Source organism: Chryseobacterium sp. II3a, assembly GCF_057815135.1.
Window position 1 is genome coordinate 1 of record NZ_JBYPZJ010000013.1, and the last position, 57,671, is coordinate 57,671.

At 36.2% G+C, this 57,671-nt stretch carries 55 protein-coding genes and 5 tRNA genes; 32 read left to right on the top strand and 28 right to left on the bottom strand.

The window, feature by feature from the left end:
• A partial coding sequence (locus AC3HD6_RS21660; RefSeq protein ID WP_488898206.1) for an ISL3 family transposase occupies positions 1-441 on the top strand: 441 nt, incomplete at its 5' end.
• 121 nt (positions 442-562) lie between these two features.
• On the opposite strand, the gene AC3HD6_RS21665 is transcribed toward AC3HD6_RS21660, so the two are convergent.
• Positions 563-647 (bottom strand) — tRNA-Ser (locus AC3HD6_RS21665).
• A gap of 304 nt (positions 648-951) precedes the next feature.
• Between AC3HD6_RS21665 and AC3HD6_RS21670 the strand changes: the two genes are divergently transcribed.
• The 3 genes from AC3HD6_RS21670 (at position 952) to AC3HD6_RS21680 (ending at position 4,636) form a co-directional block, all read left to right on the top strand.
• Complete coding sequence (locus AC3HD6_RS21670; protein ID WP_488898207.1) at positions 952-1,536, top strand: hypothetical protein; 585 nt, start codon at positions 952-954, stop codon at positions 1,534-1,536.
• Between the two features lie 842 nt (positions 1,537-2,378).
• Positions 2,379-3,983: a sensor histidine kinase gene (locus tag AC3HD6_RS21675; RefSeq protein ID WP_488898208.1), complete on the top strand. Its 1,605-nt coding sequence runs from the start codon at positions 2,379-2,381 to the stop codon at positions 3,981-3,983.
• The gene (locus AC3HD6_RS21680) at positions 3,983-4,636 is read left to right on the top strand and encodes a response regulator (RefSeq protein ID WP_488898209.1); all 654 of its coding nucleotides are present in this window, start codon (positions 3,983-3,985) and stop codon (positions 4,634-4,636) included. The genes AC3HD6_RS21675 and AC3HD6_RS21680 overlap by 1 nt, the downstream gene beginning before the upstream one ends.
• Positions 4,637-5,064: 428 nt before the next feature.
• Here the strand turns inward: AC3HD6_RS21680 and AC3HD6_RS21685 are convergent, their stop codons facing one another.
• The 4 genes from AC3HD6_RS21685 to AC3HD6_RS21700 form a co-directional block, all read right to left on the bottom strand.
• Entirely contained in the window at positions 5,065-6,663 is a 1,599-nt protein-coding gene (locus AC3HD6_RS21685) for a hypothetical protein (RefSeq protein ID WP_488898210.1), read from the bottom strand.
• Positions 6,664-6,850: 187 nt separating this feature from the next.
• On the bottom strand, positions 6,851-7,249 hold the full coding sequence (locus tag AC3HD6_RS21690; protein ID WP_488898211.1) for a VOC family protein: 399 nt from the start codon (positions 7,247-7,249) through the stop codon (positions 6,851-6,853).
• A gap of 173 nt (positions 7,250-7,422) precedes the next feature.
• A complete protein-coding gene (locus tag AC3HD6_RS21695) occupies positions 7,423-8,226 on the bottom strand; it encodes a DUF4249 domain-containing protein (RefSeq protein WP_488898212.1) in 804 nt (267 codons plus the stop codon).
• 3 nt (positions 8,227-8,229) lie between these two features.
• The gene (locus AC3HD6_RS21700; RefSeq protein WP_488898213.1) at positions 8,230-10,563 is read right to left on the bottom strand and encodes a TonB-dependent receptor; all 2,334 of its coding nucleotides are present in this window, start codon (positions 10,561-10,563) and stop codon (positions 8,230-8,232) included.
• Between the two features lie 439 nt (positions 10,564-11,002).
• Here AC3HD6_RS21700 and AC3HD6_RS21705 point away from each other — a divergent pair, with 439 nt between their 5' ends.
• From AC3HD6_RS21705 to AC3HD6_RS21740, 8 genes are all read left to right on the top strand, one after another.
• Positions 11,003-11,590 (top strand): TlpA family protein disulfide reductase, encoded by a 588-nt coding sequence (locus AC3HD6_RS21705; protein WP_488898214.1) that lies wholly within the window; start codon positions 11,003-11,005, stop codon positions 11,588-11,590.
• A 34-nt stretch (positions 11,591-11,624) separates the two neighbouring features.
• The gene (locus AC3HD6_RS21710; protein ID WP_488898215.1) at positions 11,625-12,164 is read left to right on the top strand and encodes a hypothetical protein; all 540 of its coding nucleotides are present in this window, start codon (positions 11,625-11,627) and stop codon (positions 12,162-12,164) included.
• Between the two features lie 2 nt (positions 12,165-12,166).
• Complete coding sequence (locus AC3HD6_RS21715) at positions 12,167-12,655, top strand: SMI1/KNR4 family protein (protein WP_488898216.1); 489 nt, start codon at positions 12,167-12,169, stop codon at positions 12,653-12,655.
• A 38-nt stretch (positions 12,656-12,693) separates the two neighbouring features.
• Positions 12,694-13,689, top strand: a complete 996-nt coding sequence (locus AC3HD6_RS21720; RefSeq protein WP_488898217.1) for an SMI1/KNR4 family protein — start codon at positions 12,694-12,696, stop codon at positions 13,687-13,689.
• A gap of 10 nt (positions 13,690-13,699) precedes the next feature.
• Positions 13,700-14,263: a Crp/Fnr family transcriptional regulator gene (locus AC3HD6_RS21725; protein ID WP_488898218.1), complete on the top strand. Its 564-nt coding sequence runs from the start codon at positions 13,700-13,702 to the stop codon at positions 14,261-14,263.
• A gap of 98 nt (positions 14,264-14,361) precedes the next feature.
• Positions 14,362-14,751, top strand: coding sequence for a RidA family protein (locus AC3HD6_RS21730; RefSeq protein ID WP_488898219.1), 390 nt, complete (start codon positions 14,362-14,364; stop codon positions 14,749-14,751).
• A gap of 89 nt (positions 14,752-14,840) precedes the next feature.
• Complete coding sequence (locus AC3HD6_RS21735; protein ID WP_488898220.1) at positions 14,841-15,629, top strand: SDR family oxidoreductase; 789 nt, start codon at positions 14,841-14,843, stop codon at positions 15,627-15,629.
• A gap of 218 nt (positions 15,630-15,847) precedes the next feature.
• The gene (locus AC3HD6_RS21740; RefSeq protein ID WP_488898221.1) at positions 15,848-19,333 is read left to right on the top strand and encodes a glycosyltransferase family 117 protein; all 3,486 of its coding nucleotides are present in this window, start codon (positions 15,848-15,850) and stop codon (positions 19,331-19,333) included.
• A gap of 254 nt (positions 19,334-19,587) precedes the next feature.
• On the opposite strand, the gene AC3HD6_RS21745 is transcribed toward AC3HD6_RS21740, so the two are convergent.
• Entirely contained in the window at positions 19,588-20,385 is a 798-nt protein-coding gene (locus AC3HD6_RS21745; protein WP_488898321.1) for an AraC family transcriptional regulator, read from the bottom strand.
• Positions 20,386-20,517: 132 nt separating this feature from the next.
• On the opposite strand from AC3HD6_RS21745, the gene AC3HD6_RS21750 reads away from it, so the two are divergent.
• From AC3HD6_RS21750 to AC3HD6_RS21770, 5 genes are all read left to right on the top strand, one after another.
• The gene (locus AC3HD6_RS21750) at positions 20,518-21,840 is read left to right on the top strand and encodes a TolC family protein (RefSeq protein WP_488898222.1); all 1,323 of its coding nucleotides are present in this window, start codon (positions 20,518-20,520) and stop codon (positions 21,838-21,840) included.
• Between the two features lie 4 nt (positions 21,841-21,844).
• Positions 21,845-22,903: an HlyD family secretion protein gene (locus AC3HD6_RS21755; RefSeq protein WP_488898223.1), complete on the top strand. Its 1,059-nt coding sequence runs from the start codon at positions 21,845-21,847 to the stop codon at positions 22,901-22,903.
• Complete coding sequence (locus AC3HD6_RS21760; RefSeq protein ID WP_488898224.1) at positions 22,903-24,495, top strand: efflux MFS transporter permease; 1,593 nt, start codon at positions 22,903-22,905, stop codon at positions 24,493-24,495. Before AC3HD6_RS21755 ends, AC3HD6_RS21760 begins: the two co-directional genes overlap by 1 nt.
• Before the next feature lie 179 nt (positions 24,496-24,674).
• Entirely contained in the window at positions 24,675-25,676 is a 1,002-nt protein-coding gene (locus tag AC3HD6_RS21765; protein ID WP_488898225.1) for a GlxA family transcriptional regulator, read from the top strand.
• A 93-nt stretch (positions 25,677-25,769) separates the two neighbouring features.
• Entirely contained in the window at positions 25,770-26,405 is a 636-nt protein-coding gene (locus AC3HD6_RS21770; RefSeq protein WP_488898226.1) for a DJ-1/PfpI family protein, read from the top strand.
• 257 nt (positions 26,406-26,662) lie between these two features.
• On the opposite strand, the gene AC3HD6_RS21775 is transcribed toward AC3HD6_RS21770, so the two are convergent.
• The 3 genes from AC3HD6_RS21775 to AC3HD6_RS21785 all read right to left on the bottom strand — a co-directional run bounded on the left by AC3HD6_RS21775 (position 26,663) and on the right by AC3HD6_RS21785 (position 28,845).
• Entirely contained in the window at positions 26,663-27,697 is a 1,035-nt protein-coding gene (locus AC3HD6_RS21775; RefSeq protein WP_488898227.1) for a S66 family peptidase, read from the bottom strand.
• 180 nt (positions 27,698-27,877) lie between these two features.
• Positions 27,878-28,381, bottom strand: coding sequence for a transposase (locus tag AC3HD6_RS21780; RefSeq protein WP_488898228.1), 504 nt, complete (start codon positions 28,379-28,381; stop codon positions 27,878-27,880).
• A gap of 8 nt (positions 28,382-28,389) precedes the next feature.
• Positions 28,390-28,845 carry a MarR family winged helix-turn-helix transcriptional regulator gene (locus AC3HD6_RS21785; RefSeq protein WP_488898229.1) on the bottom strand — a complete coding sequence of 152 codons (456 nt, stop codon included), beginning with the start codon at positions 28,843-28,845 and terminating at the stop codon, positions 28,390-28,392.
• Positions 28,846-29,126: 281 nt separating this feature from the next.
• Here AC3HD6_RS21785 and AC3HD6_RS21790 point away from each other — a divergent pair.
• The 6 genes from AC3HD6_RS21790 (at position 29,127) to AC3HD6_RS21815 (ending at position 31,656) form a co-directional block, all read left to right on the top strand.
• Positions 29,127-29,199 (top strand) — tRNA-Lys (locus AC3HD6_RS21790).
• Positions 29,200-29,267: 68 nt separating this feature from the next.
• A tRNA-Lys gene (locus tag AC3HD6_RS21795) sits at positions 29,268-29,340 on the top strand.
• Between the two features lie 65 nt (positions 29,341-29,405).
• Positions 29,406-29,481 (top strand) — tRNA-Lys (locus tag AC3HD6_RS21800).
• 95 nt (positions 29,482-29,576) lie between these two features.
• On the top strand, positions 29,577-30,380 hold the full coding sequence (locus tag AC3HD6_RS21805; RefSeq protein ID WP_488898230.1) for a helix-turn-helix domain-containing protein: 804 nt from the start codon (positions 29,577-29,579) through the stop codon (positions 30,378-30,380).
• Positions 30,381-30,612: 232 nt separating this feature from the next.
• Complete coding sequence (locus tag AC3HD6_RS21810; protein ID WP_488898231.1) at positions 30,613-31,314, top strand: DAPG hydrolase family protein; 702 nt, start codon at positions 30,613-30,615, stop codon at positions 31,312-31,314.
• A 269-nt stretch (positions 31,315-31,583) separates the two neighbouring features.
• Positions 31,584-31,656 (top strand) — tRNA-Lys (locus AC3HD6_RS21815).
• A 41-nt stretch (positions 31,657-31,697) separates the two neighbouring features.
• Here AC3HD6_RS21815 and AC3HD6_RS21820 read toward each other — a convergent pair.
• The gene (locus AC3HD6_RS21820; RefSeq protein ID WP_488898232.1) at positions 31,698-32,171 is read right to left on the bottom strand and encodes a GNAT family N-acetyltransferase; all 474 of its coding nucleotides are present in this window, start codon (positions 32,169-32,171) and stop codon (positions 31,698-31,700) included.
• A 386-nt stretch (positions 32,172-32,557) separates the two neighbouring features.
• Between AC3HD6_RS21820 and AC3HD6_RS21825 the strand changes: the two genes are divergently transcribed.
• Together AC3HD6_RS21825 and AC3HD6_RS21830 are read left to right on the top strand one after the other, a co-directional pair.
• On the top strand, positions 32,558-33,985 hold the full coding sequence (locus AC3HD6_RS21825; protein ID WP_488898233.1) for a tetratricopeptide repeat protein: 1,428 nt from the start codon (positions 32,558-32,560) through the stop codon (positions 33,983-33,985).
• Between the two features lie 105 nt (positions 33,986-34,090).
• On the top strand, positions 34,091-35,512 hold the full coding sequence (locus AC3HD6_RS21830) for a tetratricopeptide repeat protein (protein ID WP_488898234.1): 1,422 nt from the start codon (positions 34,091-34,093) through the stop codon (positions 35,510-35,512).
• Positions 35,513-36,616: 1,104 nt separating this feature from the next.
• On the opposite strand, the gene AC3HD6_RS21835 is transcribed toward AC3HD6_RS21830, so the two are convergent.
• From AC3HD6_RS21835 to AC3HD6_RS21885, 11 genes are all read right to left on the bottom strand, one after another.
• Complete coding sequence (locus AC3HD6_RS21835) at positions 36,617-37,771, bottom strand: FAD-dependent oxidoreductase (protein ID WP_488898235.1); 1,155 nt, start codon at positions 37,769-37,771, stop codon at positions 36,617-36,619.
• 25 nt (positions 37,772-37,796) lie between these two features.
• Positions 37,797-38,552 carry a helix-turn-helix domain-containing protein gene (locus AC3HD6_RS21840; RefSeq protein ID WP_488898236.1) on the bottom strand — a complete coding sequence of 252 codons (756 nt, stop codon included), beginning with the start codon at positions 38,550-38,552 and terminating at the stop codon, positions 37,797-37,799.
• A gap of 204 nt (positions 38,553-38,756) precedes the next feature.
• Positions 38,757-41,192, bottom strand: a complete 2,436-nt coding sequence (locus AC3HD6_RS21845) for a TonB-dependent siderophore receptor (RefSeq protein WP_488898237.1) — start codon at positions 41,190-41,192, stop codon at positions 38,757-38,759.
• Positions 41,193-41,218: 26 nt separating this feature from the next.
• Positions 41,219-41,740 (bottom strand): GNAT family N-acetyltransferase, encoded by a 522-nt coding sequence (locus AC3HD6_RS21850; protein ID WP_488898238.1) that lies wholly within the window; start codon positions 41,738-41,740, stop codon positions 41,219-41,221.
• A gap of 5 nt (positions 41,741-41,745) precedes the next feature.
• Complete coding sequence (locus tag AC3HD6_RS21855; RefSeq protein ID WP_488898239.1) at positions 41,746-42,516, bottom strand: ABC transporter ATP-binding protein; 771 nt, start codon at positions 42,514-42,516, stop codon at positions 41,746-41,748.
• The gene (locus AC3HD6_RS21860) at positions 42,513-43,523 is read right to left on the bottom strand and encodes a FecCD family ABC transporter permease (RefSeq protein ID WP_488898240.1); all 1,011 of its coding nucleotides are present in this window, start codon (positions 43,521-43,523) and stop codon (positions 42,513-42,515) included. Before AC3HD6_RS21860 ends, AC3HD6_RS21855 begins: the two co-directional genes overlap by 4 nt.
• Positions 43,523-44,536, bottom strand: coding sequence for an ABC transporter substrate-binding protein (locus AC3HD6_RS21865; RefSeq protein WP_488898241.1), 1,014 nt, complete (start codon positions 44,534-44,536; stop codon positions 43,523-43,525). The genes AC3HD6_RS21860 and AC3HD6_RS21865 overlap by 1 nt, the downstream gene beginning before the upstream one ends.
• Positions 44,526-45,002: an urease accessory protein UreE gene (locus AC3HD6_RS21870; RefSeq protein WP_488898242.1), complete on the bottom strand. Its 477-nt coding sequence runs from the start codon at positions 45,000-45,002 to the stop codon at positions 44,526-44,528. Before AC3HD6_RS21870 ends, AC3HD6_RS21865 begins: the two co-directional genes overlap by 11 nt.
• A 1-nt stretch (position 45,003) precedes the next feature.
• Positions 45,004-45,717 carry a hydrogenase nickel incorporation protein HypB gene (gene hypB / locus AC3HD6_RS21875; RefSeq protein ID WP_488898243.1) on the bottom strand — a complete coding sequence of 238 codons (714 nt, stop codon included), beginning with the start codon at positions 45,715-45,717 and terminating at the stop codon, positions 45,004-45,006.
• A gap of 1 nt (position 45,718) precedes the next feature.
• Complete coding sequence (locus tag AC3HD6_RS21880) at positions 45,719-46,072, bottom strand: hydrogenase maturation nickel metallochaperone HypA/HybF (protein ID WP_488898244.1); 354 nt, start codon at positions 46,070-46,072, stop codon at positions 45,719-45,721.
• Positions 46,073-46,192: 120 nt separating this feature from the next.
• Complete coding sequence (locus AC3HD6_RS21885) at positions 46,193-46,555, bottom strand: hypothetical protein (protein WP_488898245.1); 363 nt, start codon at positions 46,553-46,555, stop codon at positions 46,193-46,195.
• Between the two features lie 300 nt (positions 46,556-46,855).
• Between AC3HD6_RS21885 and AC3HD6_RS21890 the strand changes: the two genes are divergently transcribed.
• Together AC3HD6_RS21890 and AC3HD6_RS21895 are read left to right on the top strand one after the other, a co-directional pair.
• Positions 46,856-47,404 carry a hypothetical protein gene (locus tag AC3HD6_RS21890; RefSeq protein ID WP_488898246.1) on the top strand — a complete coding sequence of 183 codons (549 nt, stop codon included), beginning with the start codon at positions 46,856-46,858 and terminating at the stop codon, positions 47,402-47,404.
• A gap of 160 nt (positions 47,405-47,564) precedes the next feature.
• Positions 47,565-48,512 carry an NADP-dependent oxidoreductase gene (locus AC3HD6_RS21895; RefSeq protein WP_488898247.1) on the top strand — a complete coding sequence of 316 codons (948 nt, stop codon included), beginning with the start codon at positions 47,565-47,567 and terminating at the stop codon, positions 48,510-48,512.
• Positions 48,513-48,777: 265 nt separating this feature from the next.
• Here the strand turns inward: AC3HD6_RS21895 and AC3HD6_RS21900 are convergent, their stop codons facing one another.
• Positions 48,778-49,335 (bottom strand): GNAT family N-acetyltransferase, encoded by a 558-nt coding sequence (locus tag AC3HD6_RS21900; RefSeq protein ID WP_488898248.1) that lies wholly within the window; start codon positions 49,333-49,335, stop codon positions 48,778-48,780.
• A gap of 285 nt (positions 49,336-49,620) precedes the next feature.
• On the opposite strand from AC3HD6_RS21900, the gene AC3HD6_RS21905 reads away from it, so the two are divergent.
• The 3 genes from AC3HD6_RS21905 (at position 49,621) to AC3HD6_RS21915 (ending at position 52,490) form a co-directional block, all read left to right on the top strand.
• Positions 49,621-50,415 (top strand): class I SAM-dependent methyltransferase, encoded by a 795-nt coding sequence (locus tag AC3HD6_RS21905; RefSeq protein ID WP_488898249.1) that lies wholly within the window; start codon positions 49,621-49,623, stop codon positions 50,413-50,415.
• Positions 50,416-50,621: 206 nt separating this feature from the next.
• Entirely contained in the window at positions 50,622-51,200 is a 579-nt protein-coding gene (locus AC3HD6_RS21910; RefSeq protein WP_488898250.1) for a Crp/Fnr family transcriptional regulator, read from the top strand.
• A gap of 354 nt (positions 51,201-51,554) precedes the next feature.
• Positions 51,555-52,490: a ketopantoate reductase family protein gene (locus AC3HD6_RS21915; RefSeq protein WP_488898251.1), complete on the top strand. Its 936-nt coding sequence runs from the start codon at positions 51,555-51,557 to the stop codon at positions 52,488-52,490.
• A 93-nt stretch (positions 52,491-52,583) separates the two neighbouring features.
• Here AC3HD6_RS21915 and AC3HD6_RS21920 read toward each other — a convergent pair whose 3' ends face one another.
• The 6 genes from AC3HD6_RS21920 to AC3HD6_RS21945 form a co-directional block, all read right to left on the bottom strand.
• A complete protein-coding gene (locus tag AC3HD6_RS21920) occupies positions 52,584-52,934 on the bottom strand; it encodes a 4Fe-4S dicluster domain-containing protein (protein WP_488898252.1) in 351 nt (116 codons plus the stop codon).
• A 133-nt stretch (positions 52,935-53,067) separates the two neighbouring features.
• Complete coding sequence (locus tag AC3HD6_RS21925; RefSeq protein WP_488898253.1) at positions 53,068-53,391, bottom strand: 2Fe-2S iron-sulfur cluster-binding protein; 324 nt, start codon at positions 53,389-53,391, stop codon at positions 53,068-53,070.
• Between the two features lie 5 nt (positions 53,392-53,396).
• The gene (locus AC3HD6_RS21930) at positions 53,397-54,449 is read right to left on the bottom strand and encodes an NAD(P)/FAD-dependent oxidoreductase (protein ID WP_488898254.1); all 1,053 of its coding nucleotides are present in this window, start codon (positions 54,447-54,449) and stop codon (positions 53,397-53,399) included.
• A 1-nt stretch (position 54,450) separates the two neighbouring features.
• Complete coding sequence (locus tag AC3HD6_RS21935) at positions 54,451-55,020, bottom strand: NADPH-dependent FMN reductase (protein ID WP_488898255.1); 570 nt, start codon at positions 55,018-55,020, stop codon at positions 54,451-54,453.
• A gap of 6 nt (positions 55,021-55,026) precedes the next feature.
• Positions 55,027-55,527, bottom strand: coding sequence for a DUF2480 family protein (locus AC3HD6_RS21940; RefSeq protein ID WP_488898256.1), 501 nt, complete (start codon positions 55,525-55,527; stop codon positions 55,027-55,029).
• 22 nt (positions 55,528-55,549) lie between these two features.
• Complete coding sequence (locus tag AC3HD6_RS21945; protein ID WP_488898257.1) at positions 55,550-56,176, bottom strand: superoxide dismutase; 627 nt, start codon at positions 56,174-56,176, stop codon at positions 55,550-55,552.
• A gap of 192 nt (positions 56,177-56,368) precedes the next feature.
• Between AC3HD6_RS21945 and AC3HD6_RS21950 the strand changes: the two genes are divergently transcribed.
• A complete protein-coding gene (locus tag AC3HD6_RS21950) occupies positions 56,369-56,989 on the top strand; it encodes a helix-turn-helix transcriptional regulator (RefSeq protein ID WP_488898258.1) in 621 nt (206 codons plus the stop codon).
• Between the two features lie 33 nt (positions 56,990-57,022).
• A complete protein-coding gene (gene hxpB, locus AC3HD6_RS21955) occupies positions 57,023-57,664 on the top strand; it encodes a hexitol phosphatase HxpB (RefSeq protein WP_488898259.1) in 642 nt (213 codons plus the stop codon).
• Positions 57,665-57,671 lie beyond the last annotated feature (7 nt).

Sequence of the window (57,671 nt, forward strand, 5' to 3'; positions counted from 1 at the left end):
GGAGATACCCGGAAACAACTTCTGGCAAGAAGCAGATACCTGCTTTATAAGAGCCGGGAAAAATGGACTCTATCCCAAAGACAGAGAGCCTGCATCCTTTTTACTGAATATCCTGACTTGGAACAAGCTTATCAGCTAACTGATAAACTTAGAAAAATTTATAATCAGAATATTTCAAAATCTATTGCGATGACCAAGTTGGCGCATTGGTTTAAAAACGTCGAAGAGGCAGGATTTAAATCGTTTTCTACATTAAGAAAAACAATAATGAATCATTACAGAGATATTTTAAACTTCTTCGATAAAAGAAGTACGAATGCAAGAAGTACGAATGCTTCTGCTGAATCCTTTAATGCCAAGATTAAAAACTTTAGATTACAGCTTAGAGGGGTAAAAGACAAAACTTTCTTTATCTTCAGATTAACCAAACTTTTTGCTTAGCCCCCCCAGATTTTGTGCTTGATCCAATGTTAGTTGTGATTATCAATTCTTTAATTAAATGATTTCAGCAACATTTATAAAAAAAAACCTACTGGTATTCAGTAGGTTTTTATTTGTTTTGCGGAGAGTGAGGGATTCGAACCCCCGGACCTGTTACAGTCAACAGTTTTCAAGACTGCCGCAATCGACCACTCTGCCAACTCTCCTTAAACTCCGATAGTATCGTTGTTTTCAGTGGTGCAAATATAGAACGATTTTTAATTCCTGCAAAACTTTTTCTATAGAAATTTTAACAAAACTTAATAAGGGGCTAAAAATCAGATGGATTATTTTTATTGGTCCTTGCTGAATGATTAAAAGTTGCCCTTGTTTTCTCCTGTTTATAGTGCTTTTGAGTGAAATGGTTATGCGTTTTTAGAGAAAAAAGTGATGATAAATAGAAATTGATCTTCAAATTTTTATTTGGTGTATTTTTTGCAATGTCTGTGAAATTAAAAAAATTAATTATTTATGAAATTATCTTATCTGGGAGCAGGTATTTTAGGAGCTGCCTTAACATTTACTTTGGGATCACATGTTGTTTTTGCTCATCAGCCTTTGGTAACCACTATAGGAACTCTGCAGAATGATTCTGATTCAATAAAAGTTGAGAATCTGGCTAAAGAACTCAAGAAATTGAAACCTATGAGCTCCAATGATTTTAAAAGTAAATTTAAAAAAGAAATTAACGGGTTTAAGCTTACGGATGTTAACGCTTTTGAAGATAAAGAAACGGGATCGTATGCTACTGCAAACTATGCAAAAGGATCTCAGAATGTTTATTTAATGGTAACAGATGGCGCTGGTGCAGGAGCTGAAGCAGTTAAAGGGAGTCTTTTAAGCTATCTGGAATTAAGAGCGGTGGAGGAACCGGGAGATAAAACAAATATTAAAAGTTATAAAGGCTGGTTCGTTTACTTTGACCACAGTATGTATGAAAGTGATAAAATGACCAGTATTCAGTATCTGGAAGGTAACAGATACGGAGTAGTGGCTTCAGGAAATAATATTTCGCTTGATGAACTAAAAAAACTTATAGATAATGTAAGTTTGTAAATTCATTCTACAGTAAAATTGAGCTCTGATTTATAAAAATAAGTCAGAGTTTTTTATGGGTATTACTCCGTAAATTACAAATAATGCCGTTGTAATAGCTCTGCCTCATCAAAACAAAAACAATTAGTAATATTGTAATCATGAACCGGGAATTTTTTAAGCAGCCATTGGTGTGATTTTCTTGACTGCTTTTGCATTCAAAACAGACAGAATCAACCGTAATGACGTATATAGAAACAGCATATCGAAAGAGTTGAACAATATAGTAAGAATACACTGGCTATTTTTCTGAAGCGGATTGAGGAATAATAGAAACCAGTAAGAGCTGTTTTCCAAACTAGGATTAGGTGGAGAAATGATGGTCTAAAGTTTAAAATCTGTTGCAAATAATTAATTATAAATAATCCTGTCAGAAATTTACACATCCCAATCCCTATAAAAACAGATATTAAAATATTTTTGGTAGGGGTCATTTTTTTACAGCTATTCTAAAAAAAGAGATTTACATTAGTGAAAAGCTTAGGTTTTATAGGCTTTTTAATGTAAATTAGACTTGAATTTGCCTGCTTTTATCAGAAAATTTATATTATTAAGTAGACAAAAATTAATTTAACTTTGCCAATTGAACAATATATGGGTGATTATTGATTTTTTATTAATAATATTATATTGTTTAAGACTAATAAAAGAGACTTAGGGAAAACAGAAGATTAATTTACCTGGCAGTAGATATGAAATATAAATTCTTAAATTTTAAATTGAGGAAGGTTGTTCATTACTCGTTGATTATATGTATCTTGTTGATACAGGTAATTATAGGTGTATTTTTTTACAATGAGTTTGTGAACGAAAAAAAACTGCAGTTTATTAAAACGCAGCTGGAGGAAAGCAGAGCACTGGGAGGACTGACGGATAATTCAAGAAAGGATTTCCTGGATGCACAGGAGCACCTTCAAAGATACATGGTAAGCCAGGACAATAAGGATCTGCAGCTTTATTTTGAGTCCTTGAGAAAACTGAAAAAGAATTTTGATAAGATCGGGGAGTATGAAAATACAAGCCCAAGACTAAAAAATACCCTGGCTCAGAAGAAATTGGATACCATGAAGGTGTCCAAACTGAAAAACCTTATAGATTCCGTATATGAAACCTCCTTGAAGCCGCCTACGAAGATCGAAGATCAGACCTATGAGCCTGCCAAGTATAAGAATGACTTTGAGAATTTCAACGTGCAAACCCGTACTTATGCTGATACGATCAAGAAGAAGGGATTCATGGGGCGTTTGAAGGATGCCATCACAGGAAAGGTAAATGTTCAGAAAGAAAGCACAGTCATTACTTTAACAAATAATAAGACTATAGACATTTCCAATGTAAAGACTGAAATGAATAAAGCTTTGAAGTCTATGGATAAGCATTATGCTGCTGAAGTAAAGAAAGCGCAGCAGTTTGCAATCAAAAATCAGCGTGAAAACATGCAGTTTTACAGCAATTTCAGTAAACTGTTGGTATACAGTAACGGATTGATTGATGTATACGAAAATGCTATTAAAGATTTCAAATCTGAACTTGAAAAAGAATATACTAAACAAAGTTCTGACAATAATAAAATAAGAAGATATCTTGTTCTCGGGCTCATGGTCTTAATGTTCATTGTGTCTATCTTAATTATGTACTTTACAAGAGTGGCTTTCATCTACGAAAGAAAACTGAATGCTGCGAATAAAGAAATTAAGAATAACCTGAATTTCAAGAACAGGATTTTGGGAATGCTGAGCCACGATTTAAGATCTCCGTTGAAGATTATTAATATTTTTATTGATAAAATTTATAGAACCACAGGTGATGAGACGATTAAAGACTATCTGAAATCAATTAAATTTACCAACAGTACCCTGCTTCTGCAATCTAATCAGATTCTGGAATATACCAAGAATCAGGATGCTGAAAAGAAACTGATAAAATCTGTTTTTAATCTTAAGGAAGAAATCGGTTCTATTGTAAAAGTGATTTCCCCTTATCTGGAAACCCGAAACAATAAATTTGCGGTAACAGACAGAATTCCTGAAGGAGTAGTTGTATTTTCCGATAATATTAGAATTAACCAGATTTTTATGAATATTCTGGGGAATGCCAATAAGTATACGGAAAACGGGAAGATTGATCTTGTCATGACAATAGAGCCGTTAGGAAATGATAAAATCACTATGATTACAACGGTAGGAGATACCGGAGTTGGAATTTCGGAATCGGATCTGAAAAAGATTTTTGATCCTTATTACCAAGGAACTGTTTCAGATGAGGTAGATAATCTTGGAGTAGGATTGGGATTAAATCTTGTGAAGGAAATTGTAGAATTATTTGATGGTGAAATTTCAGTTTCCAGTAAGCTGCATAAAGGAACACAGGTGACGTTCAAAATCAACTTAAATATCAATAATAAATAATGGAAATGCCAATTGAAAACAGAGAGATTGTATTCCTCTTAGCTGATGATCATAGTATTGTAAGACAAGGAATGGAGATCGTTATTAGTGATATTGCTCCCAATGCTAAAGTATATCATACATCGTCCTTACAACAGGCGGTAGAACTTATAGAGACTAAAGGAGTTGAAATGGCTATTATTGATGCCCATTTTCCCGAAGGAAACAGCCTGCACATTTTACCACAAATGAAAAGCGTAAACCCGGATATCAAGATCCTTATTTTTACAGGACTTGAAGAAGATCTGTATGCGCTTAAATTTATAAAAGCCGGAGCCAATGGGTATCTGAGCAAACTGAGTGAAGAGGATGAGGTGAGAGATGCAGTCACTCAGTTTATCGAAAAAGGAGAATACTTTTCTGATCTTACAAGGAATTTATTGGTCCAGTTTATTTACGATCCTAAGGTAATAAGCCCACTGAGCAGTTTAACTAAAAGAGAATTGCAGATTGCAGAGCTGTATGCAGATGGATTTGGAAACCTGGAAATTGCGAATAATTTAAATATAAAGCAAAATACAGTAAGTACAATCAAAAAAAATATCTTTGAAAAGCTGAAAATAGAAAATATTGTAGAACTGATTGATCTGATCAAGACCCATCATAAAATATAGATTTTCCTAGTCCTATTCTACACTTCTTCAATGCTCACCTTATTTTATCGATAAATATCTATACCATATCAGATATGTATCGATGGGGTTTATAGATGATATTATCCTTCGATGTCGTTACTTTGTAGTATAAAATTTACCAAATGAAATGCAATTGCTTTTTTTAGTTTTTTCACTTCATAACAAACAGGTAAATGAGATAACTGTAAAAATAATAAACTATAGTTATATAAAACACAAGTGATGAAAAGGAATTAACAAGTGATGAGATTAATATAGAAGCGTATGAATGACCTTAAACGTGGATTTCTTGAAAAACCAAATGATAAGAAAAAAACACAAATTACTATAAAGAAATCCAAGGTGTGGTACTAGTACAAAAGAAAAGGGAGGCAATAAAGCCTCCTTTTTTTGCAATATATACAATTTTATTTTCTCTTGTTCTCAGGAAATAAAAAGTTAATTATTTTTGTTTTTTTATACAGTGTAAGCGTAATGCCGGATTCCATGTAAGCAAGTTCAACCGTCTGGTTTTCAGTTTCCCATTGGGTTTTGTTTGTTTTTTCAGAGGTAGGTTCTCCTAATTTCTGTTTCAAAAAGGTATAAAGCCAATCGAACTTAGCAATAAATATTTTTCCTGTTTTCAGAGATGTCAAGGTGTCGAAATCTTCCTTACTCGTAATACTTGCCGTGGATTGTTTTTTCCATCTGAACTCAATAAGCTTCAGTGATTTATTATCAGGAGCATGAAAATAGGTGGTTACTAGATGGATATATTTACGCTCTATTTTTTCATAAATTTTGGGGATCTCCTTGCATGGTTCGCATGATCTGCATAATTCACATGATCCAGGTTCACGGAAAAAATCGTTACATACTGCATATTGGGAAAGATTCAATGCATTTTCCTTTTGTTCAATACGATCGATCTGCTGGAGAGATAAAGTATTAAAATGGTGATAGAAATCCATGAAGTTCTTTTCAACCCATGATTTTGTGTACGGCTCACCAAGAATAGGCTCGCGGTATTTATTTTTGAAAGTAATCAGATTGAGCTTGTTTTTATCAATCTCAATAATTCCTGAGCGATTAGGATCACCGGTAGAGAACCGAATGGTCTGATATTCGTTACCAGGGAAATAGTTCATCTTTGCGTAGTATGAACGGTAAAAGCCAAAATCATCTTGGTATCCGGCAAAATCTGGATATCCGGTTTTAAAATAATGTGGTTGAAAAGGACGTATCTCATCTTTAATTTCAAAAACATCGTTCCAGTTATTATCTTTCAAAACAGCAATTTTAGTGGTACCATACTCAGAATACACATGATAGAGGTTTTGTTTCACTACAAAGGAGGTTGCTAGTGAGAATTTAAATAAATTAGGAAATTCGTCTTTATATAGAATCTCTATTCCGGGATTTGGATTGTTGTTAACATTTTTGACGCTATCTCCCAATTTTTTTGGGTCTTTGATTTTTAAAACTGTGTCTGGGGACGTAAGATAGTAAGCATTTTTCAGTTTGTTAACAACGGCATTTTTGGTCAATACTGAATATTTTTTTCCGGTTGTATTATCCCTAAACCATGTATTATAACAGCAATCTCCTGAACTTTCGTTGAATACTGTATAATTTTGGTCTTTAAAAATAATATCTAATGTATTTGAATTTCTTATCCATTTCTTTTTTTTCTCATCAAGATAAAAGGAATCATATTTTTTGTAGCTGTTGGTAAAAACAGAATCATTTCTTACCGTTAGATTATAATCTGAAAATTGAATAGGAGGTGGAGGTATATTGGCCAGTATTTTTCCATTCTCATCAAGAATATAAAAATTGACAATCGTACTGTCATCAAACGGATTATCTTTTTCAAAATAACAGTAATACTTTGAGTGGTTTTTTATGGCAGGACCTAAGGTTCCCTGAATATTGATTTCTATAGTTTTAAAACTTATTTTAAGCTCATCTGACTGACAGGATTGCAGTAGCAAAAGGGCAAAAAATGCCTGAAGAATATATTTCATGTATTGGTTTGAAACCCTAACTTACGAAAAATTGTGTAACCTGAAAAGTAAAACCAATGATAATACTTCCTTTAAGGGAGAAGAAAGCCGGAAAATATTAAAGAATACTAACTTGCCAAGTAAGTATTACAATAGACAGTAATCGATTAGGTGACTAAAAGTAGCTTCCATCCTCTATCTTCCATCTTTAACTAAACTTTTGAATCGCTTCCGGACTTACAGGTGTAAAGAAGTTAATCAGATTTCCATCCGGATCAAAGAACAAGAGAGAGCGGTTGCCCCATGGCATTGTGGTAGGTTCCTGTATAATATGATCTGTAAGGGTTTTGATTTTTTCATATTCAGTATCCACATCAGCGACTAAAAATTCGATAATCGTACGGGTGGGTCCTTTGGATTCTGTAAGGTGTGTATTAGCAAACATTTTCATAGTAAGTGTGCTTCCAATGGCTATGGTAATGGAATTTGTGGTCAATTCAGCAAAATCTTCAGTGTACCATTTGGCTGTTAGTCCCATTGCTTTTTCATAAAACTGAACCAATTGTTTGATGTTGTTGGTGATGATTCTTAACGACGTTAATTTCATAATCTTGTATTTAATATAATTTGATACAAAATTAAGAGCAGACTATGACAACAGGATGTCAGTAGGATTTTTAAAAATACCAGGTAAAATTTAAGTTGATCACTCAATACAAGAGAAAGCGGTTATTCCAAGATACTGGAATAACCGCTTTTTATTTATAATGTATAGATAGTTTACTGAATCTGTGTAACCATCGTTCTTACAGTATGTGCAGAGAAATAGCCCAACGCTCCATTGCTGATATTACTTGGTGGATTAGCAGGGGTAACACTGCCGCCATATCCTTCCGAGATTTTAAGAAGGGCACTGTAATAGGTAAATATATTAGTGTCGATGGACTGCATCTCAACATGAATAACATCGCCAACCACTACTTCGTGATCTCTCCCTTTATTATCATCATTCGGAAGTCCCAAAGTCCATTGATTGGGTAATCCATTGTTTAAATTGTCAGAAAGCACACTGATATACTTTTTAGACAAATTATTGACGGTAAAACTGAATAGATAGCGGTTACCCAATTCTGCAGGGTCTGTAAAAACAGGCAGGAGAGTGTATGTTTTTTTACTCCCAAACATAAAAGAATCCTGTACAAGACCTTCCAGTTCTACAGCTTCAGGCATAGTACTTTGAGCGGTGTATTGCTTTCCTTCTGCCAAAACCTTAAGGGTATAAGTTCTTCCGGGTACACCAATAAAAGTGCTTGTTTTATATTCTCCTCCTCCTGAATATTCCAGTGTTTCTGTTTGTCCCGTATTATCACTTAAAATAACCTGGGCACCAGTAACAGCCGGATATTGATTAGGCTGGGCAAAACCAACAGATTTGGTTATTTTTACGATATATACACCGTTTTTATCTGTAACATTTCCTTCAATGACAATGTTTCCGCTTTGGTCGGTTAGATCCAGGTCTATCTCTTTTTCACAAGACGTTAATGCAAATGCAGATAATATGATAAAGAATGCTTTTTTCATGATTTAAAATTTGAAATTGTAAGTGATGTTAGGAACCCAGCGGAATAGGGAAGTTTGCATGGCACGGGTTGTTCCCGGATTATTCGGATTGTCCTCGAAATTGATAGTATAGGCATTTTCACGGCCATACAGGTTATAAATTCCGAATGTCCAAGATCCGCGGAAGCGTTTATTTGATTCCGGTTCGTAAGTGGCACTAAGATCCATTCTGTGATAAGCAGGCATTCTGTCAGCATTTCTGCTGTTGTATTGGAATATCGTTTGTCCGTTCAGTTCATATTTTCCAACAGGGAAGGTTACTGCATTTCCTGTACTGTAAAGGAAGAGTCCGGATAGGGTCCATTTTGAATTAAGTTGGTAAGTGGCCACTACAGAAAGATCATGGGTTTTGTCCATTCTAGCATTGTACCATTGATTATCATTGATTCCATCAATCTTTCTCTCAGTTTTAGATAAAGTATAGGAAATCCAGCCTGTCAGCTTTCCGCTTTTCTTTTTGGCGATAAGTTCCAGCCCATAAGCTCTTCCTTTACCAAATAGCAGTTCGCTTTCAACATCCGCCGCAGTGCTGAAGCCAATCTGAGCCCCATTTTTGAAATCGATCTGATTTTGCATAGATTTGTAATAGATTTCAGCATTCACCTCATAATTGTTGTTATTGAAATTTCTGCTGTAGCCCACACTGATCTGATCTGCAATTTCAGGCTTCACTGAATAGCTGCTTCCAATCCACTGGTCTGTTGGGTTTCCGCTGCTGCTGTTGCTTAAAAGGTGAAGGTTCTGGGTATTTCTGGAATAACCTCCTTTCACACTGCTCACTTCATTGATTCGGTAGTTCGCCGTAATTCGGGGTTCAAGGTTGGTGTACGTTTTTCCGAATTTTCCTTTTTCTAAATACTGGCTTCCTGTAAGAACGCCGTTTTCATAAGAGTTGAAAGTATCTCCACCCAATACACTGAATAAGGAAAGTCTCATCCCATAATTAATGGTCAGCTTTTCTGTTGCTTTAAAATCATCATTAATATACACTGCGTTTTCCCATGAATATCTGGGGTTTCTTGAGAAAGAGTTAACAATGGTTCCTGATGCACTGCTTGGGGTCAGCGTATGATAGATAGATTGCAGGCCAAAACGTACAGAATGCTTGTTTCCTGCAAACCAGGTGAAATCCTGTTTAAGATTCCAGTCCTGTATCTTTGAGTTTAAATTGAACTCACTTTCATTATTTTTCAGACTGATTTTATAATCATAATTGCTGTAGATAAGGGACGTATTGGAGAACAATTTACTGTTGATAATACTGTTCCATCGTAATGTTGCAGTAGTATTTCCCCAATCGGTATTGAATGTATCTCCTAATCCTAATACATCTCTTCCGAAATATCCTGAAATATAGAGTCGGTTATTTTCATTGATCTGATAATTAGCTTTCAGGTTAAGATCATAAAAATATAATTTGTTGTCTTTGTAATCTTTAGAAGATTTGAGGAATAAATCAGCATATGTTCTTCTTCCTGATACGATAAAAGAAGACTTTTCCTTCTGAAGCGGTCCTTCTACACTCAGCCTACTGCTAATCAGCCCGATTCCACCGTTGATATTATAATTCTTGTTGTTTCCGTCCTTCATTTTCACGTCCATTACAGAAGAAAGACGTCCACCATACTGAGCCGGACTATTTCCTTTGATAATGCTGGCATCCTTCAGAGCGTCGCTATTGAATGTACTGAAAAAACCAAGCAAATGCGAAGCGTTATACACCGGAGCTTCATCCAGAAGGATCAGATTTTGATCTGTGGCCCCTCCTCGTACACTGAATCCGCTGCTTCCTTCACCGTTGCTTTTAATCCCCGGCAGAAGCTGTATGGTTTTCATAACGTCTTTTTCCCCAAATAGAACAGGAAGTTTCTCTATATTTTTGATATTTAATGTTTCAGTTCCCATCTGGGCACTTGAAAGATTTTTATCCTTTTTAACTCCGGAAACAACGACTTCATCAATCGTATTGGATCTTTGCTCTTCCGGATTGAGAAGAAGATCCAGCTTCATATTCTGATCAACTTTAATCTGTTGTTCAAAATCTGTATAGCCTGGATAAGAAATTATAATGGTATGATCTCCTTCAGGAAGCGATAGGGAATAGAAGCCATATTCATTGGCTACAACGTTAATCGAAGGATTATCGCTTACTTTTACCGTTACACCTATCAGCAATTCGCCGCTTTTTTTATCCTTTACTGTTCCGCTTATGGAGTGGGTTTGCTGTTGGGCCATCATCACAGTGCTGAAACAGAGTGCAGCAGTGGCTGCAGTAATTTTTAAAAAAGATGTTTGCATTAGTTTTTTTTAAAGTAGTAAACCTTTTCTATAGTAACTTATTTATCGTTTCCTGATGATTAGTTGACGGAATAAGGAATTAGTTACATGCAAAAGGCTTCTATTCTTGAAAAAAGATGTTTTTTCTATTGTTAATAAGTATTTTCGGAAATGTTAATACTAAAAATTAAGAGAATTTAGTATTGGAAATTGATTGATTTTTAAAGTGTTGTGTTTTTATTGAATGAAAAATGAATTATGATGGGGAAAACGGCAAGTGAATGAATTGATGTTTTTTTACTTCCTTATTTAATTTTTTATTAAAAAATAGTCGTAATCGTTTAATTTTTTAACTTTGAATGGTTCAGATGATGGACCAGAAGTATAATTTTTTTCCTTTTTTAAACCTCCTTAATCCAAATTTTAAACTTATCTTGGCTGTGAAGAACGATTAAAGAGTATGGGAAATCTTAAAAAGTGGATCATGGGTAACCTTTCCACTATATTATTAACAGTGGTGTTCATAATCATCTTGATTAACCCGGATGCGAAGGCTTGGCTGATGAGACAGGTAGCATCCACAGGAATTCTCAATTCCAGAATTTCCGAATCTAAGGAGAATCTGAGCAATACAGTTGCTTATACAGGTTTGATGTTAAAAGATGAAGATGGAACTCTTATTGATCCCTCTCATCTGAAAGATAAAGTAGTTTTTATCAATTTCTGGGCTTCATGGTGCCCTCCGTGCCGTGCCGAATTTCCATCGATTGAAGAGCTATACGGCAAATATAAAAATCATTCTAATATGGTATTCCTTACTGTAAATCTTGATGATAATCCGAATTTGGGAAAAACCTATTTAAAAGAAAAAGGGTTTACAGTTCCTTTTATAACTCCAGCGGGCAGCATTCCTGGAGAACTTTATAACGGTTCACTGCCTACTACTGTAGTATTGGATAAAAAAGGAATAATCCGGCTTCATCATACCGGAGTTGCTGATTATAGTACAACTTCTTTTTATGAACAAATTGATGGATTACTGAAATAAAATAAGACAATAGACACTTTGAGCAATTAGAAAGATGAATTTGTACACCTTGCTTTCCTTTCATCCTAAAGAAGATTATTATTTCTCAGTAATAGATAAACATGGAAATATTTTTGATAAATTTCAACTTCCTGAATGTCGGGAAATCCCGATCAAAAATAATGTTATTCCTATCAAAGAAGAATTTACCCAAGAATATTCCCTGAATCTGAATGACTTTTTAAAGGACTATGATATTTATACCTGTTATACCGGCGGTGTAGGTGATTTATTCTCTGAGAAGGCAGTTATAGCTTTAAAAAATGAACTTCAGAATGAGATTGAGTTTATTCCGTGTCTGCTGAAAGGGCAATTGATCCCTGTTTATGCAGCATTATTCCTGAAAACGGCTCCTATTGTAAAAGACTTTGAAGGAATGGGGCTTACATTTGAAGATCCTCTTTTATTGGATGTGAAATATGCTGTTCATGATGAAAATAAAGGTGTTAAATTGGTAACTCAGGCTTTTGTAGAGCTTGTGAAAAAGTATAATCTTGCTATTGAATGTAAATTGCAGACTCAGAATAAAGCTTAACAATGATTTCATTTAAAATACTACCCATCGAAGAAATAGAAGCAGAGGTTTTAAAAGAAAAAGGAGATATACATAATTTTCCAAAAACTGTTGATTTTCCTTTACCGGAATATTATAAAAGCTTAGTTACTCAAATAAAAACAATAGAGATAGCATCAGAAGCTATTCTATATAATGCTGTGGAAGCAGTGAATGAAAATAAAGAATTTGTACTACCGGATTACTGGTGTTTTGCTGGAAATGGACAGGGAGACCGATGGTTTTTGGATAGAAACGGAGTTGTTTTCTTCTATGACCATGATTATGATGAAAGATTAAAATCTATGAGTATTAGTTTTGAAAAGTGGCTGCAGATGGCATTTGTTATCCGGAAATTAGATTTGTATTTTGATGAGTATGGCGATATTTCGGAATCTGTCAGACAAAGCTTTTATGAAGTACTGAATATTATTCATCCGGAGCTAGGAGAAAATTATCCTTTTACAATGTAGTGTATAAATTACCAGAAACTCTACCAATATATAAGAAAGTGGAAGAATTACAACATGTTTACTGTGATCAGCACGGGCAGCAGAATTTGAAATTAATATGCAGACACCTTCTTGGAGGTAGTAATGACCCGGTAGGTTTTCACGAATATGAGCAGGAAGGTATGGCTTGGTGCAATGAATGTGAAAAAAAACTTAGCAAAACCAGGACTGACGAAGAACAGGACCAATGGTCTTTGGATTGCGATTACAAAATTGTATGTGCCATATGTTGGGATAATGTAAAAAAATCAAATCAAATTATAAAAAAAACAATGAATTTAACAGAATTAGAACAAAAATATAATATTCAATACCCTGAAATCTACAGACGATTAGCTGAAAATAATATGCTGGATTGGGGCGTATCCGGATCCAACTGGTATTATGATACTTTTCCGAAGCTAAAAGAAAATCCGCCCTTACTTTTATTTGGATTTGACATTGAAATCTGGAATGATCAGGAACTTATTGAAACCTCTATTGATGAAATGTCTGATGAAGAAGATTACAGAAATATCCATTCAGATTATCAATTTATTCCATTTGCACAGAATGGAGCCGGAGATCTGTATGTTTTTCAGTTTGATTTGCAGAAGAATGGGAAAGTTCCTGTGACGCTTATTCCTCATGATGAAGAGGAAGCAGAAGTATTAGCCGGAAATTTTCAGGATTTTATCTTTCGTCAACTTTTGGAATCAGTAACAGAAATAGATGAAGATTCCATGTTTTATGAAGAGGAAGAAGATGATCTGAAGCAGAATCTCTTCAATCAGTTGAAAACACATGAACCTTATCTTACAGCAAAACAGGTAGAAATCCTGAATACCATTTACACAAGGGATATCTTTGAATATACCTATAAAATTCCAAATGGCGGCTCATTTGAAACAGAAGGATTAGTGACATTCGATGAGGTAGAAGAAATTTTAAATAAAGAGATCGCTTCTGAACATTTGAACAGAAGTTTTAATTATACAGAATTTTCGGAGTCATAAACAATAGAGTATGCCGGATCAGTTAAGAACCCATATCGAAAAAATACTTCCTCTTAATGATGAAGAATTTGAATATATATCCTCCTGTTTTACCTATAAAAAATACAAAAAACATCAGTTCTTAATACAGGAAGGAGAGCTTGTGCCCTACAATTACTTTGTCCTGAAAGGTCTTTTGAAATTAATTTATACTGATAGTACAGGAAAAGAGCATATCGTAGGATTTGCAATGGAAGACTGGTGGGAAACAGATTTTCCTGCTTATTATCAAAGTAAAAAGGCAACCATGTCACTGATATGCCTGGAAGATACAGAAGTACGATGTCTTACGCTTGAGGATTATAGAAAAATCTGCAGTATTCACCCTAAAATGGAGCATTTCTTTCTGGAAAAAGCCTATATGGGATTTATTTCAGCACAACAGCGAATTATTTCCACCATGACAACCGGAATAAAAGAACGTTACGAGCAATTATTGAAAAAATATCCATCTCTGGTACAGCGTGTCCCAAAATCATTACTGGCATCTTATCTGGGAGTTTCGCGGGAAACCCTGAGTCGTTTATCCATCTAGAACTGTGATCTCCGTCACTTCATAATCGTGAGGACGATCACGGAGTTTTGTTATCCTATTCTGCAATTTTGCATAGTAACATTTAACAAAATTCAACAATGGAAAAAAGAATTATAAACCCTTGGAAATGGCAGAATGAGAGAAGCTATGCACAGGCTGTAGAAGTAAAGAATGCAGAAAGTACTTTATACTGCTCAGGGCAGGCAGCCATTGACCCGGATGGTACTTCCAGTAATAAAGATATGAAAAGCCAGCTGGAGCAGGCGATAGCCAATCTTGAAGAAGTCATTACAACAGCTGGTTATGAGTGCAGGGGAATTGTCAGATTAAATATCTATACTACTTCAACTCAGGAGCTATGGCCTTATTTTCCTATTCTTCAGGAATGGATTGCCGCTCATCATATTGAGCAGGCAGTCACTATGCTTGAGGTTAATGGCTTATTTGAAACCTTGAAAGTGGAATTGGAAGCCACGGTTGTTAAGTAACCCCTGATCCGTTTTAAAACTTAGCCTCCAATCTATTTGGAGGTTTTTTCTTACCTTTATATAAGCTAATTTATAATCATATAATGGGTATGAATATTCAACTTTTTTCAAAAAATGCATTGGTAGGAGGTGCTACACAGGGAATCGGTGCAGGAATTGCCATTGAACTGGCAAAATGCGGCGCTAATGTCACTCTAATGGCCCGTAACGAAGAGAAACTTAAGGATTGTATAGCTTCAATGCCAATAGTCAATTCAGAACAGAAACACCAGTATCTGGTAGTTGATTTTTCGAACTTTGAAAACTATAAGAACATTATTACAGATTATTTTAGTACTCATTCCATAGATATTCTGGTGAATAATACCAATGGTCCGGAACCGGGCCTTGCCCTTGAAAAAAACGTTGCTGATTATCAAAAAGCTTTTGACCTTCTTTTTAAAACTGTTTGTGAAACTACTATGCTGGCTTTACCATATATGATTGAAAAGAAAAATGGCCGCATTATCAATGTTTCTTCACTTTCTGTAAAAGAGCCCATTGCGAATCTTGCACTTTCCAATTCCATACGTTCCGCAGTGGCAGCGTGGGCAAAAACCTTATCTAATGAAGTAGCGCAGCATAATGTTACAGTCAATAATATTTTAACCGGATATTTTGATACAGAACGAATTCAGAAATTAGTGAATCATGAGGCTCAAAATACAAATGCCTCTCCCGATGAGATTAAGAAAGCCCGTGAAAATAAAATTCCGATGAAAAGATTCGGAAAACCGGAAGAATATGGTCATCTGGTAGCTTTTCTCGCTTCAGAATATGCCTCTTATCTTACCGGAGCGAGTATTCCTTTGGATGGTGGGTTGAATAATTCGTATTAAGATATAAGAAAGGAAGCTGGAGGCTGGGAGTGGAAGTAGTTGAAATACAAATCATAGTTCATCTATTGAAACTTTCTAAAGATAATCTCCATGAATATTCAACCTGATAGTAACTTCCAGCCTCCCTCTTCAAGATTCCAGCCAATTTTAAAAAATATCACAGTTTGATGTAATATTTTTTTCTTGCCGGTTGTCTTATTCATATTGGAAAATATTATATGAAAAACTGGTCTTTTAAAAAATGGAACACCATACTGGGATGGTTCCTGTTTTGTATTGCATTGATTACCTATTTCTCTACCATGGAACATTTCCTGAGTTTCTGGGATTGTGGAGAATATATCGCTTCTGCGGCTAAGCTTGAAGTTACCCACGCACCGGGAGCTGCTTTATTCCAGATTGTAGGAGCTGTGGCCAGCATATTTGCATTAGGGAACAGCAGCAATTATTCTATTGTGATTAATGCCATGTCGGCGCTTTTCAGTGCATTTACGATTTTGTTTCTGTTTTGGACCATTACTCATTTTTTAAGAAGGCTTTTATGTAAGAATATTGAAGATATTACCAGGCATCAGGAGATCTCTATTTTGTTTGCCGGAGCTATAGGAGCGTTATGTTTTACATTTTCAGATACATTTTGGTTTTCTGCAGTAGAAGGAGAAGTATATTCAATGGGATCTTTGTTTATCGCACTTTTAGTCTGGCTGGTTACCCAATGGGAAAATGAATATAAAGCGGTAGACAGTGAACGGTGGATTATTCTTATTTTCTTTATTCTTGGGCTTTCTGTGGGAGTTCATATGATGTGTATGCTGGCTATTCCGGCAGTATGTCTGGTGTATTATGCCAGAAAATATACATTTACCTGGAAGGGTTTTATCATTGCCAATCTTATCACACTGGGAGTTCTTGCATTTGTTTTTAAAATTATTTTCCCATTGATAATGACGATGTTCGGGCAGTTGGAGATCTTCTTTGTGAATGGGTTGGGACTTCCTTTTCATTCCGGGACGGTTGCCGCTTTTATTTTGATGGCAGCCATCTGTTATTTGATGATTAAATATGCGAGAAAAACAAAAAGAAACATTTATCAGACGATTGTTTTATCTGTAGTGTATATGATAGTAGGTTTTTCGTGCTGGCTGGTGATTCCGATAAGAGCAAACGCTAATCCGCCTATGAACCTTAATGATCCTGATACAGCCATTGGGATGAAGGATTATTATAACAGAGTGCAGTATGGAGATTGGCCAACTGTTTACGGGCAGAATTATACTGCTGCTCTGGACAGAAAAGGCTTGGAAAAAAATGAAGATGGAAGTTATAAAAGGGAAATTACAGGAACAATCTATGAAAAGGATGAAAAAACTAAAACCTATAGAAAAACAGGAGAGCGGTTTAATTATGTGTATAATAAGTCCCATATAAGCTTTATGCCCAGGATGTTTAGTGAGGACAAAGAAGTAATGGCGAATTATATTACTATGTATGGCGCTCCTGATTTTACTTTCAATTACGAAAATGAGGATGTGGCAGACAATCCGCAGGCTAAGCAGATCTTTGATGAACTAAGGGCAAAATATGAAGATGATTCCATCACGGTTGAAGATTATATGAAGGTAAAACCTTATGATCTTATCAATGTACAGAGGCCTTCTTTTGCTCAGAATATAGATTATTTCCTTTCCTTTCAGAACGGATATTATTTTGTAAGATATCTGATGTGGAATTTTGTTGGAAGACAGAACGATTTTCAGGGACATATGGAAAATACCCATGGGAATTGGATCTCAGGATTTTCTTTCATTGATAATGCTTTATTGGGCAATCAGGATAATATCCCTGCTAAATTTAAAAATGAAAGTACTGTAACATTCTTTTTTCTGCCGCTTATACTGGGACTCATTGGTTTCTTTTTTCAACTGAACAGGGATTTTGGACGATTTTATGCACTTCTTTCGTTATTTATTCTGACCAGTATCGGAATTGTTTTCTATACAGGTGTAAAGCCATTTGAACCAAGAGAAAGAGACTATGCAATGGTAGGATCATTCTATGCTTTTGCTATCTGGATCGGTTTAGGTGCCGGCGCTGTTCTGTGGTTTATTCAATCCAGGATAAAATCTAATGCAGCTCATATTGGGTTAGGAATGGTCTTGCTAGGAATTCCTTTTATGATGGGCTTCCAGAATTATGTTCCGCATGATCGTAGCAAGAAATCTGCAGCTTATGATTCAGCTTATTCTTTCCTGGCTTCATTGCCTAAAAACGGTATTTTTTTTACCTATGCCGATAATGATACCTATCCGGTTTGGGGAATTCAAGAGACAGAAAGGTTTCGGGATGATGTAAAAACCGTGAATTTCACCTTGTTGGCTACTCCGTGGAATATTGATCAGGTAAAAAGAAAGACTTACCATGCTATGGGAGTGCCTGGTGAACTAACGCACGAGGATTACAGGGATGGAGTAAACGACCAGGTGTATCTGATGAAAAAAGAAGATTGGGAAGGACTTTTTGCTATGCTAAAAGAGCAAGGAGCACCTGAAACTGAATTTCAGGAATTTAAAAAATTCCTGACCCAGGATTCAATGACATTAAAAGAAGCAATTAAGTTCCTGAAATATAAATCTCCGGCAAAAGATGAGTTACTGAAAATGTATTTTGGAGAAAAGGAATATGAGAAATATAATATTATTCCGGTACACAAATTCATTCTTCCTGTGAATAAAGAAAATGCTGTACAATCTGGGATTATTAACCGGGCTGACCTTTCGAATACAGTAGATCAGATTGCGATTAATTATGAAGCGAATACTCTTTATAAAAGTCATCTTATCATGCTCGATATTCTGGCTAATTTCGATTGGAAACGTCCAATAAATTTCTCCTCCGGAGGAATGTATGACAGTGAGAATATCTTTTACCTTGATGATTATTTGCAGTTTGACGGTTTTAGTTACAGATTGATTCCTATCCATACACCTCAAAGCCAGGATGGTGATAAAGGAAGGGTAGACGCTCATTCACTTTATAATGTAGTGAAAAATTACAGATGGGGTAACTTTAAAGATCTGAGTATTTATTATGATGAGAGTGCCACATCCAATATTATGGGCTATAGAATGTCGGCGAGCAGAGCAGTTTCTGCATTGGCCGCGATTGGTGAAAAGCCAAAAGCTTTAGAGCTGCTGGACCTTGCAGCAAAGGAAATTCCAGCTAAAAAATATAATGATCCGCGTTCATTAAGTTTGATGGTTACGGCTTATATTATTGCAGGTGAAGAACAGAAAGGTCTTCAGTTGGCTGAGAGTCTTAAAAAAGAAATTTTTAATGAATACGATTATTATCTAAGTCTTTCTCCTGGGTTCCGGGCCGCTTCCAGAAAGCAGATGAGATCCAAACCTATGGAATATGCTGTTGTTGTTTCTGCTGTGATGGAAGCCTACAGGACATTGAACCAAAAGGATAAAGCACAACATTATCTTTTAAAATCTGTAGAACCGATTGATAAAAAGTTCAATATTTTTATACAGGGACTTCAGAAAATGGAGAAAGAAAAAGCTATGAAAGAATCTGAAAACATTCAGCAAATTACCCCTTTTTATCAATATTTATTTAATGTAATGGGACCTTTTGATTCTACTTATGCCAAGAAAAAAGAAATAGAAATCACTACAGCGATCGTAAAAGCAACAGAATAACAAAAAATATAACCATTAAGGAAGGCTTTCAGAACAAAGGATTTTTGTTTTTATAGTTTCGTTTTAAAATCTTTGATTTTACCTTGTACATTCTGAATTTTATCTGCTTAATGGTTTTTTAATACAGCCTTTGAATTTAATATTTAAAGGCTTTTTTTATTTTTAAAAATGAGAATTAATTGACAGCAGAACAGAGCACGTTAAAAGCTAAAGAGTTGAAATTCAAATAAAGGAGTGGTTTTATCAATAAACGATCAAAAAGTCTTACTGCTTTTTCTAAGATCCGAAGGCCTGGATTGTGTAAACTCATGAAAGGTATCGCTGAAAGCGCTGATCGAACTATAGCCTACATCATCGGCAATCTCGTTAATAGGTTTATCCGTATTGAGGAGCAGCTCAATAGCTTTGATGATCCTTAATGTTTTCAGATACTGGAGAAAAGAAATATCCATATCAGCTTTAAACAATCGGGACATGGAACGTTCACTCAATCCGAATCTGGCACTTACATTAGAAAGTGTCAATTTTTCTCCCATATTCCATTCCAGATAGGAAACTATTTTCATCATCTGCTTGTTATGGGTAGCAGGAAGAATAATAGGTAAAGGCTGCTTATGGGTTTTAGGCAGAATCTTTTTTAAAGCAACCAGGAACTCAAAATTTTCGTCTTTATCGGTAACATGTTTTTCGTCCCATATCTCCGTGTATTTAATCATCTGGATCAAAAGTTCTGAAGCTGGATAAATTCCCAGCCGATTGTAAAACGGATCTGTAACATCATCATGAGCATAAAAATAAAGCGAACGCAAGACAGTTGCATTGTGGCCAATTTCCAGAATATGCTCCATTCCTTGTGGGATCCAGAAGAAATGTCTGGCAGGTACTACATAGGTTCGGTTATCGATGGTAATATAAGCAATACCGCCTTCTACATAGCTTAATTGACCTTTTGTATGTTTATGAAACGGAATTAGTTTTTCTGATTTTTCGTGCATGACGAAGACACTTTTATCATGTTTGTCAATGTCCGGAAGCGCTGCAATTAATCCCATATCAAAACGAAAATACTGTTGTAAATGCAAATATAATCATTTGGCCGGAATCATGTAAAACTTGACTATTTTAGGTAAATAAAATTTCCAGATTGCCAATAAATTTGCAGTGCAATAATTCGAAAAATTCAAATGAAAATTTATGTCACCGGACTGCTGATGTTGGGAGCTTTCTGCACTTTATCAGCTCAGACAGGCAGTCCACGAAATGATACCATCCGGATCTCCCTAAAAGACGCATGGCAAAGAGCTGAAGAAAACAGCCGTCATATTAAAATCAAAACCATCAATGTAGACATTGCCGAAGCCGAAGTAAAAGATGCCAGAAGAGAAAGACTTCCGGAAATGGAAGTCAAAGGTACGGCAGAAAAAGCGTCCAATATTCCTATCTATGAAAACGGAATTTTTTCCAAACCTACCCAACACGAGGTGATCCACACTCTTTACAGAGCCGGAGCCGATTTTTATCTGAACATTTATAACGGAAATAAACTCAATCTTAAAATCAAGGAGAATCTAACGCTTCAAAAGATCAAGAATATTCAAAAAGATCAATCCATTTCCGATATTCATTATAAAACAGCAGCCCTTTATCTTGAATTACAGAAAACATTAATCTTCAGAGATCTGATTAAACAGGATATTGAAGACCAGAAGACACAGCTTAAAGAAATACAATCTCTATATAAGAATGGAGTGGTTTTGAAAAGTGATGTTTTAAGAATAGAGTTAGAGCTTTCCAAGCGTAAAATGACTTCGGTTACCATTGAAAATGATATTCTTATTGCCACTCAGAAGCTGAATATCATCCTTGGAATTCCGGACGAACAAGTAGTTATTCCTGAAGTCCCACTTAACCAATGGAATGAAAATGCAACCTATGCTGATTATTTGAAACTGGCGCTGGATCACTCATTCGATTACCATGTTTCTGAACAGAAAACAGAATTAAGCATCCTTAAACTAAAACAGGTAAAGGCAAATGTAAGACCTAAAATCGGGATGTATGGAGAATTCTACTATGCAAATCCGCAGATTTTCCTTTATCCTTACAATCCTTATTGGTACTCGCTGGGAATTATCGGTATTAAGGCTTCATTTTCAATATCCTCACTCTATCATAATACTCAGAAGGTAAAAGCTGCCGAATTGGAATTTGAGAAAGAGGAAGTAGCGCACAAAGACACTGAGGATAAAGTAAGACAGCAGGTGAAAGAAGCATATTTACGTTACCAGGAAGCATTGGAGCAGATCAAAGTTGCTGAAATCAATGTTGTTCAGGCCAAAGAAAATGCACGGATCATCAAAAATACCTATTTCAACCAAACTTCTCTTATTACAGAGCTTTTAGATGCAGACATACAGCTTCTTCAGACAAAATTTGAGTTGGAAGCTGCGAAAATCATGGCACAAAACAATTATTATTTACTACAAAATATCACAGGCGTTTTATAATACAATGAAAAAAAAATATACCCCAACCGACAGGCTGATCACAAAAATCACAGGATGGATCTCCGTTTTAATCGTTGCCGCACTTGCTGTCTGGGGCGGTTTTACCTTAAAAAATTACTACAGATATGAACAAACTAATGATGCCCAGATTCAGGAATATGTAAACCCTGTGATCTCAAGAGCAGGCGGATTCATTGTAGCGGTGAAATTTGAAGAAAATCAGGAAGTTAAAAAAGGAGATACTCTTCTATTGATCGATAACCGTGAATATGTGCTTCAACAAAAACAAACACAGGCAGCTCTTCAGAAGGCCCGTGCAGAATTAAAAGTTTTACAGAGTACTACCGGAACTACAGAAAAAGAAGCCGCCGCTGCACAGGCACAAGTAGATGCAAATAAAGCAAAAGTCTGGAAACAACAGCTTGATTACAATCGCTATAAAAAACTTTATGATGAAGAATCTGCTACGAAACAGAGGCTTGAAGATGTAAAAGCCACCTTGGATGTGAATGAAAGTGATTATCAATCTTCCCAGGATAATTACGCTGCATCTGTATCTAAAATTAATGATATTCAGACTGAAAAGGCTGTTGTGCAGGCAGAAATTGTAAGATTAGAAGCCTTATTAGATCGTCATAAATTAGATGTGAGCTATACGGCAGTAGTTGCTTCGTATGATGGAAGAATGGGACGAAGAACCGTTGAAGTCGGGCAAATGATTGATGCCGGAGAAACACTTGCCTTTATTGTGAATAACGAAACGGATAAATGGGTGGTGGCCAATTATAAAGAAACACAGATCAAGGATATGAAAATCGGAGATCATGTGAAAATCATTGCAGATTCCTATCCTGACAAAGAATTTCAGGGTACCATCATTTCATTATCACCGGCAACAGGCTCCAGTTTTTCATTACTACCTCCAGATAACTCTACAGGAAACTACGTGAAAATTGTACAGCGTATTCCTGTAAGAATAAGAGTGGATGGAAAAAGAAAAGATATTGATATTCTCAAAATGGGAATGAACGTCAACGTATATGCCCATAAAAAGCATTCCTAATGGCTAAAAGACAAATGCCCTTTTTTAAAAGATGGGCACCGGAATGGCTGGTGAAAATTATCCTTTTTTCCATGACCTTACCAGGAATTATCATATTTTTCCTGCCGTTGACCAACATCAATGCGGCAGCAGGATATTACGGAAGTGAACCTGCTGATATCCAGTTTTCAGTAGCATTATTTTACGCCGGGTATGTGGGATTTTACAGCCTGGAAAGAAGATTTTTCAGTTTTCTGGCCGCAAAAGAATATTTTCTTTTATTTACTACTTTGCAGATTGCGGCCTGTCTGATCTGTTATTTTACCCGGGAGGTTTATGTTCTGTTTCCCGTTCGTTTCATTCAGGGAATGCTATTTGCTGGAAATGTCAATCTTTCACTCACTCTGATCTTTACACGGCTGAGTAGTGAAAGAGGAAGGGAAATAAGTTTTTCCGTATTCTTTGGAATCCTGATCTGTGCATTGCCTTTTAATAATCTGATTACAGCAGACCTTATAGACTCCTATAATTTTAATATTGTTTATAAAACGGCTATATTTTCTTATCTGCCGGGTCTTATTTTCCTGACGCTGGCCATGACGAATTATAGACCTAATGTAAGGTTTCATTTGTATAAACTGGATTGGCAGAGCTTTGCTGTTTTCAGTGCAATTCTGGTGCTGATAGGGTATATAGCCATTTTCGGACAGGAATATTATTGGCTGGAAGATACCAGAATTCTAGGAAGTGTTATTGCTATTTTGGTGTTGGTTGGGATGTCAGTGTTTCGTCAGAATTCGATTAAAAGACCTTATATAGATCTTAGGGTTTTCAGATATAGAAATTTTAAAGTAGGATTATTGATTCTTTTTGTAATGTATATCTGCCGTTTTGCTTCAGGGATTACCAATAGTTATTTTGCGACAGAACTGCATCTTGATCCGTTTTATATTTCCTATATCAATATTTTCAATCTTTCTGGGCTAGTGATAGGGGTTATCATTGCCTGTTGTATGGTTTTGCAGAAGAGAAAGGTTCAATATATCTGGGTTCCCGGATTTTTAATGTTGCTTCTGTTTCATGCTTTGATGTATTATTCTTTTGATGTACAGGCTGATGAATTCAATTATTATATTCCTTTATTTCTTCAGGGATTAGGGGTTGGATTGATTATGGTTCCAACGATTATTTTCATTATCTCTTCAGTTCCAGCTTCGATTGGACCTTCTGCAGCAGCAACGGCTCTGGCTATACGTTATTTGGGCTTCTGTGCCAGTATTGCTTTGATTAATTTTTTTGAACTCTTTGAAAAAAGCCGTCATTATAATGCATTTCAGGACCATGTAACGAAGATTGACCCTTTTGTAAAAGATTTTCTTCATAAACAAACTGCTAAACTTACCGCTAAAGGAATGCTGGAAGATCATGCAGTAAAGGCATCCAACAAATTATTGGTGGGAAGGCTGAATGTTCAGGATCATGTACGCTTTGCGATGGATTATTATGAAATGATGGTATGGCTTCTTGCTGGAGCTCTGCTATTAATCCTTCTTTTTCCCTATCTGAACCGTACAGCTCTTTATTTGAAATCCCGCAGGTTATCGCCTGCCTAATTGTTTAGTTTAAAAGTATAGCTTATTAGCTAATTTTATAGTGAGAGTGCTGAGGCTGCCTTTTAGGGCAGTCTCTTTTTGTTTCATGGATAAAAATAAGAGATGGCCGAAATTGTCTGTTTTTTGTCATTGCAGCCACATTACATTCTCAGTACATTTGCATCATACATAATGGAGACATGAAAAATGCATTACAGCACACTGGAGTAAAAAATATAGCATTCCTGATCTTACCACAGGTTCAATTGCTGGATGTTGCCGGTCCCTGTGATGTATTCACTGCTGCCAATCTATTTTCACCGGATGATAAGGCGGGATTGAAATATCAGGTTCATCTTATATCCGGAACCTCAGACAAAATAATATATTCCGGATCTGGAATTCCTTTGATATGCAGCCATACGATTTATGATATAGATTTTCCGATAGATACCTTGCTGGTTGCCGGTACGGACCTTAGAACATTAAATGAAATCAATCCTGATCTTTATGATTATCTGCAAAATACTACAGGAAATGTAAGACGTTTAGGTTCTGTCTGTGTAGGTACTTTTGTTTTAGCAGAAGCAGGTCTCTTGACTGGAAAGCAGGTAACTACCCATTGGAAATATGCAGATATTCTGCGACGAACTTATCCTAACCTGGATGTGAACATCAATCCGTTTTTTATTTGTGATCATGGAACGTACACTTCGGGAGGTGTTTCCTCCGGAATAGACCTGGCATTGGCACTTTTAGAAGAAGATTGGGGAAAACCATTAGCATCGGAAGTTGCTAAGCATCTTGTTCTGCATTTAAAAAGATCCGGGGTACAATCTCAGTTTGGAAATGCGATTTCTGATTATGAAATGTTATCTCCCTTCACAAAAGGAATCAGAGATTTACTAAAAGATAAGCTGGGGCAAGCCATCAGTGTAGAATTTATGGCTGGATCTGTGCATATGAGTGTCCGTAATTTCTCGAGGGTATTTCTGAAAGAGTCTGGAATGACACCTGGCCGGTTTCTTGAAAAAATGAGGCTGGATCAGGCTAAAAATATGCTGGAGTACACAGATATGAGTATCGAAATGATTGCTGAAAAGTCAGGTTTCAGTAATGTTATCTCTCTCCGGCGTTTATTTTTGAAATACCTTTCCATTTCTCCGTCACAATACCGGAAAAGCTCTAAGGGAACAGAATAATTCTATTTGCTTTTTTAATGATTAATGCTGATAATCAATTGTCAGCAGGGAGAACTGTGCTTTTAATTTAACCTATTAATTTTTTAGAATATCATGATGAAGCAAGAACAAAATGAAAAAACAATGAATGTAGCATTTTTAATTTACGATCAGGTAGAAGCACTTGATTTAAATGGTCCATTAGACGTGTTTATTAAGGCCAATGTTATAGCCGAAGGAAGCTATAATTGCTATACGGTAGGAAAGACTAAAGACGCTGTATTTATGGAAGCTAATACAATGGCAGTCATTCCGACGTATGATATAGAAACGGTTCCTCAGCCAGATATGATTGTAATTCCGGGAGCAAATCCGGATTATGTGATGCGATATCTGCAGGATGATGATTTTCAGAATAGTGTAATGCGTTGGGTAAAAGAACAATATGATAAAGGAACTATTGTTTTTACGGTGTGCACAGGAAGTATGCATTTATCTAAAACAGGAATATTGAATCATCATGAAATTACAACCCATTCTATGCTGCTGGATACTCTGGAAGAGTATAATCCTCAGAGTATTGTGAAAAGAGATGCTCGGTTTGTAGATCAGGGGCAGCTGATTACTACAGCAGGAATAACAGCCGGAATAGATGCTGCATTATATCTGGTTGAAAAGCATCATGGAAAAGAATTAGCAGATACTATTGTAGCTCTTTTTGAATACCAGCAGAAGGAGTTTAGACACTAATCACCAGATTATATTCACAAATACCACAAATTATATGTATTTATAAAAATTAAAGATTTGCGTAATCTGCAAAATCTGCGAGAGAATATAGATTGGAGTAGTTGTAGTGGGGGGGGGGGGGGGGGGGGGGGGGGGGGGGGGGGGGGTTGTTCTCGCACGCATCCATTCCCCTCAAACCTCAAGCAAAGGTGTTGGGGGTGGGGGGGGTGGGAGTGATTTGGCGGTCTTTTGCCCCCCCGAGTCACTTTTTTATACAATTACAGAACTCCGCTTTCCAGAATAGAAAACGTTTTATCTATACAGTTGATCTCTCCCAATCTTCCATAAGGAATGGTGAAAGTAGGGCAGGTATGTCCAAAATCCATCTGTGTAATCACTGGAAGATCATTGAGACCCTCTTCGTCCAGAACTTTTAGCAGTTCGGTTTCGTATTCTTCAGCATAAAGATTGTCATAAGGCCGTCCGAAAATAATTCCCTTGGCATTTTTCAGAATTCCCATTGCTGCATAATTTCTGAACCAATATCTTACATAATCAGGGTGTGGTTTGCCTTCTGATGTTTCAAAAAAGAGGATACAGTCTTTCCAGACTTCGGGATCCGGCCAATACTCGGTTCCTTTGAGCATTTCCAGAACTTCCATACAACCACCGATCAATGGTCCCTGAACAATAGAATTTCCTCTGATAAAACGCCATCCTGTAGAAGGTATTAATTTTCTTTTTACATTCTGAAGAGAAACATCAAACCAATCCAGAAATTCGGTGGTCCAGCCTTCTTGGTTCGGATGAATCTGCCCGATCACGGATGGAGAGAATAATGTTCGTTTGATATCATTGATTTGATAATCGTGCATTGCATTGTTTTCTGCAAAACCAACCAATAAGGATGTCCCGTAAAATGAACTTAAGCCTGCTTTGAGGCAGATAAAATGAGTAATGGTACTGTCAGAAAAACCAAGAAATATCTTTGGGTTATTTTTGATGATAGTAAGATCTATATATTTCAGCATCCGGATACTATCATCACCTCCAATATTGGAAATCACACCTTTGATGGATGAATCTGAAAATGCTTCCATGAGATCATTTGCTCTTGCCTCAGGATTATTATAAATCCACTGTGCTGGTCGCAGTGCATGTCTGGTTTCTGTAACTTCAAGGTTAAAGATTTGCTTCAATCGTTCTTTACCTTTTAAATATCGATGCGGTAAATCACCGGCAGCGCCCCATGACATAGAAATACTGGTCACTTTATCACCATCGGATAATCTTTTGGGAGTTATTAACTTCATAAATATCGAATTATAAGCAGAAAACAGAGATGACTTTAATTAATCCATTGAAAGATAAATCATGTGAAGGTTTGTTATCTCATTTTCATCAAAAATAAAACATCTTAATAAGAAATACAAGCTAAGCTGCTAAATATTGATATTTACATGTTTATTAATCCGCTTAAGAATATATTTATTTTATGGTCTCAGATTCAATACTTTGATGCACAGTGGGATAAGTCCTACGGAAATGGCAACAAAAATAGCAACACGTACATAATTAAGTGTTTGCCAGGCTGAAGTCCTGAAACTTAGATCTTCTGGAATAATAGAAGTCTCTGCCATTCTTTGAAAATTGATGATATGGGGAGCGAAGAAGATAAGAGTCCAGGCTCTTACTGCAATATGTATGATAAATAAGATTAAAAGCCAGTTTCTGACAGGATCTATTTTCCAGCAAAAAAAGAGAGCAAGAATAAATGTAATTTCATGTATTGAGTGAAATAGAATCCAAAATAGCTTTAGACTTATTCCATTCCCATCCAGGATCAATTTGAAATTTTCCGGTGGTGAGGAAACCCATTTGGGAACAAATAAGAATGTTTCAAAGAGCTGGGCTCCATTCATCATGAAATAGAGCAGGGTAGTAATGCAGAGCCATATTTCTGCACGTATTACTTCGGGGGTGGTTAAGCTTTCCATGGTACATATTATTTGTTGTTTAAGTCAGTTGTAGTTTCTTGCATGATTGCTATAGCGCCTTTAAAATATCGCTCTATGGCTTTAATTTCTGCTTCCGAAAAAGTCGAGATCAGTTGAGTCGTCTTTTGTTGTAATTCTTCAAAAACAGGTCCTAGCAATTTCATACTGTTTTTAATATTGGGGATGATCAGAACTTTTCTTCGATCCTCCTTAGTGAATTGCCTTTCAAGAAGTTCTTTTTTTTCCAAACGATCTATTAATCCTGTAACTGCACCGGTTGTAAGTCCAGTTAGTTTTGAAATATCTCCCGCTGTAATAGAATCGTATTGTAAGATAAGTCCCAGGTACTTATGATCGGCACTGGATAGCCCTGCTTTTCTTGCAATTGCTTCATGCATAAATAAGGATGCGTCCGAATATTGACGGCTTACTTCCCGAAATTCTTGGATAATATCTTTAGCCATATTTATTTTATTATCTAATTATCTTAGTTGCTAAGATATATTTTATTTTTAAGCTGAGCAAATAATTGTCTTGCAAAAAATAGAGATTGCTAAGATGGTATTTGTGTTTTGATAAGATTTTATAAAAAAAATAATTTGCATAATTAATTTATAAACAGATGTTTGCTGATTTGGGGTAAAATTTCATCATAAAAAAGCCTAAAAAAACTTGGGTCTAAAGGATATTTTACTATCTTTGCAGTCCCTTAAACAAAGGGATTTACTTAAAAAAGTAAGTGGCCGACTCGGTAGCTCAGCTGGTAGAGCAATACACTTTTAATGTATGGGTCCTGGGTTCGAATCCCAGCCGGGTCACAAACTAAAAAAACTGCTGTTTTGGTAGTTTTTCTCTAAAAAATATTTACTTGAAAGAGTAAGTGGCCGACTCGGTAGCTCAGCTGGTAGAGCAATACACTTTTAATGTATGGGTCCTGGGTTCGAATCCCAGCCGGGTCACAAACAAAAACTGCTGTTTTAGTAGTTTTTCTCTAAAAAATATTTACTTGAAAGAGTAAATGGCCGACTCGGTAGCTCAGCTGGTAGAGCAATACACTTTTAATGTATGGGTCCTGGGTTCGAATCCCAGCCGGGTCACCAATCAAAAGAACTACTGTTTCAGTGGTTCTTTTTTTGTTTTATTTCCATTCTGTAGTCCCGTATATTTGTATAACATTACAAATTGAGCACGGAATATGAAATTCATTCATCAGATCGATTCTACAAAATTTACCTTTTTTGACTTTCGAAATTGCCCGGCTAGATATATGGAAAATACCCAACGGGTCCACCTTTTTGAAATGATATGGTTCAGAAATGAAATGAATGGCATAGATGAAGATCATTGCGTTTATTTGATTCCCTTGTATCGCTCTGAAAAAATAAATTTTGAAGGAAAGGAAGGATGTGTAATTACTTTTAAAAGAGAATATCTTGAAGAAGATGATAAAGAATTTGCACTGGATGTTTTCAATCTTTTCAATATGCACGGGCAATACACCCGTCTTCATCTGAATGATGATGTGGTAGAAACGCTTCAATATCTCAGAATATTGATTGAGAAAGAATATCAGAACTCAATGGGGAGCTATCTGGTTCTAAAGTCATTATTGAAAGTCTTTCTCCTCAACTTAATCCGTGCTTCCCAACATTATTTTTTAAATCAGAATGTTGATCAGAAAAGAGTCTATCAGTTCATTATGCTGATGGATGACCATTACAAAACTGAGCGCAAGGCCGATTTTTATGCTTCAAAAATGGGGCTTAGTGAAAAACGGATTAATCAGATTTTAAAGGAAAAAATGCATAAAACCCTTACCCAGCTGCTGCATGAAAGACTTATTGTAGAGGCAGAAAGGATGTTGCTTTCCGGTAAACTCACAATAAAAGAAATTGCATTTGATCTTAATTTTGACGATCCCGCTTATTTTTCCCGGTTTTATAAAAAACAAACCGGATATACTCCTGAAGAGTTTAGGAAATTGAATGACTGTTTATAATGGGGTGAGAGTTTCATTTGTTACTTTTAATTCTGATTTGGTTTCATGACAATAAATTTCCAAATTGTACAGGTCAATTAGAAAATTATGCAGTATCCTGAGAATCCGGATGATTTACATTTGTATAACAATTGATACTTCAAGAAGTAAGTAGGGATAAGCAATTCTGAGTCTTACCCTGCTTCATCGTTCATCAATTGCAAGTTCAAATAATGTAATTAAAATATCAAGTATGAAACCTACAAAGGAAATCGAAGAAGTAATGTTCAGGGATATCAATGCACTTTTATCTCCTAAACCCATAGCCCTTGAAGCAGGAATCAGGAGGTTGGAAAACGGAATGCTGCATATTGCCATGAGGAATGTTCTGCATCACTGTAAAGGGAAAATGCTGGATTGGTGGTTCAAATATTTTGAAACCACGGAAGATCTTAAGCTCTGGCATCCTCATGATCATGTAAAACATGGCGGCTGGGACAGCCAATGGATCAAAAATGAGAACTATATAGGAGCTACTATACATGCTACAGAATCTCTCGGTGATATTCCGCCTGTATCTGCTACGATAAAGTTCCATGATCCTGAAGAAATTTTTGATGCTGATATTTTAAAAAAAGCCTATGCCGAAGGATCCGTGAGTGCCGTTATGTATGCCAGAATAGGTTTTGGTGAAAATACTCCTGTAGATAGTAATGGAGATCCTATTGACGGTTATATGTTCCACGTAATAAGAGATACATTGCAAGGATGTACATTGAGAAGTCATTTTTATCTTGGAGCATTAATGGCAGATACTGAAAATCATTTGCCAGATGAAGTCGGGTTTGGATTGATGGAGCATTGTTACAGTGAATTTACCTATTTAGCCCAGGTACTTCCTTCTCTTTATTATGCTAAAAATAAAGAAGGAGACAAAGCTCCACTTCCTTGGTAGCCTTGATTATAATATACATCTGGTGCTCAATAATAATTTTTTCAAAAAAATAATTTAAGCGACATGGAAACTGCTCATGTCGCATTTTTTTTGATAAATATTTATTGATCAGTATTTTGTATGATAGTTTTTTTAATCAGAAAATAATATCACAGATCCAACCTGAATTTTTTAAATGGAAAAAGCTCTGGAAAGCTTGGATTTAAAGGATATTTTACTATCTTTGCAGTCCCCTAAACAAAGGGATTTACTTCAAAAAGTAAGTGGCCGACTCGGTAGCTCAGCTGGTAGAGCAATACACTTTTAATGTATGGGTCCTGGGTTCGAATCCCAGCCGGGTCACTAATAAAAAAGAACTACAATTTTGTAGTTCTTTTTTTGTTTTATATAGTGTATTTCATAACAGTAATACTAGGGTTATTTGCATTTTCGATCTCCTTAAATCCATTTTTTTTGTACAGTTGATAAGCAGACTGATTGTTGGGAGCTACTTCTAAAAATATTTCAGTTACATTAAATTTTTCATAAGCCTCATGAATAACAGCCTGTACTAGCGCAGATCCTATGTTTTGTCCCTGAAAACCTTTCTTTACATACATCTGATAAATATTTCCTGAATGGTTATCTTGTTTAACAAAAACACAAAGTCCAATAAGTTGCTGTTCTGCAAAAGCACCCAGCACAAACTTTCCAGAAGTTTGATTTTCAATATCAGATTCCATTCGGAGTTTTTCCGTGTTTAATGCTTCCTGATAATTAACCTCAAAAGAATCGGGGAATTGTTCAAGGCTTTCCAGGCGAAGAGCCCGATAGATCTTGCTTTCATGAGGCAAAAGTTTCCTATATTCAATATTCATGATTATTTTCTATGATGATAAAATTAGAGTAATTTTTTTTAAACAGAAGAATTTAGAGAAATTGATTTAATCTCAAGGAAAAATGAAAACGACTATTTAAGTAAGAAAAAAATGTAACAAATTTATTTTTAGATAGTCTTATTATCGCAAATAAAGCTGTTTTTTTAATCATTTATCTAAAGAAAATTGTGATTTTATATTAAAATTGATAGTATAAATTATGTATATTTATAACATGGATTGGTGAAAATATTAATTTGAAAACCGTTTTATCAATGCATTAAAAGTGAGTAAGTAGGTATAGGAAAATACAGCGTCGATAGAGAATTTAAAAATTGAATAGTATTAAAAATAATAAAATATATACAAGAATCTTAGAAAAAATAATGATTTGTGCTTTGGGCATAAGTCTGTTATTGTATGTGGTCTCCTGTAGTTCCGGTTCCCGGGATAAAGACAAACAAGATTTTGATACGGCCCTTATCAATAAGAGTTCAGACCTGCAGCTTTCAGGAGAATATGAAGCACTTATTAAGCTTAATGTTGAATATTTGAGAAAAGCAGCTAAAATGGGATATAACGAAGGAATAGGTCTTTGTTATCTTAATATGGCTGAGGTCAATATATCTGCCGGAAACTATGAAAAAGCCTTGTTTTTTTTCAATAAGGCTGAAAAAGATTTGAAAAACTCAGAAAATGGTTTTCATAAGGCGGCGTTTTATGATGATTACAGTCAGTATTATTCTCACCTTAAATTATATGATAAAGCGATAGAATGCAATACAAAAGCATTTTTATTTCTAAAACAAGCTAAAGATTCGGATCTTAAAAAGAAACTTCTTCCCAGACTTTATATCAATAAAGGAATTCATTCTGTTTTTAAAGGATGGTACGGAACATCACTGAAATGTTTTTTAAAAGGGAATGAATTGGAAGATTCAGCATACAGCAATTGTATGGTAGCACAGTATTATCTTTTCAGACATCAGCCTGATTCTGCAGGAATATATATTGCAAGGTCTGAAGAAAAGATGCTCAGTCAAAAAACAAGTGATGCAGAATCTCTTTGGGTATATTATACCATGGGATATTACTATAACGAAATTAATAATAATGACCAGGCAGAAAAAGCACTTAAAAAAGCACTTGAAATTAATATAAAAACAAGGCGTACCTATTCTTCTCATATTAATAATGTATACAAGTCCCTTGCGGAACTTTATAAAAAGAAAGATGATGGCGGCAAGGCATATCATTACCTGAAAAAATACATGGAAGAGGAGGGTAGACTGGATGTGGCCAGATTAAATACCATGAATAAAGCAACAGAGAATTTTATCTCTGAACTGAAACCCGAATCGGACTGGCATAGAAACGATTTGCCTTTAACCATAGCATTATCGATCACTGTGCTTACCATCTCAGGTATATATGTTAAGAAGACTATTCAAACACAAAGGTTAAAAAAGAAAGTTTTAAAAGAAGAAACAGAGGAATTGAAAAATCATGTTAAAATAAAAATGCTGAAGGAAGTTACTGAACTTGCCCAAAAGAATGATTCCTCCTTTCTAATGAAATTTAAAGAATTGTATCCGGATTTTATAGGTACTCTATTAAAGATCAATCCGGATCTTGAGAATTCTGAGCTGGCTTTTTGTGCGATGTTGAAACTGAATTTTTCATCCAAAGAAATTGCAGATTATACTTTTGTGCAGCACAGATCTGTTCAGCAGAAAAAATACAGGATCAGGAAAAGACTTAATATTCCCGGAGAAGAAGATATTTATGATTTTTTTGGTAGAATAAGTCAGTAAAAAGTCAAGATGGAAAGATGATTTAAAAAAAATGTAACATCATAAACTTCGGAAATTCAGTTTTAAATCTTAATTTATACAAAAATTCAGTTAAAGGGAAAAAGCATGGTGGTACGCATTCTTCTTTTTGTTTTATTTATTCTTGTGATTTCCTGCAGTCCTGATTCCGGGAAATATGAGAAAAGTTTTGATATTCCCCTGATGACGGAGAATGAGCAATTCAGACTTGCCGGTGAATATGACTCGTTGGTTAATCTCAATAAAAAATATTACCGAAAAGCACAGAAATTAGGGTATGATGGTGGTAAAGCATTATGTTATATCAACTTAGCCAGAGTCAATATGTCACTAGAGAATTATCAAAAAGCTAATATTCTTTTTAATAACGCGGAAGAAATTCTAAAAGACTCAGAAAATCCTTTACATAAGGCCATATTTTATACCATTTATGGCAGGCTTAATTCTGAAATGAGAAGAATTGATAAAGCATTTGAATACAATAATGAAGCGCTGAAAAATATTGAGAAAAGTAGGAGTTCCGAATTAAAAACAAGAGTTCTCTTTTATATCTATTTGCAGCAGGGAGATTATTATACACAAAAAAAGAAGCCTAGGGAAGCTCTGGAATATTTTCAGAAAGCAAGAAGGCTTGATCATACTGGGGTTGCAGATTGTACGATAAGTGATTATATATATAATTATAAAAATAAAGACTCTGCCTATAAGTATATAACGAGAGCTTATCATACAATGAAGATGAATCCAAAGGATGATGCCATAGCACTTAATATCCATACGGTTATGGGAGAATATTATGTTGCTTACGGAGAATATGATAAAGCGGAAAAAGAATTTTTGAAAGCCCTGGAAATCGATAAAAAAACCAGACGCATTTTCGCGCAATACACAAAGTATATTTACAATGATCTCAGATCTTTATATGCCTCTACAGGAGATCAAGAAAAAGCTTATTTTTATCTTAAAGCCTATACAGAAGCTAAGAACAGAACTAATACAGCTTTGCTGGCAACCATCAATCAGGATATGGAGTCCTTTATCTCAGAAGCAAAAACCGATTCTGAAAAACATAGAAATAAAATGCAGTGGGTTGTTTTTCTATCTTTTGCCGGACTCTCACTGCTTGCTATATATACCTGGAGGATCATTAATACCTTAAGAATAAGAAAGGCAGATCTGAAGTCAGAAGCAGAAGACCTGAAAAATAGGATTAATGATAACAGGCAGGAGGAAATCATAGAGATGGCCAAAAGAAATGACCCTGAGTTTCTCAGTTCCTTTAAAGAGGCATATCCTGAGTTTATCAATAAACTTTTAGTTATTAATTCTAATCTTGAAGATTCTGAGCTTTCATTTTGTGCTATGCTGAAGCTGCATTTTACCTCTAAGGAAATTGCTGGCTATACTCTTATTCAGCATAGGACTGTTCAGCAAAAAAAATACCGGATCCGGAAACGACTTAATATTCCGACAGAAACAGATATTTATCAATTTTTTGATGATTTGTAAAAAAAAAACTGTCTGATTGATCAATCAGACAGTGTTTCGAAATATTTTTTTTTCGCCACTCGAATTTCTTTGTGGTCTCTTTGGTCAAATTTGAAAAAAAATCTTCAAATAAGAAAAAATAGGTCTACTACACGAGTACTACAGCTGATTAAATAAGATTTAATTGTATGGTAATCAGATATTTATATTTTTATTAGATTTTGAATGTCAATGTATTCAAAAGCATGATAGAGGTATGAAAATAAGGTTGCAGGCATCAGAGATGAATGGGATATAAGAAAATTTAGGGTTAGATTTTTCTATGAATTAACCAATATATTTTTTGCTTCTGTACTTTCTAAACATTTTTGATCATGGTTATTATTTTGTTTTAAATTTTGATATTCAGTGTTTTAATTTAATGCTGTATGGGTGTAGTATGTTATTTTTTTTCTTTTTTCGATTTAAAATATAGATTTGTACATGTATTAAAGTAAAAACGATTCAGTAAAAACTGTTTAGCAGAAAAAGTTTATCATTAATTTTTTGATAACAAAGAATACCCGGAACCTGAAAAGATGGCTTAGTTATAATAAGAATAAACAAAAAACACAAATATGTGAATCCAAAAAAACATAAATGAATCTCCGAAATCAGGATCTTAAGGAGAGAGAAACGATTTATTTTTAAGAAAAAATGGCTGTCTTGAGGGAGGCAGCCTTTTTTCGTAAACACAAATATCATAAAGTAAAGACACTGAAAGCAGGAAAGGGATCAATCTTAAAAGTTGGGGATAATATTGTCTGTATTTATGGAGTTTAATTTGACGCAAAGGTTTTTAGCCTTTTATCTCATATTTTTAAGGGAGCAAAGAATGGAATCAATTTCATTGATACTTTCTAAGCGAATGTCTATTCATAAATCTTCTTCAGGGAGAAGGTCGCAATTCTTAGCTTCCTAAAATAAAATATTTGAATTATCTTTCTTTGCGATTAAAATAATTTATTTCTTTGGCGAAAGATATAGATTTTGTAATGATCTCCAAGTTTTGTACCTGATCCCAGGAAAGTATAGAAACCTATTGAAGAACTAAATTAAGATTATGTAATACTTCTCTCATTTCTTTTAATGCCCGCTAAAAAATTCCAGCATAGTTGCTAAAGCTGTTTTAGAATGCATCCGTTCTCCGTTTTCAAGAGACTCTTTTGTGGCAGTGGCAGCTCGTTTTCGCATCGTAATCTCATACTGAGAAATAGCTTCCTGTAAAGTACTGTAATGGCTTTCTGTTAAATATTCACTGAGTTCAAGAGCATCAAGCATAGCCATATTGGCACCTTCTCCTGCAAACGGAGGCATTACATGAGCGGCATCGCCCATTAATGTTATATTGGGTCTTGCTTTCCAGGTCTGATCTAAAGGCATAAAGTAAATAGGGCGGGGAATAAAAGGAACAGCAGCTTTTGTAAACAATTCATGCCATATTTCATTCCATTCCGGATATTCTGTTTTAAACCATTGCAGGATTGCGGTATTATCAGAAAAATCTAGCCCACTGCTGGCCGCCCAATTTTCATCAGCTTTAAAACTTGCATAAAAACCGAGGTCTCCGTTTCCTTTCTGCCCCATCAGTATATTTTTAGCATTTCCAAAGGCCATTATTTTTCCACCGTTAATCAATGCATTAATGTTAGGAGCATGGTCTTTTGAAACAATACCTTCCAGCATAATCACTCCTGAATAAATAGGTTTGTTATCTGTGAGATAAGGACGGATTTTAGAATGAGCTCCGTCAGATGCAATCACCAGATCCGCATAAGCTGAAGTTCCGTTTTTGAAATGAAGAATCCATCCTTGATTCTGGGGCTCCATGGATATAAAATGGCTGTCCCATACCACAGTGTCAGGTTGCAGAGACTCCAGCAGCATATTTCTCAAAGGACCACGGTCTATTTCAGGGCGGAAATGTTCAGCACCAAAATCTTCTTCAGGTTTAGTCTCATGATCACTGAACAGAATTTCAGCCTGTTCATTCATGATGAGCGTTTTATCTGCTCCCGGTCGGAATGTCTTTTTAAATTCTTCCAGTAAACCAGCTTTACGTATGGCTGCTAACCCTGAATCTTCGTGCATATCCAGAGGTGATCCCTGTACGCGTGCTTCTTTATTAAAATCTCTTTCATATACTTTTACATGAGCATTTTTAAGTTGTAAAAGTCTGGCCAGTGTAAGTCCGGCAGGGCCGCCGCCAATGATGGCGATTGATATATTGTCTATCAGCATTGTATTTAAATTTTACAGGACAAAATTACTGTCCCTTCAATACTGATAATAGTATAAATCGGTCGTTTTTATTCTTTGATAATTCTTTGGGTGCAACACCTGAAAATTTTTTCACTTCTTTAATGAAATGATTCTGATCAGTATAATTAAGTTCCGGGAATAACTGGCCTTGTGCAATATGTTCCAGAGAGGCTCTGAAACGCAGAATAGTAGAATAGGCCTTTAATGATAATCCCAAATATTTTGTGAAATAACGGTTGATCTGTCTGCTGCTCCAGCCCACCTTTTCTGAAAGTTCATTCACACTCATTGCACCTTTTGAGGCGTAGATGAGTTCAAAAAGTCTATGTTTTCTCGCATCTGTTTTTAGGGGAATCAGCTCCTGTATTTTTTTTGTTGCTTTTGTACAGCAAAGTTCAAAATCCTGTAAATCATCAGCTTTAAAATTCCAGAGATCTTTAGAAAGTTCTTTGGCAGTATTTAATACATCAGCAATGGTAGTGTGTAAAATATATTCCACGGCAATAGGTTTAAAGCTCACTACAAAAGCCTGAGTTTTCGGTGGGATTTGTCTTTGTTCGGGATAGGTTTCCAAGCCAATAAGAGTGATTTGAAAAGGTTCTGAAGATGATTGCATGAAAAATAAATCAATTCTTCCGTCCGGAATAATCACCACTTCTTTCGCTTCATCTGATCGGTTATGAAATGTCCCCAGATTTTCTACAAAATCTGCAATACTCTGATCTGGCTCAATAAAATGAAACTGAAAATCATGATCCATACAAAAACAGTGTATTGTTTAATAGATTGAAGTTACAAAAATAGACTAATAATTAATAAAATAGCTATTCAATTTTATTGGAGATAAAATCTTCGCGCCTTAAAAAGATATACCATTTACAGTCTTTTGGGCCCTAATATTTTCCGACAAAAAAGCCCGGACTGTAAACAAACAGCCCAGGCTCTATCAAGATTAAAAATAAGTTTAAAAAGAATATCCCACAGAAACCGTTACATTTCTGGGAGCTCCGGGAAAGGCTCGTGTATAGTCGAACCCGCCAAGGAAATAATATTTATCAAAAATATTGTTGACATTCACTGCCATTTTCATTTTTCCGATATGGTAATACATTGCAGTATTTACCGTGGCATAAGAGGGCCATTGCCCCCAGAGAGCATTACCATTGCTGTCTTTTCCGATGCTGTTATCCATACGTCTGGTATCTACATAATACATTCCCGCACCAAAGCCAAGCCCTTTTAAGGCTGAGGTGGAGAAGACGTATTTTAGCCATATGCTTGCCATGTTTTTAGGAGCTCCTGGCAGAGCTTGTCCCACTTCAGAGGCAATGGAAGAAGATTTCACTTCAGTATGGTTAAAAGTATAATTTCCCATGATCTGAAACTCTTTGGTTAGCTGCCCGCGGATATCCAGTTCCACACCTTTTGATACTGCTTCTCCCGATTGTCTGTACACTGGAAATCCTGATGTGCTGATTTCACCTGTTGCAATCAGCATATTTTGACGTTCAATCTGGAAAAGAGATAGATCCATTTGCAATTGATTCTTAAAAAATCCGGTTTTAAGTCCGGTTTCAATCTGAAAGCTGTGCTCAGCAGTGAAAGGTTTATCAGCACCATAATCCTGGTAATTTTGGATGAAATTAGCCCCAACAGGAGCAAATCCCTGTGAATAGCTTGCAAAATAATTGATCTGATTATTGATCTGATAGGTAAGTCCAATACGAGGCAGCCATGCGTTCTGAGTCGCACTAAAGCGGTCTTTACCATTTACAGTTTCAGAATAATAATGCTCATGACGCAGTCCAACTATAAGTTTTAATCTATCTGCAAATGAAATCTGATCCTGTACATAGATTCCGGTGGTTTTGTATGGGCTTAAAAAAGGATAATTTCCTTGAGATAACCATACATAATTACTCAGATCATGAGTGGTATAGGTAGGATTATTAAGGTCAAATGTTAATGGAACAATTTTACCATCTACTTTTTGCTGTCTTGCTTCTCTTTGCTGATTATTGCTGTCTCCTTCATATTGGGCATAATCTACTCCTGCTACAATATGATTTTCTATTGTATGACCGGTAAGATCCCATTTTAAATACACTACAGAGTTATCCGTATAATCTTTTCCGTGACGATCAAAGAAACGCATATTCATGATGGTATTGGTAGGTGCGTCAGCATAACTGTTCAGAGTGCGGTGTTCATTCACATCTTCTTGATAAATTGACTTCATATAGCTGGCGTTCAATGATAGATTGTGGGTAAGGCGCTGGCTTAATCTTGCACTGAATGATAACGTTTTTGTATTATAAAAATCCGATGGCTGACTTAAAGTAAAGGAACGTTCCAGGGCATAAAAATCATTGTTTCTCAATCCCATCCCGCGGTCAAGATATCCATGGAATTGATCGTATACTAAGTCTATGTCTACCTGAGTTCCATCAAATGGTTTAAAAGTAAAAGACGGGGCAATCATAAAGTTTTTCTGCTGATTGACATTTCGGAAGGTTTTGCTGTCTTCATAGCCTGCATTCAAACGATACAGGATTTTCTTTTCCTTATCCAATGGCCCTGTCAAATCAATACTGGTACGAACTGTCTGGAAGCTGCCAACTGAGAAATTAATGGAACCTTTTTGTTTATCCAAAGGCTTTTTAGTCACCATATTAATCGTTCCGCCGGGGGTTACATCTCCAAATAATGAGGCACCAGGCCCTTTTAAAACAGATACACTTTCCAGATTGATCGTTAAGGGTGAATGGTAATAGCTATTTCCATAACTATATCCCGAACGTAGCCCATTCACAAGACGGATTCCAGTCTCGTAGCCGCTTTTAAATCCCCGAATGATAAGATCATCGTAAGAAGAAGCTGTGGTTACCCCTGCCAGATCTTGTACAACATCGCGTGTAGTGTAGGCCTGCTTATCTTCCATAAACTCACTGCTGACAATAGAAACTGATTGTGGTAGATCTTTTAGATTCCCTGAAAATTTTCCTCCAAGTTCCAGAGCATTGGTAAGATAAGAATTGTTTCTGCGGGCTGTAATTAAAACCTCCTGAAGGTTCGTTTGATTTTCCACCATCCGAATGGTGATTCCGTTTTTATCATCATAAGAAAGAGAATCCAGTGTCATATGGGTATCCGAATAACCTTTGGCATCAATGGTTAGCTGAGCCGGATACTGAACCTGGGTTTCAAACTGAAATTTTCCGTCTTTACCTGTTGTTGTCGAATTTCCTTGGTTGATAGAAACGGTGGCATTAGAAATTATTTTTCCTTCCTGATTCAGGATTTTTCCAAAAATAGGATGGGTTTCCTGTGCTGATAGGGCAAAGGGAAGTAAGAGCATTATACCATTGATGTACAATACTTTTTTAGTGATATGCTTCATTGTATCTTTCTAAGCTGGTGGGATATTTATTGTTCTGTGGGAATCATTAATTCCATATGAAGAGTTGGATAGGTACCTTCATAGCATGACTTCAGAAGTTTAAAATTCTGTTTAAGCCAATAATCATACGCTCCTTGTAGAAAGGGATGAGTATGCAGGTATAATCTTTTTATCTTTTTCTTTTGAGCTGTTTTTACCAATTCCTGAAACAGGAGGGTGGCAATTCCTGCTCTCCGGTATTCGGGGTTAACGAATAATCTAGCTACTTCTACAGTTGTGTTTTGATCAATGTCCAGGTGAGGAAAACGGTAATCAAAAGGCATCATTCCAATAACACCTATCAGTTTTCCATCTTCAGTCCGGGCCTGTAAGAAAGCTCCGGTAGGAGAGAGCAAATAATTCTGTTCAAAATTGACAAGGTCTTTAGGAACAATCAAAGGGTCCAGCAGCGGATACAATTGACGTCTGAATTCCATGACATAAGGAAGGACTTCAAATACCTGATAATCCTGTACCAGCGAAATCGTTATTTCTTTAAGATTTTTCATCTATTTTATTTTAATTGTGGGGCGAACATTGGAGTTCCCTGGTTGTCCAGAGCAAGTAAAGGAACCTGATAGGTTTCTTCAAGAAGTTGTTTCAGCTCATCTGCTTCCAATGACTGAACGGCTACCAATTCATGATGACGCATTACGAAGAATTCATCGCCAAACAGAAAGGCAAGATTAGGATCATGCATTACACATAAAACTGTAGTCCCTTCAATCACTAATTGACGAATGACTTCCAATACAGCCACCTGATAGTGCAGATCCAGATGATTGGTCGGCTCATCCAGCATCAGGATATCCGGTTGCTGAACCAATACCCGGCATAGGAGAACCAACTGACGCTCGCCGCCAGAGAGAGAGGTGTAAGGTTTATCTTGTAAGTGGGTTAAATTAAACTTTTGAAGAATGGCTTCTACTGTTTGATAATCCGATTGTTTGGGGGAGAATCTGGAAAAGGAGGCACGGCCTGTTAAAATCACATCAACAACTTTAAATGGAAAAGTGGTCTGATGAAATTGGGTTAAAAATCCAACACGAACAGGTGCGGTAGTTCCTATTTTTATTTTTCGGCGTTCTTTGTCGGCAATCCATACATTTCCTTTGTAGTTCCTTTCAAGCCCGGCAATGATCTTAAATAAAGTCGATTTACCGCTTCCGTTTCTTCCCAGAATGACAGAAAGCTTTCCTTTTGAAAATTTCGTATTGATATTGTTCAGCACCTGATCTTTTCCGTAATCAAAAGAAAGCTGCTCTATACTGATGATACTGTTCATGAGTTCCAGTTTATGGCGTTTTTACGCATTAAATAAATAAAAATAGGGGCTCCGATAATCATGGTAAATACTCCGATCGGAATTTCAAAAGGCATTACCATACGCGAAAAATCATCAATCAATAATAAAAATGTACCTCCGATACTGATATTCGCCCAAACAGTAATGTTATTATTCGGTCCAAAAATCATTCTGCTGATATGAGGAACGATCAATCCAAATAAGCTAATAACTCCAACAGCGGCAACAGATGAAGCTGTAATCATGGTGGCAACAGCCATCAGAATTAGTTTTAAAACTGTTGGATTAACCCCGACCGCCATGGCTTCATGATCTCCTAAGGCTAAAAGATTGAGCTTCCACCGAAGAATAACAATCACTGTTAGACCGATAAGGATCGGAAATACGGCTGTATGAACTTTCTGCCAGGAAGCAGTATGCAGATTTCCCATGGTCCATTGTACGATAGCCTGTAATTTATAAGGATCACTCAGGTACTGTAAGACGGTAAGGAAAGCTGTAAATACTCCTGATACGATCATCCCGGCAAGAACCATACTGACAATGGAAGTTTTGGCTCCGGCATACGAAACAAGATAAGTGATAACTACTGCCAAAACGCCAAAGATAAAAGCAGAAATATTGACCGCCATTATGGGAAATAACATGGCTAATGCCGCTCCAAATGCAGAACCTGAAGAAATTCCCAACGTAAATGGATCAACGATCGGATTTCTGAAAACAGACTGCAGAACTCCTCCGGCAGAGGCCAAGGAAGCGCCTACGAGAAATGTAAGAACAATTCTTGGTAAACGAACCTGCCATAAAATCGTATGCAGACTTCCCTGAAGAACCGCTTCGTCTTTGGAAATTCCCAGTTCCAAAGCGGTATGATGAAACAATTCGCCTATACCAATATTTTGGCTGGAACCTATAATGAGTGAAACAAACACTAAGAATATAGGAAGCAGAATAAGCAGGGAAATTGTTTGAATGTTTTTTATCATTAGATCAGCCCTTTTTTACCATACATTACTTCAAAAGCTTTTCTTACATCCTGATTAAGTTGTTCCTGAGTATATTCTGGCATACACCAATGACGAAGCTGTTTCGCAAATAGCATAAACTTTACGGTATGCGGATCATATGGAAATGATGGAGACATTACAAATACCTGCTTATTTTTAATGGCAGGAAGGGCTTCCAATTCCTTAAGGCTGTACACATCCGATAATTTTGAATTCCAGAGAATGATAAGATCAGGATTCCATTTGTATATGGTTTCTGCACTGATATTGGGTGCTTCTACCGGAACAGGGCATGCATTTTGAGCCCCTGAAAGGGTTATAGCCATATCAATCAGACTTCCTTTTCCTGAAGTAGACATAATACGCCCCTTTGACCATGCATAGTAAATCTTTTTAGGAGAACTTACCTGAGAATCTCTCATTTTCTTTACTTCTTCAGCCACATATCCTGTAACTTCCTCGGCACGTTTCTGTTTTCCAAGCAGTTTTCCAACATTTTTTAATTCGTCAAGAATCTTTTCATCATTTAAAGAAGAAAAAGTAAATACCGGAATTCCAAGGTTTTCAAGTTGGTTAATATTATCTTCATCTGTATTGAAGGTCAGGACCAGATCAGGCTTTAATCCCACAATACTTTCCGCATTACTGGACTGTCCTCCAAAAGTAGGAGTGGCAATGCTTTTATTTTTAATTCGGTTATCAAGCTTAGAGAGAAAGCTGTAAGTATCTTCCATTTCATAAATCTGTTGCGGAATTCCTACAATTTTTTCACCTGCCTGAAGCATATAAACGTCATCCACCAATGCATTGTATAGAACAACCACCCGCACGGCTTCATGAGGAAGCGTAATTTTTTTTCCTCTGCTGTCAGTTCCGTATACTTCCGTATTCGCTGAGGTTTCTTTGGTACCTGTATTTTTCGAATTATTACAGCTTTGCAATACCAGCAGCAGAGCGGAAACACTTATAATAAACAAATTTTTAATTTTCATAGATTCTATTTTTTGCCAGATAACGTAATGATTGATGAGACAAAAGCTGAGCGTCCATTAGCGTAATACGTTTACCATATCTTAAAGAAAGTTGCTCATACAGACGGCCGTCATAAGGTACAGTGAACCGTTGTGCTGCGGTGATAAATATTGGCAGATGCTGATTTCCGATAAAGTAGCAGAAGTCTGCAGCTTCGGCGTCATTTTCTGCGGGGAAGCTTATGGTAAGGCAGGTTTTGAAGTCAATGGTGGCTATCAAATGTCCATTACTGTATAAACCGTCTCCCTGCTGCCATTCCTTGCTATTTCCTAATCGCAGTTCCAAAACAAGCCCGGATCTGGTAGTCCGGGTTAGTTTTTGCTTTTTATTTTCAAACCATTCGAGTTCCAGAATGTCGGGATTGCTGTCATTGATATGCATCCCTGTTTTTACTTCATCAATTACGACTGGTTGTACTATACTCATATTAAGCTTCTTTAGCGCTTTCTTTTTTTAGCTTTACCTTTTCTTTCAGCCAGTTGCACCATTCGTCAATTCCATCACCGTTGAGTGTGCTGATCGTCATTACTTCAAGATTAGGATTTACTTCATGAGCATCTTTGGTTACTGCTTCTACAGAGAATGGAACGTAGGGAAGCAAGTCAGCTTTAGAAACAAGCATCAATTCACTGGTTAAAAACATGCGGGGATATTTTTTAGGTTTATCATCGCCTTCAGTAGAAGCCAGAAGGGTTACACGATAATCTTCCCCAAGGTCAAAAGCAGATGGGCAAAGAAGATTTCCTACATTTTCGATGAATAATAAATCTACCCCTTCTAAATCGATATGATCTAAAGCCTGTAAAATCATCTGAGCTTCAATATGGCACATTCCGCCGGTTACGATTTGTAAGGCATTGATTCCTACCTCACGCATTCTGATGGCATCACGCTCTGTTTCCGGGTCTCCCACAAGGATTGAAATATTAAGATCCTGAGCCAGTCTTTTTCCGGTTTCCTGCATTAATGTTGTTTTTCCTGATCCCGGAGAAGAACACACGTTGATCACGCATACATTTTTTAAGCGGTCTCTGATAGCTTTGGCTACAAAATCATTTGCTTTTAATAAATGAAGCGTGGTATTATCACATTGAACCGATCCTACGCGGTTTCCTAAACTTTTTGGATTAGCTGTTGACATATTAATGGTCTTTTTGTTTAAAAATTACTTTTGAAATAAAGAGTTCATTTCCCTGAACGATATTGGAGGAAGGAGTTCCACAGTCTTCACAGACAAATTTGTGATACCTGACCTGAAAGTCTTTGCCACACTCGTCACAATGGGCAATAATGTCATTGACGAACACTTCAAGTTCCATTTCCTGATAGAGCGGGTGGTCGGTAATGAAGGCGTCAAACGCATTTTGAATCAGAACAGGCTGAACATTGGAAAGCAATCCTGCTGTTACCTGGACCTGTTGAATATCTTCTACTTTAGCATCGTAATGCTCTTCCAAAGTGTCAAAGATATCCTTCACTATACTCAATTCATGCATAGCTTATATTTTTATAGATGAGAGGGATTACCTGAATTTTTCGGATAACCTTAATGAGAAAAATAGATGTAAAGCCTAATGTTGATATAGGTTTACAAATAAGGAGTTAAAACGTGAAGTTTATATTCTGATCTTTAAATTATGGAATAAAAGATATTTGGGAAGATGATAATGATGTACAAACTCTGTTTCAGAATTCATTACTGCATTAGTACTTATAGTAGATCCCCATGAAAACATTTCTTTTTCAAAAAGGATAAAGGGCAGATCAAAAAAGGTTTTATCAACATCCAAGTCATTTTCAGCAATAGAGGCTATGAACAGAAGGTCATGCTGCTGAACAGAGTTTGATATTTTAAAACTGATTTGATCTGGTGAAGAGTGAACAGAAATATTACTTTTCTTGTGGCTGGCAAATCCCAGTAGTAATGTAAAAAACAGGACAAGCGTGAAAGTAATTGATATGTAAAGAGACTTCTTCATTGGGTATAGCAAATTTACATCATTTCAGAGCCTGTATTCTTACCAAAAACCTTTTAAAAATGTTCAAAAACAGGACGAAATGGGTATCTTGGAATTTTGCTTGTTTCATGATTTATAAATGCTGTCTTTTGTGTATTTATTTGTTTTTTAGAATGTTAATTGTTGTTTTGGAGAGTTGATTTAGACTGTAGTACTTTATAAGAATGTTAAAAAAAATGACTTTTCCAATTTGAATAAAAAAAGTAATTTTGAGAAGAGTACTTCTACAAGGTACTGGTTTAAATTTAAAAAAATCACAAAATGACCATATCCCGATACCCGATTATTATTTTATTGATGTTAGTCTCTGTGGCTGTATCAGCTCAGAAAAAGAAAAGTAAGGAAGGTGCTCCGCCGCCGCCTAAAAAAGTAGAATATGCTCCGCCCGCTCCCAAAAAGCCAGAGAGCTTTACTCCTGAAATAGATGGTAATACAGCATTCAGATGGAAAAATGAACCTGAAACATTAACTACTTTTACTCCGGATGACCTTGTAGAAAGGATTTATGATTTTAGTGGAATGTACGCTGTACGTATTATTTCTCATTATCCACTCGAGACTATCCAGTATAAAAAACCGGATAAAGGAGATGATCGTGTGGTTCTTCTTGGGTATACCGTAAAATATGATGACTATGATACCGTTGAACTGAAAGGCAATAAAATGACAATTTCTGATAAAAAAGATCCTAAAAAGGAAAAAATAACCTTTGATGTCATAAAAAAAGGGAATAAAATTATCAAGATCAAAGAAGTAAAGACGGGAAGAGTATTTAATCAATCTGAGTATTCACCATCTCCATCGATATAAAGGATTTTAATTACAGACTCTAGCTTTATGATGCCACGAATGCACAAATGAAAAAGGAATTCGTTCATTCGTGGCATTTAAAATATACCCAAATGTGGCCGAAATATACCTGTTTTAATGCTTTAAATCAGTCTATTTTTGTTGATAGAATATGAAAATTATGAAAGCAATTGTATTGGAAGGATTTGGTGGAATAGAACATCTTGTTGAAAGAGAGATTGAAAAACCGAATATCAAAAACAATGAAGTACTGGTTAAGGTGAAAGCCATCAGTATCAATCCTGTAGATGTTAAAGTGCGCAGCCGAAAAGCTCCATTGGCAGAAAGTTTAGCAGAATATAACCCACTGATTTTAGGTTGGGATATTTCCGGGATTATTGTTGAAACAGGAAGTGAAGTAACTTCATTTCATGTAGGAGATGAGGTCTTCGGGATGATTAATTTTGCCGGATATGGGAAAGCTTATGCTGAATATGTAGCTGCTCCGGCAGAACATTTGGTTTTTAAACCCAACAATATCACTCACAATGAGGCTGCCGCCAGTACTTTGGCTGCATTGACTGCCTGGCAGGCTTTTGACAGTTATGGTAAACTCAGACCAACAGATCAAGTGCTTATTCATGCCGCTGCTGGAGGAGTAGGTCATTTTGCTGTACAAATTGCCAAACATATCGGAGCTTATGTTATTGCTACTTCTTCAGCTTCTAATCGAGATTTTGTATTGGCATTGGGTGCAGATCAACATATTGATTATAAAACCACCCGTTTTGAAGAGACTCTTCATGATATTGATTTTGTTCTGGAAGCTATTGGTGGTGAAAATTTTCAAAAATCTGTTCAGGTTTTAAAACCTTTCGGGACGATTGTAGCCTTACCGTCCGGACATACTCAGGAGGATGAAAAGCAGGCTCGTGAAAAGAATCTGCATGCTTGCTATTTTATGTCTGTATATTCCAGTGGCAGAGATATGCAGAAAATTGCTTCCCTGTTTGAAAAAGGAATTATAAAACCTCATATTTCTCATGTATTTGCTTTCAATGAAATAGCAAAAGCTCATGAACAGATTGAAACAGGGCGTACCATAGGGAAGGTAGTGGTTGAATTATAGAGTTAGCGCAAAGTTTTATTTAAAATGTATTTTATTTTTAAGGAAGCTGAGAGATTTATCGATTCTCAATCGATTTGATGAAGCAGATGGATAACGTTCGCTTCATCAAATCAACAGAGTTGATTCTTTCTTTGCTTCCTAAAAGTATTCGATAAGAAGATAAATCTTTGCGTGTAAAAAAACTACAAATTCAAGAATCTATAAGACAATGTTTTGAAAATGATTCTACAAAATTTGGAAGGGTAAGGAAAAACTACTTATTAGTCTATAATTTTGTAAAATAGTCTTCTTCAAGAATAGCATATTCATAATTATCACTCCATCCGCTTTTTAAGGGAAGTAACTTTCTGCGATGGGCTTCCCTTATCATTCCACATTTTTCCATGACTTTGTAAGAAGCAGTATTATCTACGGCACAGCCTGCTTCAATTCTATGAAGCTTCAAATCTTCAAAACCAAACCGGATGATTCTTTCAAGCGCTTCTGTTGCATAGCCTTTTCCCCATATTTCAGGGCTAAGCTTATACCATGTTTCAGCATTTTTGTAATGAAGTTTAATAAGATCAATGGCGATAATGCCTACAAAGGTACAGTCAGTAGTGGTTTCTATTAAAAACGTAAACTTTTTGCGGCTTTGCCCGCTTTCTGCTTCTGACCTCCAGGTATTGACCAACTTTTGAGTTTCCTTTTTATCATCAGAGTAAGAACTGGGATTAAATAATGTACTTTCAGGTTGTAAGAGCATATGATGAACATTTGAAACATCACTTACTTTGAATGTACGTAAGGTTAAACGTTGAGATTTCAATATAAGGTCATTCATAAATAATCTTTTTTGATCGATATAAAGGTAAATAAATTAGGGATTAGAAAACATTTTCAACCTTGAATAAGAAACGAAAATACATTTTGAAATAGAGTTTTAAGCTAAATATTTAAAGGCCTTTTCTGTAATAAAACAATCAAATACAGTCAACATATAATTGTTTGGCAGTCTTTTTCGAGAAAATAGACAGCCTTTTCATCATGGACAGGCTGTAAAGTCTCTATATTTGAATACTGTAACGCATGTAAATGTTTTTATAATGCCAATGAAAAAGATAATACTATGCAAGAAGAAAAAATTGACTTTTTACATCATAATGAGTCAGCCTGGAACAAACAGGCATTAGAACAGAACGAATGGTCTCAGGCTGTAAGTGCAGAGCTGATCAATAAAGCAAAAGAAGGAAAGTGGGAGGTACATCTCACTCCAAAACCTTTATCTAAGGAATGGCTGGGAGATGTAAAAGGAAAGAAAATCCTATGTCTGGCATCTGCAGGTGGGCAGCAGGCTCCGGTACTGGCCGCAGTGGGAGCCGATGTTGTAGTTTTTGATATCTCAGAAGAGCAGTTGAAGCAGGATGAGCGGGTTGCAGAGCGTGACGGATTATCGTTGAAAACAGTTCAGGGAGATATGAGAGATCTCAGTGTTTTTGAAGATGAATCTTTCGATATTGTTTTTCATCCCATATCCAATCATTATGTGGAAGATGTAAATCCTGTTTGGAAAGAAGTTTACAGAGTTTTGAAAAAAGGTGGTTCTTTATTGGCCAGCTTTTTCAATCCGGTTGTTTTTGTAGCAGACCGTAATCCGCAGAATATCGCAGATGGGATTATAAGACCCAAATATACTTTGCCTTATGCAGATATCAGAGACCTAAATCAGGAAGAGATTGCTAGAAAAATAGAGAATCAGGAAGCGCTGGTTTTTGGACATACCCTTTCTGATTTGATTGGCGGGCAAATGAAGGCTGGTTTTATGATTGAAGATTTTACAGAAGAGATGCAGCCTCATCCAAGGTTTTTAATTGATCAATTCCTGCCAACTTTTATGGCGACAAAGGCTGTTAAGCTGAAGTAAGAGCTTTATTATAAGGGGGTTATAATTCTAATATATTACTGATATTACAATTGAAAACGTCATCATTCCCCTCCTCTTGAGGGGGGCGAAAATTCAAAAAATTTTTGACGGGGTGGTTCTTCAACAGATCTTCGATGTATATTTCCTCAAAATTCACAGAATTATCCCTATTTTAGACGCCAAAATAGATAGTATTGTAATTTCCAATGGATAAATCATCGATCAATAATTATTTCCATTCCCTGTTCAGTATTCAAGATGAGGTGGTTGAGAAGATCACAGAAAAATTCAATCAGTTTGAGTTAAAAGCCAATGCTGTCCTGTTGGATCAGAATACCATCAGTACTAAAACCTATTTTCTTGAAAAAGGGTATGTTCGTTCTTATCTGTTAAATGAAGACAATGAGGAAATTACCACCAATATCTATGCTGCCCCTTGTTTTGTAAATGATTTTTTATCCTTTTTCAGGCAGCAGCCTACCAAAGAAATCTATCAGGCAGTAACAGACTGTACATTCTGGGAAACCGGTTTGGAAAATGTTCAGTATAACTTTCATAATATTCCTGAATTCCGGGAGTTCAGCCGGCTGCTTTTTGTTCTGAATTACCATAATATTCACGACAGGCTGATCGAAATGGCAAGCCAGAAAGCTTCCACCCGGTATTTCAACCTGATGAAGAAAGACCCGGACATTTTTCAACATGTTCCACTAAAGGTGATTGCTTCGTACTTGGGAATTAAAGACAGTTCGCTGAGCAGAATCCGAAGAGATATTCGTAAATAAAAACAGGAAGCAGGAAGTTGGAGGCTGGGAGTTATTGCAGACGCATTATTCATGATGATTTTTTATTTAATGAAGTATTTATCAAATCTGCACTGCACAATTTTATCGCAGATAAAATCCTCGCGCCTTAAATAATCTCATTTTTTTATATCCTCTTGCGTCTTCGCGATTTCCAACAAACTCATTCATATAAAAAGGCAATCCGTAGAAATAGATTAAAAATTCATTTTGGGACCTCCATAACTTCAAGCTTCCAGCCTCCCTCTTCCAATATTGTCTTTCCAATTATTATTTCTTTTCATTTGTCAAGTGATCAATTAAAATTTGTCATTCATCTTTGCTAAAAATAATTTCATGAACAAAAAACATATTGTCATTGTAGGATTAGGTGGTGTAGGCGGATATTTTGGTTTTAAAATCAATCAGGTAAATGAAACATCCGGGAAATATAAAGTTTCCTTTGTTGCGAGAGGAGAAACTTACCAGAAAGTCAAAGAAAACGGATTAGTTTTGCTTTCTCCGGAACATCCCAATGAGCGTACTCATCCCAATGCCATTGAGCAGAATATCAGTGATATCAAGAATCCTGATCTGGTGCTGATTTGTGTAAAAGAATATGATCTGGAGAATGTTTGCAGACAACTTAAAGAAGTTATTACTAAAGATACAATACTGCTTCCGATGATGAATGGAGCAGATATCTATGACAGAATCCGGAAAATAATTCCGGATCATACTATTCTGCCAACCTGTATTTATGTAGCTTCCCATATTAAAGAAAGAGGAACGGTAGAGCATAAAGGAAAAGCAGGAAAAATGATTGTAGGAAGAGATCCTGAGCATTTTTCAACTGATGTTACATGGGTAACAGATCTGCTTCAGGAAAGCAACATTGATTTTGATTTTAAAGACAATTCTTTAACAGATATCTGGACTAAATTTATTTTCATTGCAAGTTTTGGATTGGTAACCGCTAAACATAATTCATCCATAGGAACCGTTTGTACTGATGAAGAGCAGAAGCATGAGGCATCGGAAATTATGAGGGAAATCAAACAGATTGCAGATCAAAAAGAAATTTACCTCTCTGAAGGTATTATAGAAGAAACCTTTGAAAAAGCGTCTACATTTCCTTTTGAAACGCCAACATCTTTACAGTTGGATATTCATTCCGGGAAAAAAGATAATGAATTGGAGTTGTTTGCCGGAGCAGTTTTAAAATATGGAATAGATGTTCATCTTGATACCCCTTTTACTCAGAAGATCTATAATGAGATCAAAGCAAAATAGGTAAGCAGAATAAAAAATAGTAACCACATAGAAATCTATGTGGTTAATTTAATTTAGAAATACAGAATAGCTACAGTAATTCATGGTTTAGAATCAAGCTCCGTGCATAAAATGCTGCCGGTCTAATAGGACTTCCTCTGTTTCCCGGTGATCCGGATCATCAATACAGCAGTCTACCGGACATACTGCCTTACATTGAGGTTCTTCATGAAAACCTTTACATTCTGTACATTTTCCGGATACAATATAATAGACCTCATCCGAAACGGCCTGATTGTAGGCACCTGCATCGGCTTCGGTTCCATCTGGGAAAGTGATATGCCCTGAGAGTTTGGTTTTATCCTGCCAACGCCAGTCGATAGCTCCCTCATAAATGGCTGAATTAGGGCATTCAGGCTCACAGGCTCCGCAATTGATGCAATCATCTGTTATTTTAATAGCCATATTTTTTATTTTTGAAATATTGTAAAAAGGGATTTCTTCAACATACTGTTTTAGAAATCCCTACTAAACTTAATTAAAACAGTTCTAACAATTTATTATATCATAAACTGTGCAAACTTGTATTTTGAACCTGTTAATTTGCTGCAATTTCTACTGAGAGTCCGTCCATTTGAGCGGTCAGATAGATTTGACATGCTAATCTGCTGGTTTCTTTGGTGGTGAAGAGTTCTGAAAGAAGGGCATCTTCCACATCATTTTTTTCAGACAATGATGCCGCTCCGTTCAGAATATAGCAGTGACAGGTCGCACACATGGCCATTCCGCCACATAGAGCTTCCATCGGTAATTCATAGGCCTTACAGATATCTTTTAAAGTAAGTCCCATCTCCAGCGGGCAGATCAAGGTATGCTGAATACCGGTCTGATCTGTTACTGTGATTGTTATTTCTTCTTTCATGGTTATTAGTCAATCGTTGCTACTACCTGTTTTTCTGCCTGTTTTTTGGTGCCATCGAAACCTTCGATACCGCTTACTGTAGTATATTTCAAAACAAATTTTTTATTAGGATTCAGCCGCTGGTATATGCTTTGGCAGGCAATGGCCGCTTCATGGAATCCACATAAAATAAGCTTCATTTTAAAAGGATAGGTATTGATATCTCCCACAGCATAAACTCCGCCAATATTGGTCTGGAAATCCGTACTATTATCTACTTTAATCGCATTTTTTTCAAGTTCCAATCCCCAGTCGGCTAAAGGACCGAGCTTAGGAACCAATCCGAATAAAGGGATGAAATAATCCGTTTCAATAGTTTGAATAGCTCCTTCTTTTTCCACTACAATTTCCTCCAGCGAATCTTCTCCTTTTACTCCAATAACCTCTGCCGGAGTAATCAGATTGATTTTTCCTGCATGCTTTAATTTCTTCACTTTTTCCACAGAATCCAGAGCACCTCTGAATTCATTTCGTCTGTGGATTAAGGTTATTGATGATGCTATTTCTGCAAGATGGATAGTCCAATCCAGGGCAGAATCTCCACCGCCGGCAATCACTATACGTTTTCCTGCATAATCCTCCGGTCGTTTGATGAAATAATTAACTCCGCGGTCTTCATACAAGGAAATATCTTCAATAGGTGGTTTTTTAGGTTCAAAACTTCCAAGTCCACCGGCAATCACGACTGCCTTAGCTCTATGTTTAGTCCCTTTATCTGTAATCACTTCAAACAGGTTTTCTTCTAGTTTTAGAAGATGTACAGCGGTTTCATTGAGCGTAAATCCAGGTTCAAACTGTTTAATCTGTTCATAAAGATTATCAATCAGATCCCCAGCCAATACACTTGGGAATCCTGGAATATCAAAGATGGGTTTTTTAGGATATAATTCTGATAACTGGCCTCCCATCTGTGGCAATGCATCAATAATATGACATCGCATTTTGAGAAGGCCGGCTTCAAAAACTGTAAATAACCCTGCAGGGCCGGCTCCAATAATCAGTATATCTGTCTCTATCATACTATGATTGATTTATGATTGTTTTTTCTATTTTCTTTGTGGCTGCTATGGTGATAAGCTTATCAAGTTTGCCGGAATAAAATGCTGAAATCTGCTTTGGATTTTCACTGTCAAACAAAGACGTTCTGAGAATCGGAACACTGAAGGGAAGCGGCCATGCCCGTAATGATTTGGCAATAGCGTCCATCGCATTGATTCCCTGCATTGCCTGTAGCCCATCTGCCCAGCATATCAATCCTATGGTTTTGTCGGTAAGATAAGGCTCATAAGTATTGGCTGTCACTTCCAGCCAGTCAAGGCAGTTTTTCATCACTCCCGGAATACTTCCATGATAAAGGGGAGCCAGCCAGAAATGAAGATCGGCATCCTGAAACATTTGAGTCATTCTTTCTACAGCCAGAGGAGTTTTGTTGAGTGTGACATCAAATAAAGGTATTCCGGAGTCTGCGAGCGTAAAAATATTAGTTCGGATCCCCATTGCTTCCAGCTGCTGCGAGATATAAGCAGAGATCAATCCGGAAGTGGATTCTGTTCTTCTTTCCAGAGATCCGTTGAATATGATTGCTTTCATTTTGTTTTATTTTTTGAAAATTACTTTGGGTAATCCTATTTCTCCATACATTAAAGTTTTGACTAATGGTTTTAAAAGCTCAGTAGCTAATAAATAAAGGGCTGGATCATGAGAGGTATTGGCTCTGACCACCACTTTCTGATCTTTAAAACATTTTAAGTCTGCGTAGATGAGACGGCGTTTCCAAAGATCGAGCAGGACGGTTTCAGCACTGTTTAAATCTACATAAGCAGCATAAGGAGATAGTTTTTCCATGAGGAACATATAGGCCCAAGGCGGAATAATAGCATCTGTTGAACAAATAATCCCAACCGCTTTATTTTTATACACAGAATAATCTACTGCTGCAATTGACTCTTTAAATTCTTTTTCTTTGACTATCATTCCCATAAAAAGGTGATCCTTGATATCTAATTCCACAATTTCAGTAGTGGGTTTATAGTCTAAAAAGTCAAAAGCAATAATGCCGGAAGCTGTTGCTTTATTCACGAAAGTCTGAGTATCCATTGTTAGCAATATTTGTATGTTCCTATCTTATTTTTAAAAGCGCTTCATCATATTTTTTCTCCACTGATGCCCAATCCAATACCGACCAGAATGAATCCAGATAATCTGCTCTTTTGTTCTGATAAGCAAGATAATAAGCATGTTCCCAAACATCAATTCCAAGAATTGGGAAGCCTCTGTTCACCGGAAGAATATCCATCATAGGATTATCTTGGTTTGGAGTAGCGCTTACAGCAATAGATCCGTTGAATTTTACATACAACCAAACCCATCCGGATCCGAATTGTCCAAGCCCTGCCTTCTTCATTTCTGCCTTAAGATCTTCAAGGCTTCCAAGAGTGGAGATGATGGCTTCATTCAGTTTTCCTTCCGGATTTAATTTAGGTTGTGGAGAAAGAATTTCCCAGAATAAAGAATGATTGAAGTGGCCACCGCCATTATTTCTTACCGCTGGACTGTATTCGCTGATTCTTTGTAATAAAGAATCAAGATCCGGGTTGGTTTCATTGGTCTGTTCCAAAGCTGCATTCAGATTATCTACATAAGCCTGGTGGTGCTTCTGGTGATGAATGGTCATTGTATTTTTATCGATAAATGGCTCCAGAGCATCATAAGCATAAGATAATTGAGGTAGTGTAAATGGTTTCATTGCATTTATTTTTTAATAATGTGTGACAAAGGTAATAATATATTTGAATAAAACAACTTTTTGGTTGTTTTATAGATTTCGTGATTTTATTTTCTAAAATACTGTTTTGTAGTGTTTTGTCTTTTTAATTTGAAGATTATAGAAAATGACTATCTTTGTTGTTGAAAAATAAAACAACCTAAATATTGTCAAATGAAGAAACCGGCAGCAGATCGTATTCTGATGTTTTTAAAAATGAGGGGAGAAGCTACTTCACTTCTGATTGCCAAAGAACTATCCATCACTAAAGAGGGAGCGAGAAAGCATTTGCTGAATCTTGCAGAGGCCGGATTGATTGAACCAACAATGAAAAGTGAAGGTGTAGGACGTCCATCTACCTACTATACTCTTACGGATAAAGGGTTGGCTCAGTTTCCGGACACTCATGCAGAGGTGACGGTTCAGCTTTTGAAATCTGTAAAGAATCTTCTGGGAGAGAATGCTCTGGATCTATTAATTACAGATCGTGAAAAGAATACCTATGAACGCTATGAAAAGGCTCTTTCCAAGACTAAAAATCTAGAACAGAGATTGGAAGTACTGGCTGAAGCCCGAAGCAAAGAAGGATATATGGCAGAATGGAAAAAAGAAGGAAAAGAATATTTCCTGATTGAAAACCATTGCCCGATCTGTGCTGCGGCTACAGAATGTCAGGGATTTTGCAGAGCCGAACTTACCAATTTCCAATCATTGATTGGGAATGAATATACAGTGGAAAGGGTAGACCATATTATTTCAGGCGGGCAGCGATGTGTGTATAAAATAAGTCAGTAATTTATTTTTCATGATCTAAATTTATTTCTAAATATGACTTTTAAGGCAGTAATTTTTGATATGGATGGGGTTCTTGTAGACTCTGAAGGTTTCTGGGCAAAAGCAGAACGTGAAGTATTTTCATCTTATGGTGCTCTAGTGACGGATGAACTGGCTGCACAGACGAAATATATGACGACAAAAGAGGTTACAGAATTCTGGTATGGAAAATTTCCCTGGGAAAATCTTAATGTATCTTCTGTAGAGCAGGAAGTTGTCTCTAAAGTCATCGAGCTGATTCAGACTGAAAATTGCACCATGTCCGGTGTACAGGAGTTTATTAAAGCCCTTAAGAGCAAAAATTATAAAATAGGATTGGCTACCAATGCCCCGTTGCGCGTTGCCGATGCTGTCCTTGAAAAACTTCAGGTGAGAGATTTTTTTGATACCGTACACTCTTCCGAATTTGAAGAGCAAGGAAAACCTCATCCTGCAGTTTATCTTAGTTCAGCTCAGCAGCTGGGAATATCACCTGAATACTGCATAGCGATTGAAGACAGCCATTCCGGGTTGAAAGCGGCCAAAGCGGCCGGTATGAAGACCATTGTTTTTACCAATAATGATGAAGCTATAGATTTTGAACATGCTGATTTTAAAATCCAGAATTTTACCTCTGCTCAATTGCCCGTGTTTTAATTTGTTG

Coding starts and splice junctions, on each gene's coding strand:
- AC3HD6_RS21670 (WP_488898207.1), top strand. CDS start 952: ATGAAATTATCTTATCTGGGAGCAGGTATTTTAGGAGCTGCCTTAACA.
- AC3HD6_RS21680 (WP_488898209.1), top strand. CDS start 3,983: ATGGAAATGCCAATTGAAAACAGAGAGATTGTATTCCTCTTAGCTGAT.
- AC3HD6_RS21685 (WP_488898210.1), bottom strand. CDS start 6,663: ATGAAATATATTCTTCAGGCATTTTTTGCCCTTTTGCTACTGCAATCC.
- AC3HD6_RS21690 (WP_488898211.1), bottom strand. CDS start 7,249: ATGAAATTAACGTCGTTAAGAATCATCACCAACAACATCAAACAATTG.
- AC3HD6_RS21695 (WP_488898212.1), bottom strand. CDS start 8,226: ATGAAAAAAGCATTCTTTATCATATTATCTGCATTTGCATTAACGTCT.
- AC3HD6_RS21700 (WP_488898213.1), bottom strand. CDS start 10,563: ATGCAAACATCTTTTTTAAAAATTACTGCAGCCACTGCTGCACTCTGT.
- AC3HD6_RS21705 (WP_488898214.1), top strand. CDS start 11,003: ATGGGAAATCTTAAAAAGTGGATCATGGGTAACCTTTCCACTATATTA.
- AC3HD6_RS21710 (WP_488898215.1), top strand. CDS start 11,625: ATGAATTTGTACACCTTGCTTTCCTTTCATCCTAAAGAAGATTATTAT.
- AC3HD6_RS21715 (WP_488898216.1), top strand. CDS start 12,167: ATGATTTCATTTAAAATACTACCCATCGAAGAAATAGAAGCAGAGGTT.
- AC3HD6_RS21725 (WP_488898218.1), top strand. CDS start 13,700: ATGCCGGATCAGTTAAGAACCCATATCGAAAAAATACTTCCTCTTAAT.
- AC3HD6_RS21730 (WP_488898219.1), top strand. CDS start 14,362: ATGGAAAAAAGAATTATAAACCCTTGGAAATGGCAGAATGAGAGAAGC.
- AC3HD6_RS21735 (WP_488898220.1), top strand. CDS start 14,841: ATGAATATTCAACTTTTTTCAAAAAATGCATTGGTAGGAGGTGCTACA.
- AC3HD6_RS21740 (WP_488898221.1), top strand. CDS start 15,848: ATGAAAAACTGGTCTTTTAAAAAATGGAACACCATACTGGGATGGTTC.
- AC3HD6_RS21745 (WP_488898321.1), bottom strand. CDS start 20,385: ATGGGATTAATTGCAGCGCTTCCGGACATTGACAAACATGATAAAAGT.
- AC3HD6_RS21750 (WP_488898222.1), top strand. CDS start 20,518: ATGAAAATTTATGTCACCGGACTGCTGATGTTGGGAGCTTTCTGCACT.
- AC3HD6_RS21755 (WP_488898223.1), top strand. CDS start 21,845: ATGAAAAAAAAATATACCCCAACCGACAGGCTGATCACAAAAATCACA.
- AC3HD6_RS21760 (WP_488898224.1), top strand. CDS start 22,903: ATGGCTAAAAGACAAATGCCCTTTTTTAAAAGATGGGCACCGGAATGG.
- AC3HD6_RS21765 (WP_488898225.1), top strand. CDS start 24,675: ATGAAAAATGCATTACAGCACACTGGAGTAAAAAATATAGCATTCCTG.
- AC3HD6_RS21770 (WP_488898226.1), top strand. CDS start 25,770: ATGATGAAGCAAGAACAAAATGAAAAAACAATGAATGTAGCATTTTTA.
- AC3HD6_RS21775 (WP_488898227.1), bottom strand. CDS start 27,697: ATGAAGTTAATAACTCCCAAAAGATTATCCGATGGTGATAAAGTGACC.
- AC3HD6_RS21780 (WP_488898228.1), bottom strand. CDS start 28,381: ATGGAAAGCTTAACCACCCCCGAAGTAATACGTGCAGAAATATGGCTC.
- AC3HD6_RS21785 (WP_488898229.1), bottom strand. CDS start 28,845: ATGGCTAAAGATATTATCCAAGAATTTCGGGAAGTAAGCCGTCAATAT.
- AC3HD6_RS21805 (WP_488898230.1), top strand. CDS start 29,577: ATGAAATTCATTCATCAGATCGATTCTACAAAATTTACCTTTTTTGAC.
- AC3HD6_RS21810 (WP_488898231.1), top strand. CDS start 30,613: ATGAAACCTACAAAGGAAATCGAAGAAGTAATGTTCAGGGATATCAAT.
- AC3HD6_RS21820 (WP_488898232.1), bottom strand. CDS start 32,171: ATGAATATTGAATATAGGAAACTTTTGCCTCATGAAAGCAAGATCTAT.
- AC3HD6_RS21825 (WP_488898233.1), top strand. CDS start 32,558: ATGATTTGTGCTTTGGGCATAAGTCTGTTATTGTATGTGGTCTCCTGT.
- AC3HD6_RS21830 (WP_488898234.1), top strand. CDS start 34,091: ATGGTGGTACGCATTCTTCTTTTTGTTTTATTTATTCTTGTGATTTCC.
- AC3HD6_RS21835 (WP_488898235.1), bottom strand. CDS start 37,771: ATGCTGATAGACAATATATCAATCGCCATCATTGGCGGCGGCCCTGCC.
- AC3HD6_RS21840 (WP_488898236.1), bottom strand. CDS start 38,552: ATGGATCATGATTTTCAGTTTCATTTTATTGAGCCAGATCAGAGTATT.
- AC3HD6_RS21845 (WP_488898237.1), bottom strand. CDS start 41,192: ATGAAGCATATCACTAAAAAAGTATTGTACATCAATGGTATAATGCTC.
- AC3HD6_RS21850 (WP_488898238.1), bottom strand. CDS start 41,740: ATGAAAAATCTTAAAGAAATAACGATTTCGCTGGTACAGGATTATCAG.
- AC3HD6_RS21855 (WP_488898239.1), bottom strand. CDS start 42,516: ATGAACAGTATCATCAGTATAGAGCAGCTTTCTTTTGATTACGGAAAA.
- AC3HD6_RS21860 (WP_488898240.1), bottom strand. CDS start 43,523: ATGATAAAAAACATTCAAACAATTTCCCTGCTTATTCTGCTTCCTATA.
- AC3HD6_RS21865 (WP_488898241.1), bottom strand. CDS start 44,536: ATGAAAATTAAAAATTTGTTTATTATAAGTGTTTCCGCTCTGCTGCTG.
- AC3HD6_RS21870 (WP_488898242.1), bottom strand. CDS start 45,002: ATGAGTATAGTACAACCAGTCGTAATTGATGAAGTAAAAACAGGGATG.
- hypB (WP_488898243.1), bottom strand. CDS start 45,717: ATGTCAACAGCTAATCCAAAAAGTTTAGGAAACCGCGTAGGATCGGTT.
- AC3HD6_RS21880 (WP_488898244.1), bottom strand. CDS start 46,072: ATGCATGAATTGAGTATAGTGAAGGATATCTTTGACACTTTGGAAGAG.
- AC3HD6_RS21885 (WP_488898245.1), bottom strand. CDS start 46,555: ATGAAGAAGTCTCTTTACATATCAATTACTTTCACGCTTGTCCTGTTT.
- AC3HD6_RS21890 (WP_488898246.1), top strand. CDS start 46,856: ATGACCATATCCCGATACCCGATTATTATTTTATTGATGTTAGTCTCT.
- AC3HD6_RS21895 (WP_488898247.1), top strand. CDS start 47,565: ATGAAAGCAATTGTATTGGAAGGATTTGGTGGAATAGAACATCTTGTT.
- AC3HD6_RS21900 (WP_488898248.1), bottom strand. CDS start 49,335: ATGAATGACCTTATATTGAAATCTCAACGTTTAACCTTACGTACATTC.
- AC3HD6_RS21905 (WP_488898249.1), top strand. CDS start 49,621: ATGCAAGAAGAAAAAATTGACTTTTTACATCATAATGAGTCAGCCTGG.
- AC3HD6_RS21910 (WP_488898250.1), top strand. CDS start 50,622: ATGGATAAATCATCGATCAATAATTATTTCCATTCCCTGTTCAGTATT.
- AC3HD6_RS21915 (WP_488898251.1), top strand. CDS start 51,555: ATGAACAAAAAACATATTGTCATTGTAGGATTAGGTGGTGTAGGCGGA.
- AC3HD6_RS21920 (WP_488898252.1), bottom strand. CDS start 52,934: ATGGCTATTAAAATAACAGATGATTGCATCAATTGCGGAGCCTGTGAG.
- AC3HD6_RS21925 (WP_488898253.1), bottom strand. CDS start 53,391: ATGAAAGAAGAAATAACAATCACAGTAACAGATCAGACCGGTATTCAG.
- AC3HD6_RS21930 (WP_488898254.1), bottom strand. CDS start 54,449: ATGATAGAGACAGATATACTGATTATTGGAGCCGGCCCTGCAGGGTTA.
- AC3HD6_RS21935 (WP_488898255.1), bottom strand. CDS start 55,020: ATGAAAGCAATCATATTCAACGGATCTCTGGAAAGAAGAACAGAATCC.
- AC3HD6_RS21940 (WP_488898256.1), bottom strand. CDS start 55,527: ATGGATACTCAGACTTTCGTGAATAAAGCAACAGCTTCCGGCATTATT.
- AC3HD6_RS21945 (WP_488898257.1), bottom strand. CDS start 56,176: ATGAAACCATTTACACTACCTCAATTATCTTATGCTTATGATGCTCTG.
- AC3HD6_RS21950 (WP_488898258.1), top strand. CDS start 56,369: ATGAAGAAACCGGCAGCAGATCGTATTCTGATGTTTTTAAAAATGAGG.
- hxpB (WP_488898259.1), top strand. CDS start 57,023: ATGACTTTTAAGGCAGTAATTTTTGATATGGATGGGGTTCTTGTAGAC.